Origin of the sequence: Cyanobium sp. FACHB-13342, assembly GCF_014697415.1 — a bacterium.
Taxonomy (GTDB): domain Bacteria; phylum Cyanobacteriota; class Cyanobacteriia; order PCC-6307; family Cyanobiaceae; genus Cyanobium_A.
The window spans coordinates 1-53772 of sequence record NZ_JACJRT010000002.1 but is presented as its reverse complement, the minus strand read 5'-3'; the positions used below and the strand labels follow the sequence as shown (position 1 = coordinate 53772).

The following is a 53772-nucleotide window of genomic DNA, read 5'->3' as shown; positions in this document are numbered from 1 at the left end:
CAGCGCCATGATTCGCGGCGGCGGCGAAAGCCAGCGGATGCAGCTGTTTGCCGATGTGCAGTCGAAGGCCAACGGCAGGGTGTTGGAGCTGGTGGTGCTCAGCCGGGAGGCGATGGGATCCACCGCACCCCACACCCGCCAGACCTTTGAGCGACTGCTGGATCTGATCGAAACGCACGTGCAGACCATGGTTCTGAGCTTCCGCTCCGACCGGGATGGCCCCCTGCCAGCGGCCACGAGCTGAACCAACCTCGCCACAACCGAGCCAAACAGCTTTAGAAAGGCTTAAGATTGTGAGATCTGGTCCAGAGGGTTGCCTTGAACGAGAACCATCCCGTGCTGCTGTCCCTTGATGCGGAGCTGAGCAGCCTGCGCAGCGCCTACTCCCAACAGCCCAACGAGCAGACCCGCTACCAGCTGGTGCGCCTCGAGCAGCTAATCAACCAGTGGGTTCCCGCCCGCAGCAGCCAGAACTGACCTCCCCCCAGCCTCAGGGGTTGCACCACGGGCAGTGCTGTGGATCGGCAACCTCCATGCCGTCCCGGCGCGCCCGCGGCACCTGAAGATCGCAACGGGCACAGCCCCACACCTCCACCGCCAGGAGCTCGGTTGGGGTTCCGCAGCAACGGCAGGGGAGCCCCGGCTGCCGGTCGATCACCCCCCAGCCCGGGGCCCCGCAGCCGGGACAAGCTGACCCCAGACGCCGAACGAGGGTCACACCCAGGCGGCGAATCGAGCGCATCCGGGTGGGATTGCGGTGGGCTCGCATGTCGGTTTCCAGCCAGACCTCTCCGCGGGAATCAAGACTGCGGCAAGCATCCAGGGCCTCCTGAAGGGCCCCCGGACTGATCAGATCTTTGAAATAAGGCCCTTCGGGCTGATGCAACGGACGGACGATCACCCCATGGGAAGGGAAACCCACCTGCGTCAGCCAGGCCGAGGGGTCTTGCTCCGGGCCGAGGCGCGTCTGGGAGTAGTTGGTGCGCCAATCGAGCCGTTGCTCCACCAGGGTGAGCTCGCGATCGAGATCGACAAACACCAGCAGTTCTTGCCCCACGGCCAGCAGCGGCACCGCGGGATGGGGGCCAAAGCTCGCCTCGCTGGCCAACCCGAGCCTCAGGCCGCTGTGCTCAAGGCCCATCCGTGCCTTGCGTTGGCAGGTGCTGAGGGCATCGTCGAGCCGCTGCACCTCCCCACTGAAGGTGCCCAGGCTGTCGGTGTCGCAGTCGCACACCTCGAGCGTGGCTCCCAGGCCCAAGGCAAAGGGGAGGGCCAGGGCCCGCTGCTTGCCGTGGTGGGTGGCAAGGCAGAGGCGCTGGCCCCCATAGGGCGAAGCCAACGGCACGGAGTTAAGCAGGCTGCTCAGCGGCCACCGTTGGGCCCTCGCCGGGTTCGCGGGGAATCACCAGCCGCAGCAGGATCGGGGCCAGGAAGGTGGTGCCAATCACCATCAGCAGGATGGCGGCCTCCAGGGCGGGCGTGAGGATGCCGGCCTGGCTGCCGAGGCCCAGGAAGATCAAGCCCACCTCGCCGCGGGGCATCATGCCCAGCCCCACCACCAGGCGGTTGGTGGGTTCCTTGCTGAGGTAACTCCAGCCGGCGGCCACCTTGCCGGCGATCGCCACCGCCAGCAGAAACGCGGCCACCACCAATCCCTCCCGGTTGGCCGGATCGAGGGGGTTGAGCACGGAGAGATCCAGGCCCGTGCCGATCAACACGAAAAACACGGTGGCAAACAGGGCCACCAGGGGCTTCACAGCCGCATCGATGTCGTGAGTGTGCTTCGAGGCACTGAGGATCAGCCCCGCGGCGAAGGCACCCAGGGCCGCCTCCAGGCCGATGGCCTGGGCGGCAAAACAGCACACGGTGAGCACCAGAAAACTGGCCACGGCCACATCGCCAGGGGCCTTGAGCCGGTCCACCACCCAGTCGAAGGCAGGGGCGGCCGTGCGGCTCAGCACCAGGGCCACGGCCACGAAGGCCACCGCCGCCAAACACAGCTTCAGCACGGGGCCGAGGCTGAAGGCACCGCCACCCACGATGGCCACCACCACGGCCAGGATCACGATGCCGATGATGTCGTCGAGCACGGCGGCACCGATCACGATCTGGCCCTCCTTGCGCTTGAGCCACTTGAGCTCGCCAAACACGCTGGCGGTGATGCCGATCGACGTGGCCGTCATCGCCGCACCGGCAAACACGGCTGGAATCAGCGGCACATGAAAGAGGAAATAGAGGCCGGCGGTGCCCAATGCAAAGGGCAGCATCACACCAGCCACCGCCACGGTGCTCGCCTGCACCCCCACGGCCACCAGCTCATCGAGTTCGCTCTCCAGACCGGTGAGAAACAGCAGGGCAAACAGGCCGAGCTGGGATACGGCCTGCAGGCTGGGGAAGGTCTCGTTGTAGACCTCCTGCACCGCGTCCGGGCTGATCTGGGCCAGGGAACCCACCAGCCCTGTCACCCCGGCGCTGAGCTGGGCCTGCACGGCGGGAGGCACGATCAGGTGCAGGCCTGAAACACCAATCAGCACCCCGGCCACCAGCTCTCCCAGGATCGTGGGCAGCTGCAGACGCACCATCACTTCAGCGATGGCCCGGGCGGCAAAGAAGATCACCACAAAACGGCCCACCTGAATCAGGGTTTCGGCCACTTCGAGCTGGTGGGAACTGAACTCCAGCAGAAGAGGAGGTATGGGAAGCATCGTGAACCGACGGGAAGGCGGGTTTATAGGGGCAGTGACACAGCGATTGGGGCCTTCAAAGCGAGAAGGCCGCTGATCGGATTAACGATGCGGGGAGACATCGATCAGGCCGCGATCCCTGAGTTCCTGCTGAAAGGCCCTCCCCAGCTGGGCCTCTCTGCTATGGCGTGACACCTGAGTGAGCAACAACACCGTGCGCAGGCTTAACCAGCCAACGCCGACGAGCAGGAGCAGGGTCATGGGGGAGCTGCCAGGGAGCGCAGCGATCATGGGCAGAACGGACTGCAACTGGGTTGGGCTAGGGCAACCCAGCTTTTGGGAACGCTGCCTATGGTTCGGCGCCTGAGGCTCGGCAGTCGATCCAGTCAGACGACTTTCGCTGACGACTCCCGCTGGGAAACGATCCCCAATTTCTCAGCAGGGCGCCTAACTTCACACCGCTGAAAGCCCAATGCGTAACCAACACACTCTGGAGGAATCAACTTGACAGACTTTCTGCCTCTCTTTATTGAGCAACTTCAATCGCCGACGCTGGGCTTTCTAATCGGCGGCATTGTTGTGGCATCTCTTGGCAGCCAGCTGGCCATTCCCGATTCGATCTACAAGTTCATCAGCTTCTTCCTACTGATGAAGATCGGCTTGACTGGAGGCATTGCCATCCGCAATTCGAATTTCTCCGAAATCATCCTCCCAGCTCTTGGCGCTGTGGGGATTGGTATCGTGATTGTGCTGATCAGCCGATACACCCTCGGCAAACTGCCTGGCATCAAGGTGCCTGACGCCGTGGCCACGGGGGGGCTCTTTGGAGCGGTGAGTGGCTCCACCCTGGCGGCAGTCCTGCCGCAGCTGGATACGGCCAAGGTCCCCTATGAGGCCTGGACCGCCGCCCTCTACCCGTTCATGGACATCCCGGCCCTGGTGGCCGCGATCGTGATGGCCAGTCTCTACATCGGCAAGAAAACCGGCAACACTGCAGAGAAAGTAGAGATCTGGCCCATCATCAAAGAAAGTCTGCAGAGCTCAGCTGTGACGGCCATGCTCCTTGGCGTGGCACTGGGCATTCTCACCAAGCCAGAACCTGTCTACGAAAGCTTCTTCAACCCCCTGTTCCGCGGCTTCCTCGCCGTTCTGATGATCATCATGGGAATGGAGGCTGCCCAGCGCATGAATGAGCTGCGCAAAGTCGCCCAGTGGTTTGCCATATATGCCTTCATTGCTCCGATCGTGCATGGCTTCCTGGGCTTCGGCGTAGGCCTGATCCTGCACAAGCTGACCGGCTTCAGCATTGGTGGCTCTGTCGTGCTAGCGGTGATTGCGGCCTCGAGCTCTGACATCTCTGGCCCTCCCACCCTTCGGGCTGGCATTCCCTCGGCAAACCCTTCGGCCTACATCGGGGCCTCGACAGCCATCGGCACCCCAGTGGCAATCGCCATCTGCATTCCGCTCTTCATCGGAATTGCCGAAATGATGCTCGGCCGCTAGGCGTCTCATCAAAACAACCACTCCGAGATCAAATCCATGAGCCAACAAGTCTGGAAACTCGTTATTGTTGCGGAAGAAATCCTTTCCAAAAAACTGACCAAGCTGATCAAGGAAGCCGGCGCCACCGGTTACACCGTGAATGCAGCCGGCGGGGAAGGCAGCCGCAACGTGCGCTCCACCGGAGAACCAAGCGTGTCCCACACCCTCTCCAATGTCAAAATCGAAGTGCTAACCGGCACCCGCGAGCTGGCAGACAAAATCACTCGCGAGATTGAAGCGAAGTATTACGCCGATTTCTCCATCATCACCTACATCTATCCTGTGGAAGCTCTCCGCGACCACAAGTTCTGAAGCGGTAGCGGGCGAGCACCCATCACTCGCCTTTTCGACGCCCGCCTTTGCACCTTCGCATGGGCGGGCTTTTTTGTGCTCCAACCTTGGTATTTGCGATCCAGAACATGAAGCTTCTCAGCGATGATCGATTCCTTCGAGGAATTCACAGCTATGAGCGCCAACTCGCAAAGCTGCTAGCCCTTTTACTGGCCATCGTCATCGGCTTCGCCGTCTTCGAATTGGTCGTGGAGTCTGGCATCAAAATTGCGCAATTTCAGCCTGATTGGTTTGATGGAGGACTGATCAAACTGCTCGACCGGTTGCTGCTGATTTTCATCGCCTTGGAAGTGCTCCAAAACGTGACCGCCTATCTGCGCGACCAGGTGGTGCAGATCGAGTTGGTGCTGCTCACGGCCATGACTGCCGTGGCCAGGAAAGTGATTGTGCTTCCACCAGGCACCGAAAGCAAACCCCAACTCATGGCCGGTTTTGGCGTGATTGTGGTAGGCCTTGCCGCGGCCTATTGGCTGGTCAAACGGGCCAGGCACGATCAGCATTCAGCCTGATTCCTCCCCAATAGCAACCAAGCCTTGGCGCCAAAATTAAGGTATTGATCAGCTTTTCTGATCGCAGGGATTACAGGTCCTGGTTGATAAGCAAGGCCAAAAAAACCCAGCCTTAAAAAACAGCCAGTAACGTTTCCCGACCCCACTGCAGACGACAGTCCGATGCCTGCGCCACAGAAACGCCCCAAGGGCGGCTGCGACGCACTCAGCCAGCACATGCGCGCCATCGGCCGCATTGCGTTGCTGAGCCCAGAGGAAGAAATCAGCCTGGCCAGGCTGGTGCAAAGCGGCTGCCGAGCCACCGACATCGCCCAGGAGATGACTTTGCGAGCCGGCGGTGTGGCCCCCAGCCTGACGGCTTGGGCCCAAGAAGCCGGCATGGAGGTTCGCGAGCTGCAGCGCTGCCTGCGGAAAGCCAACCAGGCCCGCAGTCGCATGGTGCTCGCCAACATCCGTCTGGTGGTGAGCATGGCCCGCCGCTACCAGCACACCCCCGGCGAGCTGGAGGACCTGATCCAGGAGGGCACCATCGGCCTGATCCGGGCCGTGGAACGGTTTGACCCCAGCCGCGGCTACCGGTTTTCCACCTACGCCACCTGGTGGATCCGTGACGGGATCACCAGTGCCCTGGTGGCCAAGGGCCGCACCATCCGCTTGCCCGCCTCGATGGTGGATCAGTTGTATCGGCTGCGCCAGACCCAGCAATCCCTAAGCCAGCAGCTGGGACGCGACCCCAACCTGGAGGAGTTGGCCGCTGCCACGGGCCTGAAGCCCCTGGACATTCGCGAGGTGCTGTTCCGGGCCCAGGAACCCCTGAGCCTGGATGGGCACCAGGCCTCCCAGTCCGAGTTGAGCCTGCTCGACAGCCTGGCCTGCGAGGTCAGCAAGCCCCAGGAGCAAGTGGATGCCACCCTGATGCAGGAAGACATCCATCAGCTGCTCGATGAACTCCCCGAACAGGAAGCCGAGCTGCTGCGCCTGCGCTACGGCATCGCCGCGGGGGAACCCTTGAGCCTGAGCGCCACGGCCCGGCAGATGGGCATCACCCGGGACACGGCCCGGGGCCTGGAACGGCGGGCCAATGCTTCGATTCGGCGACTGTCGACGCGTTACCTGGACCATCTCGAAGCCTGAGCCGATGCCCTGGCACCCCCACCTCTGGCACCCCACCACCCAGGTGGCCTCCAGCCCCGAGCCGCTGCAGGTGCGTTCGGCCCGCGGCTGCGAGCTGGAGCTCAGCGATGGCCGGCGCCTGATCGATGCGATCAGCAGCTGGTGGGTCACCCTGCACGGCCACGCTGAGCCCGCCATCGGGGCGGCGATCGCCCGCCAGGCCCAGCAGCTGGAGCAGGTGATCTTCGCCAACTTCAGCCACGAACCCGCCGAGCAGCTCGCCACCCGCCTCAGCCCGCTCACGGGCCTCGAGCGGCTGTTCTTCTCGGACAACGGCTCCACCGCCGTGGAAGTGGCCCTGAAGATCGCCTGGCAGTGGTGGCGCAACCAGGGCAGCGAACGCCACCAGGTGATTGCGTTTGAGGGGGCCTACCACGGCGACACCTTCGGGGCGATGGCCCTGGGGGAGCGCTCCCTGTTCACCGACCCCTACGAGCCCTTGCTGTTTGGGGTGGCCCGGGTGGCCTGGCCCCACAGCCACTGGGGCGACGCGGCGGTGGAGGAGCGGGAGGCAGCGGCCCTGCGCCAGCTCGACCAGGCCCTGGAGACCCCCACCGCGGCCGTGATCCTCGAACCCCTGATCCAGGGGGCTAGCGGCATGCGGGTGGTGCGGCCGGGCTTCCTGCGGGCCGTGGCCGAGCGGGTGCGGGCCGCAGGCGCCCTGTTGATCGCCGATGAGGTGTTCACGGGCTTTGGCCGCACGGGCGATCTGTTCGCCTGCCGCCGGGCCGGCATCCAGCCCGACCTGATGGCCCTCTCCAAAGGGCTCACCGGCGGCTTCCTGCCGATGGGGGTGACAATGGCCAGCGAACGCCTCTACCAGGGGTTCATCAGCGAGCGGCCCGAGGCCACCTTCTTCCACGGCCACAGCTTCACCGCCAATCCCCTGGGCTGTGCCGCCGCCCTGGCCAGCCTCGATCTGCTCCAGGCCAACCCCGAGCGCTTCCAGCAGTTTGAGGGACGCCACACGCCCCTGCTGAAGGAGCTGGCCGCCCACCCACTCGTGCGGCGCCCCCGCTGTGTTGGCACCATGGCGGCCTTTGAGGTGGAGGCTGGCGAAGCCAGCTACCTCAACCCCGTGGGCAAACAGATCCAGCGCCACTGCCTGGAGCAGGGCGTGTATCTCCGGCCCCTGGGCCACGTGGTGTATCTCCTGCCCCCCCTGGGCATCCGCGACGACCAGCTGCAGCGCTGCTACGCGGCGGTGAGGCAGGCCCTGGACGCGCTGCTGCCGGGCTGAAACCTTGCACTAGCCGTTCTGGACAGTCGCCAACCGCTGGCCCAGCAACCGCCGACCCAGCAACAGCAGGCCCAGCACCGTGGTGCCACTCACCATCAGCACCAGGGCCGAGAACTGGGCGGCGGTGATCACCCCACTGGCCAGGGCCGTGGAGGCAAACACCAGCCCCGGCAGGCCCCGGGGGATCAGGCCAAACACCACCACCCAGCGATCCACGCCGGCCTGCTGATCCCGGGCGCTGATCCCCAGCCCGCAGATCAACTTGCAGCCGATCGCCAGCAGCAACAGCACCAGGGCCAGCCACCAGGCCGACGGCTGCACCAGGGTGGCCGCCTCGATGCGCATCCCCACCCCAAGGAAATAGAGGGGCAAAAACACCTCCGACAGCAGGGCCAGATGGCCCCGCAACTCCCGGGCTTCGCTACTGCCTTCCCCCATGGGCGCCAGGCGATTGAACAGCACCCCACCCCAGAGCGCCCCCAGCAGGCTGGTCACCCCGGTGACCTCGCCGATCCAGCTGCAGCCGATCAACAGCAGCAACACCCCCAGGGGCCCCGGCTGCCAGGGCCCCTGGCGTTGCAGCCACCAGCGCGACAGCGGCACGCTCAGCAGGGCCAGGGCCGGGCCGAGCAGCACCAGCCACCCCGACCCGGCCGACGCCGCAGCCCCGCCGAGGCGGGTGCCCGCCAACAGCAGGGAGCCGGTGAGCAGGGCGATGGCGGGTAGATCGTCGAGCACCGACACCCCCACCAGCAGCCGGCCGGAGGGGGTGTTCAAGGCGCCGAGCTGGCCGAGGGCCCGCAGGGTCACCCCGGTGCCGGTGGCGCTGAGAACGGCCACACACAACAGGGTGGTGGCCATGGAAAGGCCAAAGCCCTGCTGCAACGGCCACCAGGCCAGCAGCGGCGTCAGCGCCGACAGCAACACCGTGCGCAGCACGGCCGCCGGCCTAGACCCCAACAGTCCCCCGCGCACCTCCAGACCCACCTGGAAAAACAGGGTGAGCACCCCCAGCTCCAGCAGACCGGACAGGGGGCGGATCTGCTCGAAGGGCAGCACGGTGTTGCCCAGGACAAAGCCCACCCCCAGCTCCAGCACGATGGCCGGCACCGCCCAGCGGGCCAGCCGGGTGGCCGTCAACCGGGCCAGCAGCGCCCCCACCAACAACAGCAGCAGGGTGGTGAGCAGGGAGGAACCCAAGCGGGTGGGGGCGAAGGTGGATCAGCCCGGCAGGATCACGCGATCAATCACGTGCACCATGCCGTTGTCGCAGGCGATGTCTGCGGTCACCACTGTGGCGTTTTTCACCTCGAACGGCTCGCTGCGACGAATCGGGATCGGCGCCCCCTCCAGGCTCGGCCACTCCGGCTGACCCACCAGGGCGCTGCGGCCGTGGGCGCCAGCCAGCACGTGGTACTTGAGGATCCGCGCCAGCTGGGGCGGGTTGTCCACCAGGGTCTGCACCGTGCCGGGGGGCAGGGCGGCAAAGGCGTCATCCACCGGCGCAAACACGGTGAAGGGACCGGGGCCCTCCAGGGCTCCGCGCAGGCCTGCGGCATCCACAGCGGCCAGCAGGGTGGTGAAGCAGCCGGCGCTGGCTGCGGTGTCAAGGATGGTGGCCATGGGAGTGCGAGGGATCAGCGGTAGTCCTGGCTCTGGATGTCGCTCAGGCGGGCCTCAGGCCGCAGGAAGCGATCCATCTGGGCCTCGAAGAACTGACGATTGGCCGCCAGATGCTCCGGATCGGTGTCATCCAGCGGATAGAGCAGGGCGCAGCGCAGGGCCTGGATCACGGCCGAGGTGACGTTGTACATCGAGCGCTGGAAGGTGATGCCCAGCTGGATGAGCTGGTCTTCCTCACCGCGCTTATGGGTCTTGTACATCTCCTGCAGATAGGGGGGCAGGAAATGGAGCATGTCCTGCATCAGCAGGGTGGGCGGAATGCCCGCCGAACCCACCGGAAACACATCGGCGTAGAGGATGCCGTAGTGGAAATCCGCCTGGTTGGCCGGCACCTGGCCCGCCTGGGCGTTGTAGCTCTTGGTGCCGCGGAAGGGGGAGGTGCGGTAGAACACCGCCTCCACGTAGGGGAGGGCCGCCTCGTAGAGCCAGGTGAATCCCTCGCTCTTGGGGATGATCTCGAAGCATTCACCGCGGATGAACACGTGGTGGTAGATCGGCCGGCCCGCCACGGCGAAAATGCCGTTCACCAGGAAGTCCATTGCCTGGGGCACTGAGGTGAGCTTGCCCTCGTCGTAGAGGTCGCTCATCTCGAAGAACACCGGCGCCATCACCTCCCAGAACAGGCCCAGGTTGGCGGTGTAGCTCAGCTGCTTCACCTGCTCCAGGACCATGTCCGGGAACAACTTGTACAGCCCCAGCATCAGCGGATTGCCGCGGAAGTAGGCCTTGATGGCGCGGTCGGCGTTGGCCCTGTAGGCGTCGCTCTCCAAATAGTCGTTGAAGCGACCACCCATGCCCTGGTGCCAGAGCATGGCCTGCATGCAGGCCTCGGCGAACTCCATGTTCACCCGGTCATGCCAGAGGTGATGCAGGAGTTTGGGCATTCTGCGGGTTTCGCCCCGTTCCATAAACTCCAGCAGCTCCGGGTGGGCCTTCTCCGTGCCGCGCCAGATGCGCAGCTGGGATTGGTCGCCGGCGTAGCTGTTGGGCCGGTCTAAATACTCCTGGGAAATGAAGTACTTGAACGCCGGCAGCGGATTGAGGAACACCTGCTCGGCGATGTAGAGCAGGTCGCGCCAATAGAAGTCCATCGGCACGGCGTAGGCCTTGTAGATGCCGATGATCTGCTGGAGGTTCTCCGGCGTATCGGGCAGCATCGATCCACCGGCTTCAAGCCGGTGGATCACCTCGGCGTAACGGTGGGTGGAAGGCGGAATCAGGGGCGTCTTGGTGCCCGCAGCAGCAGTGGAGGTGGTCATGCGGGCAGGGTCGACGAGGGAGAGGGGGGGGCCAGGGCCAGGGTTTGTACCACCGGATCGCTGTGGCGCAGGGCTATGGCGGCCGTGCTGGCCTCGCTCCAGGCGGTGAGCCCCACAGGCCAGATGCCGGCGAGCACCACCAGCGTGGTGAGCACCGCGGCCGGCAGCCGTTCAGACAATCGGGTGCTTTGCCAGTCGGCGCGGCTGTTGTCGAGCCGGCCGAAGCCCACCCGGTTGAACAGCCGCACCGCGTAGACGGCGGTGAAGCCCGAGGCCACCAGGCAGATCAGGGTTGCCCGGGGGAACACGGTCCAGCTGCCCTCGAACACCAGGAGTTCGGCCGGGAAGCCCGCCAGGCCGGGGATGCCGGCGGCGGCCATCAGGGCGAGCAGCATCAGGGCCATGGTGAAGGGCAGACCCCGGATCGGGTTCATCAGGCCGGAAAGCTCGGCGATCAGCGTGGTGCCGGTCCTGCGCTGGATCAGTCCCACACAGTCGAACAGCAGGGCCACGATCAGGCCATGGGCGAGCACCTGGGCCATGGCTCCCTGCAGGCTCATCGGCGTGGCGGCCGCCAGGGCCAGCACCAACAGGCCCATGTGGCCCAGGGAGCTGTAGGCCATCAGGCGACGGATGTCGGTGGCAGCCACGGCATTGAGGGCGCCATACACCGCGCTCACGGCACCGGCGGCGGCGATCCAGGGCGAAAAGGCAGTCCAGGCGTCGGGCAGCAGGCCCACACCGAAGCGCAGCAAGCCGTAGGCCCCCAGCTTCGAAACCACCCCCCCCAGCAGCATCACCACCGGCGGCGGGGCTTCGGCGTAGCTGATCGGCTGCCAGCCATGCAGGGGCACCACCGGCAGCTTGATGCCGAAACCAAGCACCAGCAGGGCCAGCACCCAGCGCTGGGCCGAGGCCGGCAGGGGCGTGGCCGCCAGGGCCTCGAAGCTGAAGCTCACGGCGGTGTCGGCGCCGGCGGCGCCCTGGCCGAACCAGCCGAAGGCCAACACACCACCCAGCAGGCTCAGGCCCGACACCGCCCCATAGAGCAGAAAGCGCACGGCGGCCCCGGCCCGGCGTTCGCCGCCCCAGATGGCCACCAGCAGGGTGGTGGGGATCAGCACCAGCTCAAAGGCGAGCACGAACAGCAGGGCATTGCGGGCCAGGAATGCCCCCACCACCCCCAGGTTGGTGGCCAGCATCAGGGCGAAATAGAGACGGGGGCGACCCTGGTCTGCGGGGGAGGCCAGCACCGCCATGGCGGTGATCAGGCCGGTGAGCAGCACCAGTGGCAGCGACAGCCCATCGAGGCCCAGATCCAGGCCCAGCCCCAGCCGGGGCAGCCATTCGAGGCTGAGGGGAGCGGGCGGCTGGCGCCAGGCCAACAGGCCCACCACCAGCTGGGCCAGGGCGGCACCGGCGGCCAGCCAGCGCACCAGTCCGGGGCGGCCTGGCGGCAGCAGGGGCAGCAGCAAGCCCACCAGCAGGGGAAGCAGGAGCAACAGCAGCAGGGTCATGGCGGCGGCCTCAGGGCAGAGCGGTGGACACGGGCGACAGATCAACGGCGATCAGCCAGGCCGCCATCAGCAACACCCCGAGCACCAGGGTGAGGGCGTAGGCCTGGGAGCGACCGGAGGTCGTGAGGCTGAGGCGCCGGGCCCCCTCCAGGGCCACGGCACCGGTGCCGCCGCTGAAGCCATCCACCAGGCGACTGTCACTCCAGGCCCCGAAGCGGGCCAGGGCCAGCACCAGGGCCACCACGGTGCGGTGATAGAAGCGCTCGGTCTGCATGTCGTGGGCCAGCCAGTCCTGCAGGCCTCCGAGGAAGGTGGGCAGCTGGGCCAGGCCGTGGGGGCGCAGGTAGAAGGCGGCCGAGAGGCCACCGCCCACCAACGTGGAGACGATCAGAGGCCAGGCCAGGGGCCCCCAACCGGCGAGGGGGGTGAGGGAATACACCCCATTGGCCACCAGGAGCATGGGGAGATGGAGCACCATGCCCACCAGCACCATGGTGGGCAGCACCATCAACCAGAGCACCTCCGGAGAACGGGTGGTGAACGGAGTGGGGCGACCGCCCCAGATCTGGCCGAACACCCGGATCAGGCCCGCACTGATCAGGGCATTGGTGACCAGCACCACGCCCCCCAACAGCACGGCATGGGCACTGGCCGCCGTGAGGGCGAGCAGTTCCCGCAGGGCCGCAAAACTGGCGAACGGCGGCAGACCCATCAGGCCGGCCGCACCGGCGAGGAAGGCGATGCCGATCAAAGGCCGCTTGCTCCAGAGCCCCCCCAGCTGGGTGAGGTCCTGGGTCACGTTGCTGATCACGATCGTGCCGATCGCCATCAGCAGCAGGGCCATCGGCAGGGGATAAACCAGGAGCAGGTGGTCGGCCACGGCGGTGCCGCCCAGGCCCACCGCCACGAACAGCAGCCCCAGCCAGCTGCTCACCAGAAAGGAGAGGGCCCGCTTCACATCCACCTGGGCCAGGGCGATCAGCGAAGCCACCACGGCGGTGGAGCCACCCACCACCACCAACACGGCCTGCACAAAGGGGCTGAGCTCCAGCAGGGGCTCCAACCGCAGCAGCACCCAGGCGCCGCCCACCACCACCACCGAATTGCGCAGCACGGTGGACGGCAGGGGGCTCTCCATCGCCTCATCGAGCCAGAGGTGCAGGGGAATCTGGGCGCACTTGCCCATCGGCCCGGCAATCAGGGCCAGCAGGATCAGCTGGAAGCCCATGGGCAAGGGCGTGCCGTTGTTGGTGAGATCGGCGGCCCACCCCTGCAGACCGTGGAAGTTCCAGGTGCCGGTCATCGGCAGCAGGGCAATCACCCCGGCCAGGAGAATGAGGTCGCCAATCCGCTTGGTGAGAAAGGCGTCCCGGGCCCCCTTCACCACCAGGGGCTGGTTGTACCAGGTGCCCACGATCAGGTAGGTGCCCAGGGTGAGCAGCTCGAGGATCACGTAGCTGAAGAACACCGAATCGGTGAGCACCAGGGCGCACAGCCCTGCCTCGAAGAAGCTGAGGGAGCCGAAGAAGCGGGGCCAGCCCCAGTCCATTTCCAGGTAGCCGATCGCATAGATCTGCACCAGCAGGTGGAGACCCGTGATCACCGCCATGGCGATCAGGGCCGGTTCGGTCACCAGCCCGTCAAATCCCACCCGCAGGCCACCGGAGTTGAGCCAGGTCCAGCCGAAGCTGATCGGCCGGTAGAGGGCCTCGGCTCCGGCGCGGGCGTTGGTGTGCAGGGCGGTGAGCGCCACCAGGCTGTGGCCGAAGGCCACCGCCACCATCAACAGATTGAGGTAGCCGCAGGGCCGGGGGCCGGTGCGGGAGATCAACCCCGGCGACCAGGCCAGCGAGGCCAACGCCGCCAGCAGCGGATAGGCGGGAATCAGCCAGGCTGCCTGGAGAAGAAAGACGGTCATCGTGTCAACCAATCACGGGAGATCACAACAAAAGTTCAATGGAAACCGGCCCAATCGAATGAATTGGAGCGAACCCTAGGGCCCTTGAAACGGGGTTGGGGCTTCCATCAGAACGGCATGGACTATCGGCCTGAACAGCAGCCTTAATCCATCCCGCCAGCGCTCGAGCCCAGCACTGATCCGGCCATAATTCGCCCTTAACTGATGCCCCCAGATGGCCTGCCCCAAGTGCGGGTGCCGCCTGCTCACCAAGGTGGGGCGCTCCAGAACGCTGCTGATCTGCGCCGACTGCGGCCATCCACAGGACCCTTGCCTGGAGGGAGGTGGATTTCAGTGGAGTCAGCTCAGCAGCGTGGCCCTGCTGCTGGCGATTGCCGGGGTGGCCACGGCGCTCTCCTTCCTCTCCGATGCGGTCACCCGTGACCGCTCCCCCCTCAGCGAACCGGCCGGCTTGGAGCGCCGCGAGTAGCCGTCAATCGGCCTGGCGGCTCTGCCCAAGCAGCCGGGCCGCCCAAATCAGCAGCCCAGCCACCAAAGCCAGGCCCAGCCCCCGTTCGATCCCCTGGGCCCAGGGGGAAAGCCAGCCCTGCACCCGTTCATAGCCCTGGCCCAGGGCCTTCCCAGCGAGGGTGAGCAGCAGGGTCCACACCAAACTGCCCGCGGTAGTCCAGACCAGAAAAGGCCCCTGGGGCATCCGCTCGATCCCAGCCGGCACGGACACCAGGGTGCGCACCCCGGGCACCAGCCGACCCCAGAACACCAGGGCCGATCCGTGGCGCTGGAACCAGTCGCGGCTCCTGGCCAGCTGCTCGGCCCGGATCCCCAGCCAGCGGCCCTGCCCCTCCACCCACTGGGCCAGCCTGGGCTCGGGAATCAAGCGGCCGATCCCGTACCAGAACCACGCCCCCAGCACGGTGCCCAGCAACCCGGCCAGCACGGTGGGCACCAGGTCGAGACGGCCCTGGCCCACCAGATAGCCGGCGAAGGGCATCACCACTTCGGAGGGAATCGGGGGGATCAGGTTTTCCAGCAGCATCACCAGGCCCACCGCCAGATAGCCCATCGCTGGGCTGGCCTCCACCGCCTGGCCCATCAGCTGGGGCAGGCCCTCCATCCAGTCCTGGGTCAACACGGCTGGATCAACACAGCGGGCCCCAAGGTGCGCCTCCAGGGGAATCCCGGAGGAAGAGGGTGCTTAGGCTAGAGGCGATCAGGTTTCTCCACCCACCCGCCGCCAGCCGATCCGCGTGCTTCCCGGTCTCAACCGCACCCCCTGGAGCAGCCTCCAGAAGTGGCGCCAGCAGCTCACCGTGCCGCAGTTCACCGTGGTCACCGGTGCCCTGGTGATCGCCGTTGGCACGGTGGTGCTGGCCAGTCCGCTCTGCTCCACCGACGACGTGGGCCTGTGGGAGGCCCTGTTCACGGTGACCTCAGCGATCACCGTGACCGGCCTCTCGATCATCGACATCAGCCGCGATCTCACCGGCTTTGGCCAGGTGACCCTGGCGGGGCTGATCATCACCGGCGGGCTGGGGCTGATGGCGATCACCACCTTTCTGCAGGGGTTCGTGCAGGGCCGCTCCGGCCTGCGCCACCGGCTCGACAAGGGCCGGGCCCTCGATGAGTTCGGGGTGGGCGGCATCGGCCCCACCTTCAACAGCATCCTGATCACGGGCTTCTGCGTGATGGGGCTGGGCACGGTGGTGCTCTACGCCTTCGGCTTCACCGACATCGGCAATCCCCTCGAGCGCCTCTGGGCCTCCCTGTTTCACTGCATCAGCGCCTACAACAACGCCGGCTTCGGCCTCTGGAGCGACAACCTGGTGCGCTACCGCGACAACCCGGTGGTGAACGGGGTGATCGCCTCGATGATCGTGGTGGGCGGCATCGGCTGGCGGGTGATCAACGACCTCTGGAGCAACCGCAAGCGCCTGCAACAGCTGCGCCGGCTCAGCCTGCACACCCGCCTGGTGGTGCGCAGCACCGCCCTGCTGATCGTCTTCGGGGCCCTGGGACTGCTGTTCACCGAGCACTTCGCCGCCGGCGGCGTGATGGAGAACCTGGCCTGGTGGCAACGGATTCAGGTGACCCTGTTCCAATCGATCACGGCCCGCACCGCCGGCTTCAACACCGTGCCCCTCTCGATTCAGACCTTCTCCGATGCGGGGCTGCTGCTGCTGATCGTGTTGATGTTCATCGGCGCCAGCCCGGGCGGCACCGGCGGCGGCATCAAAACCACCACCTTCGCCACCCTGATGGGAGCCACCCGCTCCACCCTGCAGGGGCGCGAAGAGGTGGTGATCCACCGGCGTCAGATCCCCGACACCGTGGTGCTGCGGGCCGTGGGGGTCACCCTGGCCTCGGCGCTGTTTGTGATCCTGATGGCTCTGCTGCTGGGCATCGGCCCCACCACCGCAGGGGAACCCACCCGCACCAGTTTCAGCTTCCTCGAGAAGCTGTTCACCTGCATGTCCGCCTTCGGCACCGTGGGGCTCGACCTGGGCGTGACCGCCCAGCTCAACCGCTGGGGCCAGCTGGTTCTGATGGTGGGCATGTTCGTGGGCAGACTGGGGATCCTGCTGCTGCTCTCAGCCATCTACGGCAACCGGCCCCAACCCCGGGTGGGCTACCCCCGCGAAGAGCTCTACATCTGAGATCCAACCCATGACCAACTGGTGGCACTGGAATGCTTCGGAGGGCGCCGTCAAGGGCGGCTTCGCCGTGATCGGGGTGGGGCGCTTCGGCTCCTCCGTGTGCAGCGAACTGATCAAGGCCGGGGCTGAAGTGCTGGCAATCGATGCCAGCCAGCGGGCGATCGACGAGCTGCGCCAGATCGATCCCGCCATCGAAGCGCGGGTGGTGGATTGCACCGACGAAGAGGCCCTGCGGGCCGCCGGCGTGCTCGACATGACCACGGTGGTGGTGGCCATGAGCGAGCCGATCGAGGCCAGCGTGACCGCCACCCTGATCGTCAAGGACAGCCCCGGCAGCCAGGTGAAGCAGGTGATCGCCCGCGCCACCAGCGATCTGCACATGAAGATGCTGCAGCGGGTTGGGGCCGATCGGGTGGTGTTCCCCTCGAAGATGCAGGGTCACCGGCTGGGCATGGAGCTGGTGCGCCCCAACCTGCTGGAGCGGCTGCGCCTCGACGACCGCAACAGCATCGAGGAGATCCGGGTGCCGGCGGCCTTCATCGGCCAGTCACTGCGCGACATCAACCTGCGCAAGAACTACAACGTGAGCGTGCTGGCCGCCGGTCCCGACAACCAGCTCACCGTCAACCCCCCCGCCTCCCACGTGCTCGAAGCTGGCGAGTTGCTGGTGGTGATGGGGGCCAGCGAAGCCCTGGCCCAACTGCCCGGCAGCTGAAGGGCTCCACGGCGGGGCTGGATCTCTGACAGCCTGCTCTCGATCGCGGCGGTCCATGCTTCCCTTCCATTGGCTTACCCAGACGATTGCCCTGGGTCTGGGGATTTCCTTCAGTCCGATCAACATCGCACTGGTGGCCCTGCTGCTGCTGGGCACCCAGCCCCTGCGCCGCTGTTGCACCTTCCTCGCCGGCTGGATGCTCGCCAACGGTGGGGCCCTGGGTCTGGTGGTGGCGGTGGGGGGTCGCCTGAGCTGGGCCATGCACCTGGGCAGCCGCGGCCAGATCCTGATGGATCTGATCGGGGCCGGGGCGCTGGTGGGGTTGGGGCTGTTCCAGCTCACCCCAGCGGTGACCATCGGCGAAGAAAACTGGGCCATGCAGCTGATGGCCAAGCTGCCTGAGCTGGGGGCGGGGCCACTGCTGGCCCTGGGGGCGGGCTGTGCCCTGGTGAGCCCGGAAAACCTGGTGTTTTACGTGAAGGAGGGCGGCATGCTGCTCACGAACCACACCAGCCTGCGCGGCGATCTGGAGGTGGGCGGGGTGTTTGTCGCCATCACCACCTCCCTGCTGCTGCTGCCGCCCCTGCTGTGGCTGCTGGGAGGCGAACAGCGACTGCGGGCCCCGCTCACGACCCTCAACGATTGGCTCGTGCACCGGGCCGAATGGCTGGTGGGGGTGTTCGCCCTGGTGTTGGGGGTCTACCTGGGCTGGCAGGGCCTCGAAGGCCTGCACCAGTTGACACTGTGAGCGCCCGAGCAGCCCGCACCATCAATTAACTACGAATCCCCGACCATGAAACCGTACAATCTTGCTCCAACCCGTTCCGTGCTGCTGTGAACGTGCTGCTGCAGGCCTCCCTCCAGCCCGGTGCCCTGATCACCCTGGCGGTGCTGGTGCTCTCGGTTGTGCTGTTCGTGTGGGGCGTGATCGCCCCGGAGGTCACCGGCCTGCTGGCGGTGGGCCTGCTGATGGCCACCGGGGTGCTGAAGCCCGGCGAAGCGCTGGCGGGATTCGGCAGCCCAGCCCTGCTCACGGTGATGGCCCTGTTTGCCCTCTCGGCAGGCCTGTTCCGTTCCGGAGCCCTGGATCGGCTGCGGGGGCTGATCGGCTCGGATGCGGTGCGCTCCCCCAAGCGCATGATCGTGCTGTTGTCCGCCGTGGTGGGACCGGTCTCGGCCTTTGTGCCCAACACACCGATCGTGGCGTCCCTCCTGCCGGTGGTGGAGGGCTGGTGCCAACGGCGCCGCATCTCCCCCTCCAAGGTGCTGCTGCCCCTGTCGTTTGCCACCGTGCTGGGGGGCACCATGACCCTGCTGGGCAGTTCGGTGAACCTGCTGGCCAGCGAAGTGAGCGAAAAACTGGGCTACGGCGCCTTCGGGCTGTTCAGCTTCACCGGCATCGGCATCGGCGTGTGGCTGGTGGGCAGCCTGGTGATGGCCCTGCTCTCCGATCGCTTCCTGCCCGACCGCGGCAGCAATGACGACGACCTGGTGTCCAACCTCGCCGCCAGTGGCTACCTCACCGAGGTGATGATCCCCGCCGGATCGGAGCTGGTGGGCCAGTCGCTGCACAACAGCCGCCTGCAGCGCCGCTTTGACGTTGACGTGCTGGAGCTGCACCGGGGCCCGGAACGCTTCACCCCGCCGCTGGCCGACCGGCCCCTGCGGGAAGGTGACCGCCTGTTGCTGCGTTGCACCCGAGCCGATCTGCTGCGGCTGCAGCAGGAACACACGATCGTGCTAGCCCCCACGCCGGAAGGCCCCAACGAGAACGCCGACACGGTGGCGGGCAGCCAGCGGATGGTGGAGGTGCTGCTGCCCTCGGGCTCCAGCCTGGCCGGGGGGTGCCTGCGCGACCTGCGCTTCCGCCAGCGCTACAACGCCACCGTGCTGGCCCTGCGCCGCGGCAACGCCGTGCTGCGGGAGCGCCTGGGCAAGGCCATGCTGCGAGAAGGGGATGTGCTGCTGATCCAGGGGCCCAAGGACGCGATCCGGGGCCTGCAGGCCAACAACGACCTGGTGGTGCTGGAACAGCTGGAAGATGACCTGCCCACGGTGAGTCGCAAGCGGCTGGCCCTGGCGATCGCCGTGCTGGCGATCCTGTTGCCCGGGTTCGGGCTGTTGCCGCTGGTGGCCTCGGTGTTGCTCGCCACCGTGGCCATGGTGGCCACCGGCTGCCTGCGCAGCGGCGAACTGCAGCGCTCGATCCGGCTCGATGTGATCCTGCTGCTGGGCTCCCTGGGCAGTTTCAGCGTGGCGCTGGAGAAAACGGGCCTGGCCGAAGCCATGGCCAAGGGCCTGTTGGGGGGGCTGCACGGTTGGCCGATCTACTGGGCCCTGGCGGCGGTGTTTCTGTTCACCACCCTGCTCACCGAGGTGATGAGCAATGCCGCCACCGTGGCCATGGTGATTCCGATCGTGGGCAAGCTCGCCATCGGGCTGGGCGTGGCTCCGATGGCGATGATCTTCACCGTGCTGTTCGGTGCCAGCCAGAGCTTTCTCAGCCCGGTCGGCTACCAGACCAACCTGATGGTGTTCGGACCAGGCCGCTACCGCTTCCTCGATGTGGCCCGCTACGGCCTGCCCCTCACCGTGGTGATGACACTGCTGGTGCCCCTGCTGGTGTGCCGGCAATTCGGGCTCTAATCAGTCAGAGCCCGCCTCAACCCGTGGTGGCATTGGACGTGCGATGACGCCACCACAGGCGCAACAGCTTTTCGGCCTCCAGATAGACGAAGAAGATCAGGCTGACGCCCACACACACGCCGAGATCCGACGCCGACAGGGGCACGGTTCCAAAGAATTTGGCCAGCCAGGGCACGTAGAGCAGCAGCAATTGCAGACCGCTGGTGAGGATCACGGCCCAGAGCAGGGCAGGATTGCTGAAGGGGTTCACCTGGAACAGGGGCCGGTCGCTGCGGGCGGAGAGGGCGTGGCCCATCTGGGCGAGACAGAGGGTGGTGAAGACCACGGTCTTCCACGGTCCGGTGGGGCCCGCGGTGCGGTAACTCCAGAGCATCACGGCAATCACGATCAGGGCGAACACCACGCCCACCCGCAGGATGTAGCGGCCAATGCCCCGGGCAAAGATCGATTCCCCCGGGCGGGCGGGCTCCCGCTGCATCAAGCCGTCTTCTGCGGGCTCCAGGGCCAGGGCCAGGGCCGGCACCCCGTCGGTCACCAGATTCATCCAGAGAATCTGCAACGGGGTCATGGGCACCCCTAAGACCCCCAACAGGGGAGCAGACGCAATCGTGATCAATTCCCCCACATTGCTGCCGAGGATGTATTTGACGAAGCGGCGGATGTTGGCGTACACCAGCCGGCCTTCCTCCACCGCACTGACGATCGTGGCGAAATTGTCGTCAAGCAGCACCATGTCGGAGGCTTCCTTGCTCACCTCCGTGCCGGTGATCCCCATGGCCACGCCGATGTGGGCCTGCTTCAGGGCGGGGGCGTCGTTGACGCCATCACCGGTCATGGCCACCACCTGGCCGTTGGCCTGCAGGGCCTTGACGATGCGCAGTTTCTGCTCGGGGGCCACCCGGGCATAGACGCTGCAGCGGGCCACCACGGCGCGCAGCTCCTCCGCGCTGCAGGCCTCCAGCTCCTTGCCCAGCACCACCTCCGCGTCGGCGGTGGTGAGGCCAATGCTGGCCCCGATGGCCCGGGCCGTGAGCGGGTGATCCCCAGTGATCATCACGGGCCGGATGCCGGCGGTGCGGCAGGTGGCCACCGCCACGGCCACCTCCGGCCGCGCCGGATCCAACTGGGCCATCAGACCCAGCAGCACCTGACCGCCGAGGTCCTGCTCCGGGCTGGGGTGGTTGGGAGCACAGGCGAAGGCCAGCACCCGCAGGCCAGAGGCCGCCAGACCCTGGGCCTGATCGAGCCACCACTGACGTTGGTCGCCGCTGAGGGACACCACACCGGAGCCGTCCACCCAACGGCTGCAGTTGGCGATGATCACCTCCGGTGCCCCCTTGCTGATCAGCAGCTGGTGGGAGCCCTGGGCCAGGGAGCCCAGGGGCGCCTGCAGGCTGCCGTCCCGGTCTTCCACCCACACCGCCATCAGCTGGCGCTCGGAGCTGAAGGGGATCTCGGCCTGGCGCGGATAGCGCTGCCGCACCTCGAAGTCGTCGTAGTTGGCCTTGCCCGCCACCACGGCCAAGGCCCCTTCGGTGGGATCGCCGAGCACCTCCCAGCGGCCCTCCCCGTCCTGGCGCAGTTCGGCGTCGCTGCAGAGCACGGCAGCCTGCACCAGCAGGTCCTGAAGGCCCGCCGGAGTACCGGCAACCGCTCCGGCCGGGGCCGCCAGGGCCGTGGCCGTGAACGCCCCGGTGGGCTCATAGCCCAGGCCACTGACGGCCACCGCCGCCGTGCCGAGCCGCAGCTCCTGCACCACCTGGCGGTTCTGGGTGAGGGTGCCGGTCTTGTCGGAACAGATCACGGTGACCGAACCCAGGGCCTCCACGGCGGGCAAGCGCCGGATCAGGGCGGCCCGCCGCACCATCCGCTGGGTGCCGATGGCCAAGGTCACGGTGATCACGGCGGGCAGACCCTCCGGCACGATCGCCACGGCCATCGACAGCGACACCTCGAGGAGGTTGAGCGGGTCCTGGCCCAGCAGCAACCCCAGGCCCACCACCACCGCCACCAGGGCCAGGGAGCTGCCCACCAGCACCTTGGCCAGGCCGTCCAGACGCTCCTGCAACGGGGTGCTCTCGCCACCGGCGGTGTTGATCAAGGTGGCGATCTGGCCGAGCTCGGTGGCCATGCCCGTGGCGGTGACCACGGCCACCCCCCGCCCCCGCACCACCTCGGTGCCCTGGAACAGGCAATTGAGACGCTCCAACACCGGCGTGGAGGCTTCCAGCAGCAGCTCGGCCCGCTTGAACACCGCATCCGATTCGCCGGTGAGAGCGGCCTCCCGCACCCCCAGGTCGGCGGTTTCCAGCAGCCGGGCATCGGCGGGCACCCGATCGCCCGCCTCGAGCCGGATCAGGTCTCCCGGCACCAGCTCATCGCTGGAGAGCCGTTGCCACTGGCCATCACGGCGCACCTGCACCAGGGGCTGGGCCAACTCCCGCAGCGCCAGCAGGGCCTGCTGGGCCCGGCTTTCCTGCAGGTACCCCAACAGGCCGTTGAGGCCCACGATCAGCACGATGGCGATCGCATCCTTGGGGAACTTCTGCTCCACATAGGCCACCCCAGCGGAGACGGCCGCCACCGCCAGCAACATGATCAGCATCACGTTGCTGAACTGGTCCCAGAGGATCTGCCAGTTGCTGCGGCCCGCCGCCAGCTCCAACCGGTTCGGCCCCACCTCCTCCCGGCGACGGGTCACCTCCGGGGTGTCCAATCCACCCGCAGGGCTCTGGAGCTGCTCCAGGCAGGCCTCCCCAGGGAGTGCATGCCAGGCCGGTGTGGAAGGGGAGTGCAAGGAACCTCGGCCCGCAGGGGAATGGGCTGAGGTTAGGCAACTCCCCGAGCGCTGACCAAGCAGGTCTGGACCGCGGATCGCGCTCAGCTGATCTGGCTGAGGAACTGCCGGCTGCGCTCGTGCTGGGGGTTGGCAAAGAACTGCTCGGGCGGCGCGCTCTCCACCACCACGCCGGCATCCATCAGCACCACCCGGTGGGCCACCTGGCGGGCAAAGCGCACCTCGTGGGTCACCACCACCATGGTCATGCCATCGCGGGCCAGACCCTGCATCACCTCCAGCACCTCCTGCACCATCTCCGGATCGAGGGCACTGGTGGGTTCATCGAACAGGAGGATGCGGGGCTCCATGCAAAGGGAGCGGGCAATGGCCACCCGCTGTTGCTGGCCACCGGAGAGCTGGCCGGGGTACTTGTGGGCCTGCTCGGCGATCCCCACCCGCTCCAAGAGGTCCAGGGCCCGGCGTTGCACCTCCGCCTTGGGCAGCTTGCGCACCAGCACTGGCGCCAGGGTGAGGTTCTCCAGCACGGTGAGGTGCGGGAAGAGGTTGAACTGTTGAAACACCATGCCCACCTCGCGGCGGATGGCGTCGATGTGGCGCAGATCGTCGCTGAGGGTGATGCCGTCAACGGTGATCGCCCCCTTCTGAAAATCCTCGAGGGCATTGAAGGTGCGCAGGAAGGTGCTCTTGCCCGAGCCCGAGGGCCCCATGATCACCACCACCTCCCCCTGCTCCACGGTGAGATCCACCCCCCGCAGGGCGTGGAAGCCATTGGGGTACCACTTCTCGACCCCACGGGCCTCGATCATCGTTGCGGTGCTCATGCCTTGGCGGTGGAGTGGGTGTTGAGGCGGGTTTCCAGGGCGCGGCTGCCCAGGCCCAGGGCGGCGCAGCAGCCCCAGAACAGCACGGCCAGAACGAGGTAGACCTCGGCGTTTTTACCCAGGAAGGCGGGATTGGCCATCACCGTACGGGCTGTGCCCAGCAGATCGAGCAGGCCGATCAGCGAGAGCAGGGTGGTGTCCTGCAGCAGGGTGATGAATTGCCCCACCGTGGCCGGCAACGCCACCCGCAGGGCCTGGGGAAGCACCACGTGGATCAGGGCCTGGGGCATGGCCAGCCCGAGCGAGCGGGCGGCTTCCAGCTGGCCGAGCGGCACGGCCGCCAAGCCCGAGCGCACCGCCTCGGCCACATAGGCCGCGGCGAAGAAGGTGAGCACCCAGGCCGCCCGCCACACCCGCTCCGGCGCCAGCCCGCCCGGCAGCAGGAAACCGAGGATGTTCTGCCCGAGGAAGAGCAGGGTGATCAGCGGGGCCCCGCGGATGAACTCGATGTAGAGCACCGCGCCCCAGCGCAGTAGCGGCAGCGCACTGCGGCGTCCGAGGGCAAGCAACACCCCCAGGGGGAAGCAGAGCAGGATCGCGAAGCTGGCCTCCAGCAGGGTCAGTAGCAGTCCGCCCCACTCGGAGGGCGACACGTTCACCAGACCCAGCCCGCCGCTGATCAGCACCATGCCCAGCAGGTAGAGCAGGGGCCAGATCAGGGGAATCCAGCGCCGCACCGGATCGGGGATGCGGCGACCCCATCGTCCGGCGGCCCAGCGGGCCAGCAGCAACAGGGCCGTGATCACCCACCAGCGCAGTTGGATCGCCGTGCCCAGCCGCAGCAGCAGCGGCAGCCCCAGGGCCAGGCCCGCCAGCAGAACCGCCGCCAGGCGGTCGTTGAACGGCCAGAGGCGGGCGGGGCGATCGGGACGGGGCAGGGCCCGCAGCAGGCCCCAGCTCAGACCCGTGGCCGCCGCCAGCAAGATGGTGAGCAGCCAGAGGCGCCACTGCTGATCGAGCGGATAGCGCCCCACGGCAAACAGGGTGCTGTTGGCCTGGATCACCGCCCATTGGGCCTGCACCAGTGCCCAGTGCAGCAGGCCAGCGGCGGAAGCGGCGAGGGCCACGACCAACACGATCGAGATCAGGCCGTCGAGCGGGGTGGCAAACAGGTCGCGCCGCAGGCGCCGCAGAAGCGGGGAGTCCATCAGCGCTCCTTGAGTTGCACCAGCTGGTTGAGGCCGTTCATCAGGGCGGAGATCGTCAGGTCGATCACCAGGTAGGAGCCCAGCAGGATCAGCACCACCTCCACCGCCCGCCCGGTCTGGTTGAGGGTGGTTTCAGCCACGGAATAGAGATCGGTGTAACCGCAGGCCACGGCCAGCGAGGAGTTCTTGGCAAGGGAAATGTATTGGCTGTTGAGGCCGGGCACGATCGCGCGCAGGGCCTGGGGCAGCACGATGCTGCGCAGGGTTTGCAGTGGCGAGAATCCCAGCGAACGGGCGGCCTCCCACTGGCCGGCGGGCACCGCCGCCACCCCGCCGCGCACCACCTCGGCGATGAAGGCGCCGGTGTACACCACCAGGCCGGTGAGCAGGGCGCCGAATTCCACGCTCACCCGCATGGACGCCTGCCAGACGCCATTCACGAGCTCGGGCTGGCCCAGATAGAGGCCGGATTTGGCCAGCACCAGCCCGGGGATCTGGATCGCGGCGCTGCCGTTGGGTAGCTGCAGAAACACCACGAAATACCAAAACACCAGCTGCAGCAGCAGCGGCACATTGCGGATCACTTCCACATACACCCGGGCCAGGCTGCGCAGCAGGGCGTTGCCGCTGAAGGAGGCGGTGCCCGCCAGGGTGCCCAGCAGGGTGGAGCCCACCAGGCCGAGCACCACCACCCGAAGCGTGTTCACCAGCCCGGCCAGCAGGCCGCGCCAATAGGGCAGGCCGGCGTCGAAGGGCAGCCAAGTTTCGGCGATGTCGAAGCCTGCAGGGTTATCCAGCCAGCTCCAGCTGAGCAGCAGGCCCGCGGCGGTGAGGTTGCGCACCAGGTTGGTCACCAGGAAAGCCACCAGCACCAGCACGGCCAGGCCCACGCCGGCCTGCACCAGCCAGGGGATCAGGCGCCGGTTGCGCCACCAGGGCAGGCCTGCCGTTGCCATCAGCGGAAGGGCGGCGAGTAGATCAGGCCGCCCTGCTTCCACTGGCGGTTGAGGCCGCGCTCGATCTTGAGGGGCGAGCCGGTGCCCACGTTGCGCTCAAAGATCTCGCCGTAATTGCCCACCGCCTTCACCACCTGCACCACGAAGTTGGCCGGCAGGCCTAGCTGCTGGCCGAAATCACCCTCCACGCCAAGGAAACGGCGCAGGTCGGCCAGGTTGGTACTGGCCTTGGCCTCGGCCACCTTGGCGTCCACATTGGCCTGGGTGATGCCGATCTCCTCGGCCTGCATCAGGGCATACACGGTCCATCGCACCGCATCGGCCCAGGCCGGATCGGCATTCACGGTGGCGGGGGAGAGCGGCTCCTTGCTCAGCACATCCGGCAGCACGGTGTGAGCGGCCGGGTCGGGGAAGCTGGTGCGCTTGGCAGCCAGCTGGGAGCGGTCACTGGTGACCGCCACGCAGCGCCCCTGCAGGTAGGCGGCGTAGGTCTGGTCGCCGGTCTGGAACTTGAGAGGGGTGTAGGCGGTGTTGAGCTCGCGCATGCGATCGGCGAGGTTGAGCTCGGTGGTGGTGCCGGTCTCCACGCAGATGGGCTTGCCGGCGAGGTCTTTGAGGGTCTTGATGCCGCTGGCGTTGGGCACCATTACCCCCTGACCGTCATAGAAGACGGTGGGCGCGAAGCTCAGGCCGTTGCCGCCCGCCGCATCGCGGCTGAGGGTGTAGGTGGTGTTGCGCGACAACAGATCCACCTCTCCGCTGGCCAGCGCCGCGAAGCGCTCGCTGGAGTTGAGGTCGCGGAAGTCCACCTTGGTGGGATCGCCAAACAGGGCGGCGGCCACCGCCTTGCAGACATCCACATCCAGGCCGCTGTAGCTGCCATCGGGGCCCACGAAGCTGAATCCCGGCGACTTGCCGTCCACCCCGCAGATCAGGCTGCCGCGGGCCTTGATGGCGGAGAGTTTCTGGCTCTGAATCGTGCCGTCATCGGAAGCACAGCCCACCAAGGCCAAGGAGGCGAGCAGGGGAAGGGCGGCAGCCAGGCGGCGCAGCAGGGCCATGGAGACTTCGGCAATCGGCGCAGTTTGGCAGCAAAGCTGGGCCCCTGCTCGCACCCGCCGCGGACAGTCAGGATTTCCGCCCCCAGGTTCAGAACTCACCTTGGGCAGAGCGATGTCGGCCAGGCAGCACAGACTGGAGCGCTGGTTTGAGCGGTGGTTGTGGCGCTTCCGGCTGATCGCGATTGTGCCGGTTCGGCATCGCCCTGCTGATCTTTGGCTACGGCGTGTACGAGCTGCTGATCTCCAACATCGAAGCGGCGCATCAAGACGGCAAAGGCGACGGCAGCGGCCTGCTCGACATTCGCAGCCTTGATGATCTCAAGGAAAAGCTGGTCAAGGTGATCGTGGTGGCCTTGATCGTGGCCGCCTTCAAGGCCATGTTGATCTTCCCCATCACCGGCACCACCAACCTGCTGGTCTTCAGCGGCAGCGTATTTCTGTTGGCCCTGAGCGCCTGGCTGGTGGCTGGCGGCAAAAGACCCACCACCCTTAGGTCAGGGCCGTGGGCCGCGGCCCTGCAACGCCCACCACGCCGGCAGGGCAAACAGGGTGCAATAGAGGGCCGGCCCCCACTGCCAGCCCTGCTCCTCCAGCAGCCAGCTGCACACCACCGGAGCGGTGCCCGCGAACAGGGCCATCGCCAGGCTGTAGGCGATCGAAAACACCGTGCAGCGCTGCCGCACCGGCACCCACTCCACCGCCAAGACCCCCTGGGCCCCCATGGACAGCATCACGGGCAACACCCCGAGCAGCTGACCCATGGCCAGGCCGCCGGGGCCAGCCAGCTGCACCACCGGTAAGGCGATCGGTGCCAGCAGGGCCAGCAGCAGCGTGCCAAACCGGTTCACCGGCAGCTTGCCCCAGCGATCCGCCAGCACCCCGCCCAACACCACCAGGGGCAGCCCCAGGGTCTGGATCACGGTGGAGGTGGCATTGGCCTGGGCCAGGCTGGAGCCGGCCTGGTGGCCGCTGTAGTCCACCAGGTAGACAAACAGCACGTAAAACACCACGTTGGCGAAGGACACCAACGCCACGATCCGCAGCACCAGCGGCCCCTGCTGACGCACCTCAGCCAACCGGCCCCCCATGGCCCGCAGCAACCCAACCGCACCCACGGGCTGGGGATCGCGGTGGTGGGGCTCCAGGGTTTCCGGCATGCGCCGCCGCATCCACAGACCCAGGAGAGCCACGCCCCCACCCAGGGCGAAGGGGAGCCGCCAGCCCCAGGCGTCCATGGCCGCGTCACCCAGGGCCCGGGCCAACAGGGCCACGGTGAGGGAGCCCAGGCTGAACCCCACCAGGCCACCGGCGGTGGCCAAGCTGGCCAACATCCCCTGCTGACCGGGGCGGGCCGCCTCGGTGGCGTAGGTCATCGAACCGGTGAATTCACCGCCCACCGAAAACCCCTGCACCATGCGCAGGCCCAGCAGGGCCAGTCCAGCCCCCGCCCCCCATTGGGCATGGGTGGGCAACAGGGCGATCAACAGGCTGGCGGCGCCCATCAGAACGATGCTGAGGCTGAGCATGTTGCGGCGCCCGAGCAGGTCGCCGATGGGGCCGAGCACCAGGCTGCCCACGGGCCGCATCAGATAGCCCACCGCAAACACACCGAAGGCGGCTACGGCCTGCAGGCCCGGATCCTCGGCCGGGAAAAAGGCCTGGCCCAGGGGGGTGGCCACATAGCCGTAAACGGCAAAGTCAAACCACTCGAGGGCATTGCCCAGCAGGGCAGCCAGGGTGGCGGCGCGCCGCTGCTGGGGGGTGAGGTCCATCCCTAGGGACCATCCCCGGAATCGAGTTGGCGGCGCTCCCACCAGGAGAGCAGCCTGGGCAGCAGCAGCACCAGTGAAACCAACAGCAGGGCGCCGAGACCAAACTCGAACACCCCTTCGAGCATCCGATCCAGGGGCACCCAGCGCCCACCGAGCCAGGCCAGGCTCACCATCGTGGTGGCCCAGAGCACCGCGCCGGCACAGTTGCAAACCAGAAAGCGCCGGTAGGGCATGCCCACCGCACCGGCCATGGGGCCAGCCACCACCCGCAGCACCGCCACGAAACGGCCCAGAAACACCGACTTGCCGGCGTGGCGCAGGAACCCCGAGCGGTAGCCCTCCAGCTGCTCCGGCGATTGGCGCAGCAAGGCCCCAAGCCGCAGCAGCAAGGGCCAGCCCGCCCGGCGCCCGATCCAGTAGCCCAGGCTGTCGCCAATGATCGCTCCACTGGCGGCGGCGGCGATCACCCCCAGCACCTGCAGCTGCCCACTACCGGCCGCATAGCCGCCCACGAGAGTGATGGTTTCTCCCGGAAGCGGCAGGCCCGCGCTTTCCAGCAGCATGGCCAGAAAAATAATCCCGTAGCCCCAGATCTGGAGCAGCTCCTGCAGGCCGGTGGTGCTCAGGGGTGGAACAACACTGCTGGCCAGAAGGCTCATGCGTGCCGTTCCTGACGCCAACGCAGGGTTTGCCACACCAGGAAGACCAGCACCAACGGCACCACCACCACCAGCGCCACCAGCCGGAATTCATCCACCGCTGAGGTCACCGTGTTGGTGAGCACCTGTTCCACCAGGTAAAGGCCATAGAGACCCACCAGGATTCCTCCCTCCAGCCGGGTGATCACCCCATTGGTCCAGAAGATGGGCAGGCAGGCCAGGGTCGTGAGCACCATGATCGGGAAATCGCGGTTCACCATCACCGGATCCACCGTGAGCCCGGCACCTCCTGAGGCAACACCGCAGAGCCCCAGGATCACCAGCTGGTTGAGCAGGTTGCTGCCCACCACGTTGCCGATGGCCAGGTCGGCCTTGCCGCGATAGGCCGCCACCAGGGAGGTCACCAGTTCGGGCATGGAGGTGCCGGCCGCCACGATGGTGAGGCCGATCACGGTCTGGCTCACCCCCAGGGCAATCGCCGCGGTGGTCGCCCCTTTCACCAGCACCTGGGATCCCACCACCAGCAGTACCAGCCCCCCCGCCAATTTGGCGGCCGCCACCGGTGGGGTGGCGCGGTCGTTGTCGTCGATATCCCCGGCTTCATCGGGGTTCTCCCCAGCTGTGCGCATCTCCCACACGAGGTTGATCACGGTGCCCACCAGCAAGGCAACACCGGCCTGCCAGGTAAGGCGGCCGCCAGACGCCATGCCCCACACCGCCATCGACACCCCCAGCAACAGGGGCACATCGCGGCGCACCAGCCGGCTCTTCACCCGCAGGGGCACCACCAGGGCGCTGAGGCCCAGCACCACCAGCACATTGAAGATGTTGCTGCCCACGATGTTGCTCACGGCGATGTCGTCGCCGCCCTGAATCGTGGAGATCAGGCTCACGAACAACTCCGGCGCGCTGGTGCCCAGCGACACCACCGTGAGACCGATCACGATCTGGGGAATCCCCAGCAGCAGGGCCAGGGCGGTGGAGCCGCCCACAAACAATTCGCCACCGCCGAAGAGCAGCAGGATGCCCACGATGATCTCGATGGCACTGGGCAAAAGGGTCATCGCGTCAGGACACGGGTCGGCTAGGTGTGGCGATTCTGAACGGTCACCCACCCCGGGGTGGTCGCCGAGCCGAACCCGCCTAGCTTTGGCTCTCCTTTCAGCGCCGCGCGAGGCACCCCTGATGGACCTGGACGCCAACCCGAGCGCCGAACCCGGCAGCAAGGCCAGTGAGTTGGAGGCCCTGTTCCGTTTTCTGGGCCGGATTCAGCAGGATCAGGGCCTGCGCGACCAGCTCAACGAGGTGATCACAGCTCCGGATGTGGTGGCCATCGGGGCCGCTCACGGTTTCCAGTTCCAGGCCGCCACCCTGCTGGGGCTGTTCGAGCGCTGCAATGAAGCCCCCCTGGCCCGCCAGGGGCTGATGGATGAAAAATTGATCCGGGTCTATCTGCAGCGGGAGCGCCTGCAGGCGCCCTAGCCCATCTCCCCAGCCCCCTCTTCAACAGCCGATGACCGTGTCGCCATCCTCGTCGCCATCCACGAGTGAACAGCTTGGAGCGTGCCTGGAGGCCTGGCGTCAACAGGTTTTGGACTGGGCCGCCGATGGCAGCCTGGTGAGCGCCTCCGTGCACGCCCTGGGGCTGGGCGAGCCCCCGGCGGCCCTGGTGAGCCTGGCCGAGGCGCTGGCCCAGGGAGACTTCCGCGGCCTACCGGCCGTGGAGCTGGTGACCGACGACGACTTGCCCGGTGCCAAGAGCCATTTCTCGGACAGCCGCCAGACGGTTTACCTCAATGTCAGCTGGCTGGGGGAATGTCCCCAGGAACTGGTTCTGGAAGAACTGACGGTGCGCCTGGGCGAGCATCTGGACGTGCTGTTCAACACGTCGGACACTCCGGGAGATGAGGGCCGGCACTTTCAAGCGCTGCTCAGCGCTGGCCGAGCAACTCCTCCCACGTGAGCGGCTGGGATGCCGGGCGCCCTTGGGGGCGTTGATGCAAAGGGCAGCTGGGGCCACTGGAGCGGCCGGAAAGGGGAGACGACAAGGTCGGGGTCGCTGAGAAGGATGTCGGGGACACAACAGGAGACATGGACGGTTCAACAGATATGGGTCTCGCACCGGAGGACTGCCATTCCTCCCAAGGGGGGAATCACACAAGACAGTCCGGCTGGACAGTCAATGGGACATCGATCGGTCTGGAAACCTGGCTCGATCGTCTGACTTGAGAGGCCTTCCCCAGGAAGCGAAGGGGATGCAAGGTGCTGGGACCGGCGTGCGCGGGCTCGAAGCCCGCCGGCTTCTGCCGGTTGCACACATCTTAGACCGAATCTCGAACCCAGTCCGTGTTTGCGTCGCGAACCTCGGGCCAAGGCCGACAGAACGCCAGTGGGGGCAGGGGGACTTGAACCCCCACAACGTTGCCGTCTGCGGATTTTAAGTCCGCTGCGTCTACCAATTCCGCCATGCCCCCAGCCGGACCATCCTAAATTCACCACATCACCACCCACCGCAGGCCTGCCGTGCCGCTGCCCGGATTCCTCCAATCCATTCCGCAGGACACCCTGCTCGTGCTTGCCGGCTATGCGGTACTCGGCGGCACTTACCTCGTTGTGGTGCCCCTGCTCCTCTACGCCTGGATGATCAAGCGCTGGACGCTGATGGGCAAACTGGAGCGCTTCGGGGTCTACGGCCTGGTGTTCCTGTTTTTTCCTGGCCTGATCCTGTTTTCCCCCTTCATCAATCTGCGCATGGCCGGCCAGGGTGACCTGCAGCCATGACCAACGGAAAGGCCCTGGTGCTCGCCCTGGGCGTCTTTGGCCTGGGAGCCGCTGGCTATGGACTGTTCCAGCTGGGGGGCTTTGAGGGGTTCTCCGCCGGCATTGCCGCTTCGGCCCTGCTGATGGTTCTGGTGCTGGCCTGGACGGGCAGCTACCTGTTCCGGGTGGTCACCGGCCAGATGACCTTCATCCAGCAGCGCCGCGAGTACCGGGAGGCCTACGACGCCTTCACCACGGAAGCCCTGCAGCGCAAGTTCGACGCCCTCAGCCCTGAAGAACAGGAGCGCCTGCTGCGGGAGACAGGACAGCTGCAAGACGCGCCCCCGGGCGAGGCATAGGCTCACTGGCCAAAGCCGTGCCCGCTGCTGTGTCTGCCACTGCTGCTGTGTCTTCTGCCCCCACCCCGATCCAGCAGCGATTCAGCGCCCTGCGCCAACAGGGTCGCTGCGCCCTGATGCCCTTTCTGATGGCGGGCGACCCAGATCTGGCCCACACCCGCTCCTGCCTGCTGGCCCTGGAAGCCAACGGTGCCGACCTGGTGGAGCTGGGCATCCCCTACAGCGACCCTTTGGCCGATGGCCCGGTGATCCAGGCCGCCGCTAGCCGGGCCCTCGGCGCCGGCACCACGCCGGCCCGGGTGCTGGAGATGCTCAGCTCCCTCAAGGGCGAGCTCACAATCCCGGTGGTGTTGTTCACCTACAGCAACCCCCTGCTCAACCGGGGCATGGAGGCCTTCTGCGCCGCCGCCGCCGCCGCTGGAGCCGCGGGCCTGGTGGTGCCCGACCTCCCCCTGGAGGAAGCCGAAAAACTCTCGGCCATTGCCGCCGCCGCTGGCCTCGATCTGGTGTTGTTGGTGGCTCCCACCACCCCGGCCGAGCGCATGGGCCGGATCCACCACGCCAGCCGCGGTTTCACCTATCTGGTGAGTGTCACCGGCGTGACCGGAGTGCGCACCAGCCTGGAATCCCGGGTGGGCCCCCTGGTGGGCCAGCTCAAGGGCCAGGGCGACACCCCCGTGGCGGTGGGTTTCGGCATTTCCGGCCCCGAGCAGGCCCGTCAGGTGCGCGACTGGGGTGCCGACGGGGCGATCGTGGGCAGCGCCCTGGTGAAGGTGATGGCGGAAGCCCACGGCCAGCAGGGCGACGTGTCCGCGGCGGCGGGTCGCTTCTGCGCCGAGCTGCGGGCTGCCCTGGACAGCTGATCCCTGGCGGCTCAAGCCAGCAGAAGCCCCAGGCCCCGGAAGAGCCGGTCGAGGGCTTCGGCCAAGTCGGCGGCGCCGAGCATGCCGTAGCTGAGCCGCAGCACCGGCCCGCCGCGGCCAGCAGCGAGCCCAAAGCTCTCGCCACTGAGGGCCGCCACCCGGTGCTCCCGCACCAGACGGCGCATCACGGTGTCGCCACTGAGGCGGCCAGCGGCAGCACCATCGAGCTGCAACAGGGCATAAAAGGCCCCATCCGGCTCGGCCAGCACGCGCACCGGCAACCCCTGGTCCCGCTGGCTGGCCACCGCATCCAGCAGCTGCTGACGCCGGCCAGCCAGGGCGGCAATCCGCGGCGCGCACCAGGCCGACCCCGCGGCCAAGGCGGCTCGAGCCGCGTGCTGGGTGAGCCGCGGCGGACAGATCAGCACCGTGTCCTGCACCTTGTGCAACGCCGGCAGCAGGGCGGCGGGCACCGCCATGTAGCCCAGCCGCCAGCCGGCCATGCCGTAGGCCTTGGAGAGGGAGTGCAGCGACACGGTGTGGGCCGCACTGCCGGGCAGGGAGCCCGCACTCCAATGGGGTTCAGGGCCGTGCACAAACAACTCGTAGGCCTCATCGCTGATGTGAAACAGGCCGTGCAAGGCGCAGAGCCGGTTGATCGCGGCCAACACCGGCGCCGGAATCACCACCCCGCTGGGGTTGTTCGGCGACACCGTGACGATGGCTCGGGTGCGCGGCGTGATCGCCGCCGCCAGACGCTCGGGATCGGGAATGGCACCCCCCTCCACCAGCACCGGCACGGCACCGGCGAGCTGCACCGCCATCACGTGGTTGAAGTAGTAGGGGAGGGGCAGAATCACCTCGCTGGGCTCCCCAGGCGGCCCCTCGGCGATCGCCTGGGCCACGGCATGGAAGGCCATGTTGCTGCCGGCGGTCACCACCAGCGCCGAGCCCTCAAGCTCCAGCCGGTTGTGGGCCGTCAACTTGGCGGCAATGGCCTCCAGAAGCTGGGGGTCGCCCTGCAGGGCGCCATAGCGATGCAAGTCGGGGCCGCCGGCGGCCAGGGCCGCCGCCACGGCGGCGGCAACGGTCTCGGGGGGATCCCAGGCCACCATGCCCTGGGCCAGCGACAGGGTGCCCGGGGTGTCGCGCACCAGGGCCGCCAGCTCGGGGATCACCGGACTGAGCACGGCCTGCAGCCGCCGCGCCGGCCCCGGGGTGTGCGCGGCGATGGGCTGGCTCACGGCTGGGGAAAGGTTGGGGGCGCCCCTAACGGGACGCCCGATGCCGCCGGTTTGGAACAGTGCGGGAGCTGGTGGCCGCTTCCCGACCTCGGCAACACTTCACCCCTAGCTACGGGCTCCACCGTTGGCAAGTGGCTTAGGGGTTGTATTTGGCCGTGGTCTGCTTGACACAGATGGTCTTGGCCTGATCGAGGCTCTGGCGTTTCTTGAGCATGCCGTCGGCGATGCAGCCACAGGTGTCATCCACCATGCCGGCCGGCGGAGTTTTCCCGGCCTTCTTGAAGTCGTCCTGCATGGCCTGGGAACACTTGCCCACGATGATCTGTTGAACCATGTTGGCGTGGGCGGGAGCCGCAATCAGGACCGCACAGGCGAGCAGGAGGGTGGGGCGAAGCATCGGAGCGGAAACCATGAACGGGGCCGGCAACGAGCACCGGTCAACTTCTGAATAGTCCTACCACCAACCGCCAAGCCCCTACCCTCAGAAGCCATCCACCTCCTGACAACAGCATGCGCTTTGTGCTTTGGGGCACCTACTGCGACAACGCGCTGGAAAAGCGCACCCCCTACCGGGACGAACATCTGGCCGGACTGCAGCAGCTCAAGGACGCCGGCACACTGATCACCCTGGGCCCCACCGAGGGCAGCACCCACGTGTTTGGGATTTATGAGGCCGAAAGTCTGGAGCAGGTGGAGACCCTGGTGAAGGGCGATGTGTACTGGCGCCACGGCATCTGGACGGCCGTGCAGGTCTATCCCTGGATCCAGGCATTCTGAGCGGGGAGGCGTTGACCCGGGCCAATGTTGTTGGCCGAGGTTCCAGAGGGCTCAGCCCTTGGGCCAATCCAGCTGGGCCTGTTGCCACACATAGGCCGCCACAGCCTGCGGGCCCCCCTCGCCGAGCACAGCTCCGTAGGCCGACATCTGGCCCTGACCGCCTGCAGCGATGGCCGCAATCTGCTCCGGCCCGTTGATGCCGTTGCGCTCCAACGCGGCCATTCGCAGGGTTTTGCCGCGGCGAATGATGTTGCCGCCATTGACATGGCAGCCCACGCAGTGCTGCTCAAACAAGCCAGCTCCGGCGGACTGTTCGGGAGCCAACGCGGCCAGCGCCGGAGCGGGAGCCTGCAACAGGCCGAATCCCATGACCGCAAGAGCTGCCGTCAAGAGCATCGCCAGGACGCTGGCGGTATGGCGACGCATCAGCTGAAGCATTCCGACCATCCGTTCAGGGCGACTATCAGTCTGGGGCTCGGCGGTCACAAAAAACCCCCGGTCCAGCCGGGGGTTGCATTGAGACGGATGGGGTCCGGTGACAAAGCCTCAGAGGCCGTCACGGGAGCGATCACTCTTCGTCTTCGTCGGTGGCACCGGCGGGGATCAGGCGAATTTGCTTACGGCCGAGCTTGATTTCGAATTCATCGCCGGGCTTGAGGTCGAGCAGGGCGGTGTAGGCCTTGCCAATCAACAGGTTGCCATTGCCTTGCACGGTGGCGACATAGCTGAGCTTGCGGCCGCCCTTGCCGACCTTGCCGGAGCCACCGAGCTCCACCCCTTTGGCCTCCAGCAGGGCTTCGTAGAAGGCCGTGAAGTTGAGCCGATCGCCACCGTCTTTCTTGCTGGACACATACCCGCAAGCCCGGACGATCTCCGACTTACCCACATCGCCAAGTTCTTTGACCTTGGCCAGCAGTTCCGATCCGGTGAGCATTGATTTAGGGGATTGGTGGGATGGTTGGGGATTCACCCCAGGGATTACATCCAGAATGTACACCATTAACTGCTGCTGCCAAGCTTTGCCGATCAAATCAATCCAGGAAGATTCAGACCTTTAGCCAGCCCGCGCGTAACAGTGATAGAAAGCAAGCTGATCCCATGACATGGATGGCGAGCCTGCGCAAGCTGCATCCGGACGATCTGGATCAAGTGGCAGCGGTGTATCGCGATGCGGTGATCAGCCAGGCCGAAGGTCTCTACAGCCCCGCCCAGATTGCAGCCTGGTCGAACCACGCCCACACCAGCAACGCTGTGCGGGACGCCCTCAGCCGGGGCTATGGCCTGGCCAGCTGCGCTGAAAACGATCCAACCCAGATTGAGGCCTTTGGCTTGCTGGATCCGATCCAGAGGCTTTCCCTGCTCTATTGCCGTGGACGCTCCTGCCGGCAGGGACGCAGCAGCACCATCCTGCGGGCCCTTGAACACCATGCCTGGCATCAGGGTTGCAGGCAGTGGCATACCGAGGCCAGCCAGTTGTCCAAACCCCTGCTGTTACGGCTCGGCTGGCGGATCGACGCCGAAGAAACGGTGATGTTTGCCGGGGAGGCCTTCCTGCGATGGCGGATGATCAAGCCCCTGATCCAACCCCATGGGGGATTGGACAACCAACAGGCGGAGACCATCGGTGGCTGAAGCCCAGCTGCAGCAATTTCTGGAGAAGGTGCGCCAACTGAATGCGTTCGTGGCCCGCAGCGAAACCGACCCGGTTCTGCGCCAGGCTCTGCGCGATTGCAGTGACCACCATGGCGTGGTGGCCCTGGCCCGCAGCCAGGGTTTTGAGATCGGCAGGCGCTGGGGGGAAACAGACCCTCCGCTGGCAGGTCACGACAACCTGTTGATGCCCCCCTGTCCAGCACCGGGCCAAGAGGTCACCAGCGTGTTGCTGGAGCAAGCCGACTGGCGACTCGAGCGGATCCATTCCTGCCAGGCCTCAAGTCCACCGGACTTCTGGTACGACCAGAACGACCATGAATGGGTGCTGCTGCTGCAGGGGAGCGCCCAAATTGCCTTTGAAGATGAAGCTCAGGTGCGGCAACTGTGCCGGGGCGACAGCCTGCTGATTCCGGCCCACCGCCGGCACCGGCTGGTGTCTACCGATCCGGCTCCGGGTTCCGTATGGCTGGCCCTGTTCTGGCGGGAGGCTTGCGGATGTTGAGACTGCGCACCAACCAAAAGGCGGCCGCCAAGGCGAGTACCGCAACGCCGAGCCCACCCAACAATTCGGGCTTGTTTTCAGCGCCAGGCGGCAGCACGATCACCTTCCGCGCCACCGCGGTCATGGCCGTGAGCAGCACCAATTCGATCTGCACCACGTGGTGGCGCAGATAGGAGGTGATGTTCTGGAGAACCTCCAGGGCAATCAGCAGGGTTAGCAGATCACCGAGCACGGTGTTGAGGGTTGTGGAGAGCCAAGGGGTGCCCGGTTGCACCACGGCCAACCCCACCACACCGATCAGCTGAACCGTGGCCGCCACCATGACCACCAGCAGCACCAGGCCCAACACCTTGGTGAGCACCTGCTCACTGCGGTCGATCAGCCTGAGATAGCTGCTGTCCTGCAAGATCTGTCTGAAGCGCGTCATGCCGGGGCCTTCAGTTCTTGAACTGCTCGAAGACCGGACGTGCCTGGGTGTCGCTGGGCGAGTTTTCCAGCTGGGTGTCACAGGTGATCGATCCATCCGAGCCGGTGACGCAGTTCTTGGGCTTCACCCTGGTGGCAGGGCCGACGGAACTTCCAGGGCCCACCAAAAAGCTCTCGGACTGGGCCAGGGCAGGGGCTCCGCCGAGCACAGAACCCAGACCGATCGATGCGGCGGCCAGAACACTCTGCATTCTGTGCATTGTCTGCATTCAAGGAAGAAGCGGCATCGCCCCACTCTGGACAGAAAACCTCAGGGCTGCTGCTCCTGACGAATTTCCTGCAACAGCAGATCCAGCTGGCCCAAGGAGGCATCCAGGCCGGGCAAGGAGGCATTTCCCCCCTCGGCGGCGCCGTCTTCCCGATGCCAGAGCTCTTCAACACCACAGAGCTGTTCGGCCAGCCCGGGCAGCCCCTGGCGGGTGTAAGTGCGCTGCAGCACCTCCAGCAGCACCGGCATCCGAATCGAGGCGGCGTGGAGGGCCCGGCGCAGATCCGCCTGGGTGCGGCCGGTGTGCCGCAACCAGTCTTTGAGGAAGGCCTGCAGGTCTTCGAGCTGGTCGCTGGTGAGGATCGACATCGACTTCAGCGATCCACAGGGAACCAACGGTCCAGGCGACGCTGGGCCCGCATCCGCACCGCCGGGGTGCGATGGCGGGTGCAGAGCCCGAGCAGGGCGGTCACCGCCACCAGATCATCGCTGAAGCCGGCGGCAGGGATGAAATCCGGAATCAGATCGAGCGGCACCAACAGATAGGTGAGGGCAGCCAGCACGGTGAGCTTGGCCGAAGCCGGGGTGTGGGGATCGAGCAGCAACTCCAGGCACTCGAGGGCCGGACGGGCCAGGGTGCGTCCGGCACGCCGCAGCAACTTGAGCAGCACCGCCTCATCCACCACGGTGCTCTCAAGCACCTGGGCATCCACGGGGGCGGAATGCACGGAATCCGTCACGGGCAGATCGGCAACCAACCCTCCCATTCAAGAACCAGGCGCCAGCTACTCGACCTCCACCAACCCACTCTCGATGCCGGTTTTCCGCAACTTGCGCAGGGCCCGTTGCACCACCTGGCGGCAATACTCCCGGCTGCATTCGAGCTGACGAGCCACCTCCGCCAGAGTGCGCCATTCGTGGCTGCCATCCAGGCCAAAGCGCAGCATCACCACGGTGCGCTCCTTGGGGGTGAGGTTGGCCCGATCCAGCAGGGTCCACACCGTGGCGGTGCGCTCAGCGAGCTCGGCCCGCTCCATCGGCGGCAGCTCCGGACTGGGCAACACATCCACCAGCTCGGAGGGATCCGACTTCGACTTCACCACCCCCTGGAGACTGACCGTGATGCTGCGCAACTCACAGCCCAGCAGATCTTCCACCTCATCGAGGGGAAGGCTCAACATCCGGGCCAAGTGGGCCGGCGCGGGGGCGGTGCCATTGGCCTGCAGATAGCGCGCCTTGGCCGCGCGCAATTTGGTGAGTTTTTCATTCACATTCACCGGAATGCGAATGGTGCGGCTCTGGGTGGACAGGGCACGATTGAGGCCCTGACGAATCCACCAGTAGGCATAGGTGCTGAAGCGATGGCCGCGGGTGGGGTCATATTTCTCCACGGCCCGGGTGAGGCCCAAGGTGCCCTCCTGAATCAGATCCAACAGGTCAAGACCTTTGTTCTGGTAACGCTTGGCCAGGTTGACCACCAAGCGCAGGTTGGCCGTGATCATCTGGTTCTTGGCCCGCTCGCCCGTTTTCAGGGTGCGGCGTTCCAAGTCGTTGTAGTCACAGGCGGGGCCGGCCCCGCCGGCTTCGCGACAGCGCTCTTGCAGCTCGGCCATGGCCTGCACCTTGCGGCCCAGGGTGAGCTCCTGCTCCGGGGTCAACAACTGATGGCGACCAATCTCACCCAAAAAGGCGCTCAAGGAGCTCGCCATGGTTCACCCGTGCAATGAATTGAACCTAAGGGCAATCAGCAAGCAAAAAGGAACCAACGGAAAAGCTTCCAACTTTCAACCTTCCTTCCCAATTTCACACCAGCTGCGGTTTTCACAATGGCTGCTGATTTGCAGGGTGTTCGAGATGCGGCAGCAGGGGGGCAGACCCGGCGGTTACCGTTGCGAGCCACTGCCTTCTGTCGATGCCAGGTCTTGCCGCCATTCCCCCCGAGGTGCTCTCCCGGGCTGGCGTGGCCTATGTGCACTACGTGAGCTTCATGCTCTGCTTCGGCGCCCTAGTGCTGGAGCGGCGGCTGATCAGGCCCAATCCCAGCAAGGCCGATGCCACCTTGATGGTGATCACGGATGTGGTGTACGGCCTCGCGGCCCTGGCCCTGCTGGGCAGCGGCATCCTGCGGGTGCTGTACTTCGGCCAGGGCAGCGCCTTCTATACGGAAAACCCCCTGTTTTGGTGGAAGGTGGGCCTCTACCTGGGTGTGGGCGGCCTGTCGCTGTACCCCACCATCACCTACATCCTCTGGGCGATCCCCCTGCGCAAGGGCGAGCTGCCCCAGGTGAGCGAAGCCCTCGCCAAACGGCTGGGCTGGATCCTCAACATCGAGCTCGTCGGTTTTGCCCTGGTGCCCCTGCTCGCCACCTTGATGGCCCGGGGCGTCGGCCTGCCCGCCTGATGGGTCGGGTCCAGGCGCCACTGCTGGCGAGCCTGGCCGGCCTGATGGCCCTGGCCCGACCCGCCCTCGCTGGCCCGGCGGCCGCCGATCCCTGTCCACCATTGCAGGACCAGCGGCCAATCCCCGCTGCCAGGGCCGCCACCCCAGCGCCCGCCGCCCCTAGCCCCAGCCCCACCAACGCCGACTACCGCCACCAGCTGCGACCCACCCCCTTGGGCTGGGCGCGCCGCCCCCACTGGTGCCTCTGGATCGAGCCCGGGGCCAACACGGGGCCAGCGGCCCTGTGGGATGGGCGCTGGCGCCAGGCCGTGGAGGGAGCCCTGGCCAGTTGGCAGCGGGATCTGCCGATCACGGTGGTGGACGATCCGGAGCGGGCCCAGGTGCGGCTGCTGAGGCGCCGGCCCCCCGTGCAGAACGGGCGCGCCAGCCATGGCCGCGCCACCTTGATGCTGGTGGAGGTGCGGCGGGGTGAGCCCGGGCAACCGGCCAGCCCCTGGCGGATCGAACCCCAGGTGACCGTGCAGCTCAGTCCGGGCCAGGGGGTGCCGGCCATGGAGGCCACCGCCCTGCACGAGCTCGGCCACGCCTTCGGGCTCTGGGGCCACAGCGATCAGCCGGGCGATGCCCTCAGCGCCGTTCCGGGCAGCCGACCGGTGCTGCAGCTGAGCCCCCGCGACCGGGCCACCCTGCGCTGGCTCCAGGCCCAACCCGGACTGGCCGATCCAGCACCGGTCAATCCCGCCGGGGCGCCCCCCGCCGCTGGGCCAGCACCGCTTGCACCTGGCGCCAACTGACGCCGTGGTGGGCCAGGGCCACCTGGAGGTGGAACACGATGTCAGCGGCTTCGCCGGCAATCTCGGCGGCGTTGGCGTCCTTGCAGGCCATCACAAATTCAGCGCTCTCCTCACCGATCTTCTTGAGGATGCGGTTGTCGCCGCCCTCCAACAGCTTGTTGGTGTAGCTGCCGGGCTCGGGCCGGTCGCGCCGGCCCTCGATCACCCGCATCAGCTCGGTGCAGACATCCGCCGGGGGTTGCGGGGCGGACGCCCCACCGCTCGAAGGCACGGGGCCATCGTCGTAGAAGCAGCTGCGGGCGCCGGTGTGGCAGGCCCCATCGCCGCGCTGCTCCACCGTGAGCAGCAGCACATCGGCGTCGCAGTCGTAGCGCAGGCCCTTCAGGGTTTGGATGGCGCCGCTGGTGGCCCCCTTGTGCCACAGCTCCTGCCGCGAGCGGCTCCAGTAATGCACTTCACCGCTGGCCAGGGTGCGCTCGATGGATTCGCGATTCATCCAGGCCACCATCAGCACGGCCCCATCGAGCCAGTCCTGGGCCACCGCAGGAATCAACCCGGCCTCGTTGAAACGAAGGGTGGCCTGAAGCGACGCGGTGTAGGCCGGATCTGGGGCCTTAAATGAAGCCTGCACGGGCTGCCGATCGATCTGCCCCGATCCTCCCGCAAGATCCACCTCCCGCCCCGCTCCCCGAGGGAATGACCGCCGCCTTCACCTGCTCGAAGACCTTCAGCGGCTACCCCTGCTGCCATCGCCAGTGGCGCCACCCCGGCCACTGCCGCTTCGTGCACGGCTACAGCCGCAGCTTCACCTGCTGGTTCGGGGCCGCCAGCCTCGATGCCAACGGCTTTGTGGTGGATTTCTCCAGCCTGGGCAGCCTGGAGAGCCAGCTGGCGACCCAGTTTGACCACACCTTTCTGGTGAATGCCGACGACCCGCTGCTGGAGCAGTGGCAGGCCCTGCATGAGCAAGGGGCCCTCGACCTGCGGGTGATGGACAACGTGGGCATGGAGGCCAGCGCCCAGCTGGTGTGGGAGTGGGCCAACGCCCTGCTGCAGGGGCGCGACGGCGGCCGCACCTGCTGCTGGAAGGTGGAGGCCCGGGAAAACGAAAAGAACGCCGCCTGCTACGAAGCCATCCCCGGCTGGTTTGGGGGCCCGAGGGCTCCGGAACCAGGCTGAAGCAGGCACCTGCGCCCGGGCTTTTGTGCCATGGTCGGCTGGCCGTGATCGATTGAGCCTTGGAGCGCCTGGCCACCGCCTGGGCCATTTTTCAGGGGCTGCTGCTGGAAGCCCTCCCCTTCCTGCTGATCGGGGTGGCCATCGCCAGCCTGGCCCGCTGGCTTGCCCCCGGGGGCGGCTGGCTGCGCAAGCTGCCCCGCCATGCCCTGCTCGGCCCCCTCACCGGCGCCGCCCTGGGCTTTGCCCTGCCGGCCTGTGAATGCGGCAACGTGCCGGTGGCCCGGCGCCTGCTGGCGGGGGGGGCCCCCCTGGGCACGGCCCTCGGCTTCCTGTTCGCCGCTCCGGTGCTGAACCCGATCGTGCTGGCCAGCACCTGGGCCGCCTTCCCCAACCAGCCCTGGTTGCTGGCGGCCCGTCCCGGGGGAGCCCTGCTGCTCAGCCTGCTGCTGGCCAGCGTGCTGCGGTTGCTGCCGGAGGCCCACCTGCTGGCGCCCGCCCTCCTGGAGGAACGGCGGCTCAGTCAACCTCTGGCGGAGGTGGGACTGCTGGAGAGACGCTCGGGCCTGGTGGGAACCGTGAGCCCCCCGCCGCTGCCGGTTCAGCCGTCCCGTCCCCCCCTGCAGGAGGTGCTGGAGCACGGCAGCCGGGAATTTCTCGATCTGGCCGCCCTGCTGGTGCTGGGCTGCGCCATCGCCGCCACCGTGCAAACCCTCCTGCCCCGGAGCTGGCTGCTGGCCGTGGGGGGAGCCCCCACCCTGTCGGTGCTCAGCCTGATGCTGCTGGCGGTGGTGGTGTCGGTGTGCTCCAGCGTGGATGCCTTTCTGGCCCTGGGCTTTGCCGCCCAGATCACCCCGGGGGCGCTGTTGGCCTTTCTGGTGCTGGGCCCCGTGGTGGATCTGAAGCTGCTGGGCCTGTTTCGGGTGTTGTTTCAGCCCCGGGCCATTGCCCTGACGGCCGCCGCCGCGGGAGTGGCGGTGCTGGTGCTGGGCCAATGGGTCAACCTGCTGTTGCTGTGATGCGGTCCCTCGCCCTCGCCCTCTGGGGACTCGTGCTGCTGGTGAGCAGCCTCAGTGGCCGGCTCGACCTGTTGCTGCGGGGGATCTTCCATCCCCTGGTGGGCCTCAGCGGCGTTGTGCTGCTGGTGCTAGCAGCCCTGCAACTGCCAGCGGAGCTGGGGCCAGGCCGTCGGCCACCCAGCCCAAGAACCTGGTGGTGGAGCGGTGCCGTGGCCCTGCTGGTGCTGGTGCTTCCCCCGAACCCCTCCTTCAGCGACCTGGCCGCCAACCGCCCCGCCGAACTGGGTGAGGAGGCCGAGCTGAGCTTCCTGCTGCCGCCGGCCCAGCGCAGCCTCACCGACTGGGTGCGCCTGCTGCGCAGCCAGCCCGACCCCAGCCTCTACGCCGGTGACCCGGTGCGCATCAGCGGCTTTGTGTGGCCCCAGCCGGGGGAGTCTCCCCAGTTGGCCAGGCTGCTGGTGCGCTGCTGTCTCGCCGATGCCACGCCGGTGGGCCTGCCGGTGCGCTGGCCGCCGGGCGAGGTGCCCCGGGCCGATCAGTGGCTGGCGGTGCAGGGCACCATGGCGGTGGAGGAGCACCACGGCCAGAGCCGCAGCGTGGTGGTGGCCCAGCGGATCACGCCCATCGCCCGGCCCAGCCGGCCGCTCGAGCCATGAGGCGGGTGCTGCTGGTGTTGGGGGGCGGAGTAGCGCTCGCAGCCCTGCAGCAACAGCTGCTGCTGCGGCGCCCACCCCGGCTGGTGGAGATCAGCTCCACCACGGCCAGCTCGGGCCCCGCCGCCCTGGATCTGCGCTTCAGCCGGCCGATGCAGCGCTCCAGCCTGGAGCGCTCCAGTGCCCTGGAACCGGGGCTGGCCAGGCGCTGGCTGGGGGAGGGCAATCCCCTGCGCCTGCTGCTGCTGCCCCAGCAGACCCTCACGGGCCCCCTGCAGCTGTTGTTGGCGGGGACCGACCGCCGCGGCCTCTCGCTCCAACCCCAGCGCTGGCGCTGGGACCCCCGGCCCCGGCTGCTGGCGGTGGTGCCGGTGGCGGGGGGAGAGCAGCTGCAACTGCAGCGCCGCGATGGCAGCTGGCTGCCGCTGACGCGGGTGTGGCCCCAGCTAGCCCAGGTGATGCCCCTGGGCGACGGCTCCGGCGTGGCCCTGCTCAGCGGCGATGGCCAGGGCTCCCATCGGCTCTGGCGCCTGCCCCTGCACCAGCGCAATCTGGTGCGCGAGCCCGGCGGCCTGGGTGAACCCAAGCCTGGCCAGCTGGCGCCCCTCAGTGGGGAGCCCCTGCTGTTTGCCCACCTCAGCAGCAACCGCCGCGGCGACCTGCTGGTGCAGGCCTCAACCACCGCCCTGGAGCCGGGGACCACCGTGCTCCACACCCGCCGGGGCGAACGCCAGCCCCTGGTTCAGAAGGCCTCCGGACCGATGCAGCTGCTGCCGGAGGGCGGCGGAGTGGTGGTGCCGGAACTGGAAGGCCTGACCCTCCATTCCCTGCCCGGACAACCCAGCCGGCGCCAGCTGCTGCCCGGCAGCCGGGAGCTCAGCAGCTTCTGTCCGGTGAGTGGCCGGGCCCTGCTGGTGCGCCACTGGCCCGACTACCGCCGCTCCCTCGAGCTGGTGGAACCGGGCCAGCCCCCGCGCCAACTCTGGATCGGCACTGAAGCCGTGCTGGCCAGCGCCTGCGACCGGGGTGGCGAGCGCGTCTGGCTGGTGATCAGCGATTGGAAGAAGGGGGCCCAGCCCCAGCTGCTGGCCCTGAATCGCCGCGGCCAGCTGGTCCAGCAACGGACCCTGACGGGCTGGGAGTTGGAGCCCGGCAGCGCCATGGCCTTCGATCCCACCCGCCAGCAGCTGCTGCTCACCCTGCGGCCCCGGGCCCGCGCCACGGCGGGGGCACTGGCCGTGCTGGTGGATGGCCAAACCCTGCAACTCCAGCCGGTCAACAAGCCGGTGCGGTGGGCCCTGTGGCTACCGGCGGGCTAACAGACGCCGTTCCCGCAGCCCCGCCAGGGGCAGCAGTCCCAGGCAGAGCACGCCGATCAGGGGGCCAGGGGGGAGGTTCACCAGCGGCTGGATCGCCAGCAGGAAGCCCGCCCCACTGATGGCCATGCCCACCAGGGCCGAGCGCCAGAGGGCCTGGCGCAGGCTGGCGGCACCGGCCAGGGCCACCAGGGCCGGTGCACCCATCAGGGCGATCACCAACACCACGCCCACGGCGGTCATGGCACTCACCACCGTGAAGGCGGTCACGAACGTGAGCAGCAGCCGCAGCCGCTGCACGGGCAGGCCCGCCCCGGCGGCGCCCAGGGGATCCACGCCCAGATACACGTAGTGGCGGTAGCGCAAGGCCAACAGCAGCAGCACGGCCGCCAGGGCCAGCAGGCTGCGCAGCAGGTCGGCCGGCGCGGCGGCCAGCAGGTCGCCGAACAGCACCGCCTCTAGGTCGACGCGGATCTGCAGCAGGGGAATTAACAGCACCCCCAGCCCCAGAAAACCCGCCAGCACGGTGTTGAGCACGGCCTCATCGCCCCCTTCCCCGGGACGATCAGCGCGGCTGAGCCGCTCCGCCAGCAGGGCGCCGGCCAGGCCACTGATCACGCCGCCCAGGCCCGGATCCAGGCGCAACGCCACCGCTAGGGCCAGCCCCGGCAACACGGCGTGGGACACCAGGTTGGCCAAAAACAGCCGTCGCTGCACCAGCAGCAGGGTGCCCGCCAGGGGACACAGCCCACCGATCACCAGGGCCAGCAACAGCGGCAGCAGCCACCAGAGACTCTCCATAGGATCAGCGCACTCCGCCGTCACCGGCCCGGCCATGTCCACCCAGGTTGCCGCCCCGAGCGATCGCCAGCAGCTGCTGCTGGCCGCCCTGCGCCGGGCCGACCGGGAACTCTCCGGCCAAGACCTCCACGCCCTGCTGCGCCAGGGCCCCCAGCCCATGGGGCTGGCCACGGTGTACCGCCACCTGCGTCAGCTGCAGCAACGGGGCCTGATTCGCTGCCGTCACCTGCCCAGTGGCGAGGGCCTGTTCGCCCCCACCGACCGTGACGAGCACCACCTCACCTGCGTCGACTGCGGCTGCACCGCCGTGCTCGAACACTGCCCCATGCACGATGTGCACTTGCATGACGTGCAGACCTCCGGCTTCCGGCTGCTGTTCCACACCCTGGAGTTCTTCGGTCTGTGCCCCAGCTGCCAGCAGCGCCAGGCCGGTGCAACCCAGCCGGCATCTGCGCGGGCCAGCTAACCGCAGCAGTGGTTGCCCACGCGCAGGTCGCCGAGGGCATGGCGCACCTGCTGGGGACTGCCGTCGGCCAGCAGGCAGCGATCGAGCACCAGCACCCGGTCGTAGGCATCGAGGTCACGCCCCCAGTCGTGGCTGCTCACCAGCAGGGTGAGGCCGGCATCGCGCAGCTGGCCCATCACCTTGAGCAGCTCCGTACGCGAGGGGGGGTCGATGGCGGCGCAGGGCTCATCGAGCAGCAACACCCGGGCCGGCTGCACCAGGGTGCGCGCCAGCAGGGCCCGCTGCTGCTGCCCCCCCGACAACTGATCCAGGCGACGCCCCGCCAACCCGGCCAAGCCCACCCGCTGCAGGGCGGCCTCCACATCGCAGCACCCCGGGCGCTGGGCGGCCATCCGCCCGAGGGCCACAAGCTCCCGCACGCTGATGGGGAAGTGCCAGGCGATCTCCCCCCGCTGGGGCATCAGGGCCAGCTGCTGCCGCACCAGGGCCGGGGTGAGGGGCAGCCCATCGAGACGGATGGCGCCACTCTCCAGCGGCAATTGCCCCTCGATGGCCTGCAGCAGGGTGCTCTTGCCGGCTCCGTTGGGGCCCACCAGGGCGGTGAGGGTGCCGGGCTCGAGCGCGAAGCTCACGCCCTCCAGGGCCAGCTGGTCGCCGCGGCGAACTCGCAGCTGACTCACCTCAAGCGACACGCAACGCCTTCAGGCCTGGCCCAAAGCTAACGAGGGTCGCGCCAAGACGACCACGACCCCAACCAGCTCGAAAAGATGAGAACCATTATCATTCGCCCAATTCCGGGGATGGCCAGCCTGTGCCTGTGACGCTCCGATCGCCAACGTCGCCCCCTGCCGGCCTGGCCCTGGCGCTCGCCCTGGCAGGCCTTGTGGCCCTGGCCGGCTGCAGGACGTCCCGCCCCCCAGAGGTGGTCGCCGCCGATGGGGTGCTGTGTGACCTCAGCCAGCGCCTTGCCGCAGCCGACCTCGAGGTGCGTTGCCTGCTCCGTCCCGGAGACGACCCCCACCAGTTCAGGCTGACACCCCAGCAGAGCCGCGAGCTCCGCCAGGCCCCGCTGGTGCTGATCAACGGCTACAGCCTCACCCCTGCCCTGGGCGACCTAACCAGGGCCGTGGCGGTGGCTGAGCTGGCCGTCCCAGGCAGCCCCGTGGTGGGTCATGACCCGCATCACGACGCCGGCCACGATCACGGCGACCGGGATCCCCACGTGTGGCACGACCCCGTCCAAGCCAGCGCCATGGTGCGGCTGGTGGCCCAGAGACTGGAAGCCCGCAACCCCGAGGCCCGCAGCCGCATTGCCGCGCGGGCCCTGGAGATGACCACCGTGCTCGGCGAGCTCGACCGCTGGAACCGCCAGCAGCTGGCCACCATTCCCGCCAGCAGCCCCCTCGCCACCGGGCACCGGGCCTTCCCCAGCCTGGCGCGGGCCTACAAGCTCAAGGAGCTGCCGCTGGTGGATGCCAGCAGCAGCAGTGACACCCTGCGGCCCCAGGCCTTTCAGGCCGTGGTGGCCCAACTGAAGCGGGAGCAGGTGCCCATGCTGTTCCCGGAACAGCTGCCGGCCAGCAAGGCCCTGCAACGCATCAGCGCCCTGAGCGGGGTGCCCCTGGCCCCAGCCCCCCTGGTGGCGGATGGCCTGGCCCCCGCCAGCCGTGGATTCGCCACCCTGGTGGCCACCCTCACGGACAACACCTGTCTGATCGTCACCGGGCTCAAGGGCCGGTGCGACCGGGCCAGTCAGCAGGCCCTGGTGCAGCGGTGGCAGGCGATCGGCCGCTAACGCTCCCAGCGGCGCAACAGGTTGGTGTAGCTGCGGCTGATCAGATCGAACACCTCATCTTTGCCGCTGCGCTCAAACAGGGTCCGGCGCGCCGTATCCAGTTCGAACAGCAACTCCCGCTGGTCCCCATGGCGGATGCGGCTCTCGATCCAGCCCACCGCCACCAGCCGCTCGCCGGCGGTCACCGGCTCCACCCGGTGCAGCAGGGTGCTGGGGTACACCAGGGCATGGCCGGCCGGCAGGCGAAAGGCATCCTCCCCACTCGGCGATTCGAGCACCAGGGCTCCCCCCTGGTAGCCATCGGGATCGCTCAAGGCGATGGTGAACGAAAGATCGCTGCGGCCTCCCGCCATCCAGGCATTGTCGACATGGCGCCCATAGCCCTCCCCCACGCCACTGCGACTGAATAGGAGGCCATGGATCTGGCGCGGAAACGCCGCCGCCTGGATCAAGGGATGGCGCCGCAACTGGTCCAGCAGCTCCGCAGCCAGGGTCTGATGCAGCGCACATTGGCGATCGAGCTGGTGGTTGGCCTTCACCTCCCGGGCGTGCCAGCCGGCCGTGTCCGTGCCGGGCCGCCAGGCCTCACCCGCCCGCTGCAGCTGCTCGACCCAGGAGCGGCATTGCGCTGCAGGCACCAGCGGCTCAATCAGAAAACGCATGGGACGTGACGATTGCGACGGCGAGCTGTGATCAGATTGCAGAACCCATGCGCAGGGGCCGCAATCCGTTCAGGATCGAAGCAGGCTCTGATCCCATCCAGCCCGATGAATCGCTCCAGCATCGCCCTCTTTCTGAGCACCCTGGCCCTGGCCGGCGGCACCGTGGCCTGCGGCCAAGCCCCCGAGGCCGGCGAGGAGGGGGGCTCCGACAACCAGGAACTGCGCAGCCCCAACCCGCCCGACAATCGGGATGCGGGCGAGGGGGGTGAGGGGGGAGAAGGGGGCGAAAGCTGAGGAGAAAGGGCGTGCAGCCAATCCCCAACACCCTCCATCGCCGTCAGCTGCTCCGGGCCGGGGGATGGCTCATGGCCGGTGCCGGCCTGCTGGGAGCAGGCCTGGGAGCCCGGAGTCGGGCCATGGAGACGCCGATGGCATCGCCCGCGAAATCAGCGCCCTTGCCCTTCGATCCCCAGGAGTGCCTGCGCAGCTTTGAGCAGGGCCGCCTGATTGCGGAGAACGGCCAACGGATCCGGGTCTTCGAGGTGGAAGCCCGCAGCATCACCCTTCCCCTGGGCGGAGAGGTGCTGTTCAAGGCCTGGACCCTCAATGGCCGCGTGCCCGGGCCGACGCTGCGTGCCCAGGAGGGAGAACGCATCCGCGTGCTCTTCCACAACGGCGACAGCACCTCCCACAGCCTGCATTTTCATGGCACTCACCCTGCCGCCATGGATGGCGTGGAGCCGGTGCTCAAGGGACGGACTGCCGTGTATGAGTTCGATCTGCCGCGGGCCGGCCTTTACCCCTATCACTGCCATGTGGCGCCGGTGGCGCGGCATGTGGGCAAGGGCCTGTTCGGGCTGCTGGTGGTGGATCCGATCACGCCCCGCCCCCCCGCCGATGAACTGGTGCTGGTGATGGGTGGCTACGACCTCAACAATGACGGGCGCAACGAGCTGTATGCCTTCAACGGCATCCCTGATGCCTACATGCACCAGCCGATCCGCATCCGGCAGCACCAGCTGGTGCGGCTCTACCTGCTGAACATGACGGAACTGGAGGCACCACTCACCTTCCATCTCCATGCCAACGAATTCCGGGTGATCCATCCGAGTTGGAGCGACACCACGGACGTGGTGACTCTCGGGATGGCCGAACGGCAGATCCTGGAGTGGTCCTTCCCCTTTACCGGCCGCTACATGGTTCACCCCCACCAGGACCCAATCGCCGAACGGGGCTGCATGGGGTTGTTTGAGGTGGTGCCGGCCTGAGGCACCCGTCGCGGTGCCTTTGATCACCTCCCCCGATAGCAAAAGAACGGCATAAGGGCGGGGCGTGCAGGATCCTGGCTGTACTGAAGACCTGTCCCATGCCACGCCCCCGCAAAGCCCTGGAGATCTTCCTGAGCGTGGGCGTGAGCACAGGGGTGCTCGGCATCACACTCCAGCCGTGCCAGGCCCTGGCCCAGCACAGCCAGCACGGGCCAGCGTCGTCGAGCCCGAGCCAGGCCACCCTCGCCGAGGGTGGGGAAGGGGGAGAAGGCGGGGAAGGGGGAGAGGGTGGTCGGGCGGCCAGCGCCCAAACCGACCTCGATCTACTGGTGGTGCTGGCCCAGATGCAGGGCCACCTGCTGGTGGCCCAGGAGCTGTTGAACCAACGGCTCTACAGCGCAGCCGAGCCCCACGTGGGCCATCCGATCGATGAGCTCTACGGCGCCGTGGAGCCGGCCCTGCAACGTCGCCGGATCGCCCCGTTCCTGGCCACCCTGGAAGACCTGCGCCAGCAGGTGCGGCTCAATCCCCAGGCCCCTGCCACGGCCCAGAAACTGGCCAGGGCCCAGCAGGCCATCGCCGCCGCAGCCCAAGCCCTGTCTGGAGGTGGGGCCGCAGACACCCAAATGGTGACGGCCGTGGTGCGGCAGCTGGCGGAGACGGCCCTGGACGAATACGGAGCCGCAGTGACGGGGAACCAGGTTGTGGAAGCGATCGAATACCAGGACGCACGGGGCTTCCTGCTGGAGGCCCAACGGCTGCTCGGCCAAGCCGCGGCCAGCCAACCGGCTGCCGCGGTCCAACTCAGCGACAAGCAGCGCGCCATTGCCACCATGTTGCAGGCCTTCCCAACGGTGATCCCCCCGCGCACAACCGTGATGGGCACAGCCCAGCTGCAAAAGCTGCAACAGCAGCTGTAAGGCGCGAGGAGCCAGGCCCGGATCCGGAATCCACCATCACGCCCTTCCTAAGGTCAACGTCATACGGCAATCCCCTGCATCGATGACCGCCAGCGCCACCCCCAGCGAATCCACCGTGATGGCAGCGGCTCCCACGGGCCTGCCGGTGACGATCCTCACCGGCTTTCTGGGGGCGGGGAAAACCACTTTGCTCAACCACATCCTCAACAACCAGCAGGGCCTGAAAACGGCGGTGCTGGTGAATGAATTCGGCGAAATCGGCATCGACAACGACCTGATCGTGGCCACCGGCGAAGACATGGTGGAGCTGAGCAACGGCTGCATTTGCTGCTCGATCAACGGCGAGCTGCTCGAAGCGGTGTATCGGATCCTCGATCGCCCCGAGCCGGTCGACTACCTGGTGGTGGAGACCACCGGCCTGGCCGACCCGCTGCCGGTGGCCATGACCTTCCTGGGCAGCGACCTGCGCGACGCCACCCGCCTCGACTCGATCATCACCCTGGTGGATGCGGAGAACTTCAGCGATGAGCTGCTGGAGGGGGAGGTGGCCCGGGCCCAGATCGTGTACAGCGACATGCTCCTGCTCAACAAGTGCGACCTGGTGGCCGAAGAGCGGCTCAACGCCCTGGAAGCGCAACTGCGCCAGATCAAAACGGACGCGCGCATCCTGCGGTCGGTGAAGGGTGAGGTGCCCCTGCCGCTGCTGCTGAGCGTGGGCCTGTTTGAGAGCGACAAGATCGTGGCGCAGCAGGACCACAGCGATTGCGACCATGCCCATGGCCACTGCGAACACGACCACGACCACCATCACGCGCCCAGTCGTCAGACGCACAGCCATCACGAGGAGCATCACCACGACCATCACCACGGCGATCACCACGACCACGCCGCCCATCCCGACCACGCCGCCATCGAGGGCTTTACGTCGCTGTCGTTTGCGGCCGAGGGCCCCTTTGCCCTGCGCAAATTCCAGAACTTCCTCGACAACCAGTTGCCCGCGGAGGTGTTCCGGGCCAAGGGCATCCTGTGGTTCAACGAGAGCGAACGGCGCCATGTGTTTCATCTGGCCGGCAAGCGTTTCTCGATCGACGACTCCGACTGGCCCGACGCCACCCGCAAGAACCAGGTGGTGTTGATCGGCAAGAACCTCAACCACGACCAACTGCGGCGCCAGCTCCAGGCGTGCGTGGCCAAGGATTCCGGCAAGGGCTTCGCCTGAGCGGGATACTGATTGGAAGGCCCCACGTTCGCCATGACTCCCCAAGCCACCCGTCAACTGGCCCTCGCCGCCGCAGCCGGACTGGGACTCAGCCTGCTGTCAGCCCTGCCGGCCGGTGCCCATGGGGTGGCCACGGGGGGGCTGGTGGCCGGTGCCAGCCACCCCCTACTGGGCCTCGACCATCTGCTCCTGCTGGTTGGCGTGGGCGGGGCCGCAGCCCTGGCGGGCCCCGCCGTGCTGCTGGTGGCTCTCGGTGGCGCTACAGGGGGAAGCCTGTTTGGAGCCTTCGGCGGCAGCCTTCCTGCCGCGGAGGTGCTGGCGGCGCTGGCGGTTTCAGCCCTGGGCGTCACCCTGCTCGTGCGGCGGCGCCAAAGCCCCCTGCTGGCCGTGGTCCTGGCGGCAGGGGTGGCGATCCACGCCATGCTCCACGGCCAGGAAGCCACGGGCACGGCCGCCAGCCTGCTGGGCTGGTGGTGTGGTGCCGCACTGGCCTCCACTGCTGTGGTGACGGCCAGTTTCCTGACCCTGCGTCACCTGGGCCCCAGCTGGACGCTGCGGCTGGCTGCCGTCCTCGGCCTGGCCGGTGGGCTGCTCGCCCTCGCCACCCTGGTGTAAGAACCGCCCCAAAACGGCCGTTTTCGCTACACCACGCCTGGCCAAGCTGGCTACCGTGTGGCGAGCCAATAAGAACGCCATGGCCGAACTGATTCTTTTCTCCGGCGTTCTCGCCCTCTTCGGCTTGGCCTTCTGGCTCACCACCGACTCCGATGACGACAACGGCGGCGGAGGCCTGATGCAACCGGTACTGGTGCCCGTTCGGGTACGGCGACACTCCTGAATTCAAAGCCAGAACTGTCCCTTCCAGGGAACGCTGGGCTCGACGTCAAGACATCGCAAGCGCGGATCGGCACGGCCACCCCAAGGTGTCATGTTTGATACCCAAGAATGAATCGAAGTCGCCCAATCGGGCGACCTTCATCCAATAGACGTGGGCGCAGGTCATTCCCGAGAAACGGGAATCCTTCCACTTCTGTTGTGAGGAGTTCATGAACGCTTTCCAGCGCATCCTGCTGGCCCCCGCCACCCTTGGCCTGGTGCTGCCCACTGCGATCGGCCCGACAACCGCCGCCGCGGGTGAGCTGGCGTCGCTGAATAGTCGTGAGGCCATTAACGACTACATGGAGCAGCAGGAGATCGACGAGCTCAAGGCCTGGCGATCGAAAAATCAGGTGACCAGCGTCAACCAGTTCTCCGACGTGCGT

The 53772-nt window shown here is 67.4% G+C and carries 64 protein-coding genes, 1 tRNA gene and 2 pseudogenes (1 of these 67 only partly in view); 36 read left to right on the top strand and 31 right to left on the bottom strand.

The genetic code is table 11. The features are described 5' to 3' along the window. Together H6G16_RS01305 and H6G16_RS01300 are read left to right on the top strand one after the other, a co-directional pair. Positions 1-244: the 3' portion of a hypothetical protein gene (locus tag H6G16_RS01305; RefSeq protein WP_190388527.1), read on the top strand. 125 nt of this gene lie to the left of the window's left edge; only the last 244 of its 369 coding nucleotides appear in the window; the start codon falls outside the window, past its left edge; the stop codon is at positions 242-244. A gap of 74 nt (positions 245-318) precedes the next feature. Then, on the top strand, positions 319-477 hold the full coding sequence (locus H6G16_RS01300) for a hypothetical protein (protein WP_190388526.1): 159 nt from the start codon (positions 319-321) through the stop codon (positions 475-477). 13 nt (positions 478-490) lie between these two features. On the opposite strand, the gene H6G16_RS01295 is transcribed toward H6G16_RS01300, so the two are convergent. From H6G16_RS01295 to H6G16_RS01285, 3 genes are all read right to left on the bottom strand, one after another. Beyond that, positions 491-1345: a DUF6671 family protein gene (locus H6G16_RS01295; protein ID WP_190388525.1), complete on the bottom strand. Its 855-nt coding sequence runs from the start codon at positions 1343-1345 to the stop codon at positions 491-493. Between the two features lie 4 nt (positions 1346-1349). Next, positions 1350-2705 (bottom strand): cation:proton antiporter, encoded by a 1356-nt coding sequence (locus tag H6G16_RS01290; RefSeq protein WP_190388524.1) that lies wholly within the window; start codon positions 2703-2705, stop codon positions 1350-1352. An 81-nt stretch (positions 2706-2786) separates the two neighbouring features. Then, the gene (locus H6G16_RS01285) at positions 2787-2945 is read right to left on the bottom strand and encodes a hypothetical protein (protein WP_190388523.1); all 159 of its coding nucleotides are present in this window, start codon (positions 2943-2945) and stop codon (positions 2787-2789) included. A gap of 243 nt (positions 2946-3188) precedes the next feature. Between H6G16_RS01285 and H6G16_RS01280 the strand changes: the two genes are divergently transcribed. The 5 genes from H6G16_RS01280 (at position 3189) to bioA (ending at position 7499) form a co-directional block, all read left to right on the top strand. Next, complete coding sequence (locus tag H6G16_RS01280) at positions 3189-4187, top strand: sodium-dependent bicarbonate transport family permease (RefSeq protein WP_190388522.1); 999 nt, start codon at positions 3189-3191, stop codon at positions 4185-4187. Between the two features lie 36 nt (positions 4188-4223). Continuing rightward, the gene (locus H6G16_RS01275) at positions 4224-4538 is read left to right on the top strand and encodes a hypothetical protein (protein ID WP_190388521.1); all 315 of its coding nucleotides are present in this window, start codon (positions 4224-4226) and stop codon (positions 4536-4538) included. 86 nt (positions 4539-4624) lie between these two features. Next, complete coding sequence (locus H6G16_RS01270) at positions 4625-5086, top strand: phosphate-starvation-inducible PsiE family protein (protein ID WP_242036090.1); 462 nt, start codon at positions 4625-4627, stop codon at positions 5084-5086. A gap of 162 nt (positions 5087-5248) precedes the next feature. Beyond that, a complete protein-coding gene (locus H6G16_RS01265; RefSeq protein ID WP_190388520.1) occupies positions 5249-6220 on the top strand; it encodes a sigma-70 family RNA polymerase sigma factor in 972 nt (323 codons plus the stop codon). 4 nt (positions 6221-6224) lie between these two features. Next, entirely contained in the window at positions 6225-7499 is a 1275-nt protein-coding gene (gene bioA, locus H6G16_RS01260) for an adenosylmethionine--8-amino-7-oxononanoate transaminase (protein WP_190388519.1), read from the top strand. A 9-nt stretch (positions 7500-7508) separates the two neighbouring features. Here bioA and H6G16_RS01255 read toward each other — a convergent pair whose 3' ends face one another. The 5 genes from H6G16_RS01255 to H6G16_RS01235 are packed head-to-tail and all read right to left on the bottom strand — an operon-like array spanning position 7509 to position 13876. After that, a complete protein-coding gene (locus tag H6G16_RS01255) occupies positions 7509-8699 on the bottom strand; it encodes a cation:proton antiporter (RefSeq protein ID WP_190388518.1) in 1191 nt (396 codons plus the stop codon). A gap of 21 nt (positions 8700-8720) precedes the next feature. Next, positions 8721-9122, bottom strand: a complete 402-nt coding sequence (locus tag H6G16_RS01250) for a fasciclin domain-containing protein (protein WP_190388517.1) — start codon at positions 9120-9122, stop codon at positions 8721-8723. A gap of 14 nt (positions 9123-9136) precedes the next feature. Beyond that, positions 9137-10441 carry a CO2 hydration protein gene (locus H6G16_RS01245; RefSeq protein WP_190388516.1) on the bottom strand — a complete coding sequence of 435 codons (1305 nt, stop codon included), beginning with the start codon at positions 10439-10441 and terminating at the stop codon, positions 9137-9139. Beyond that, positions 10438-11958, bottom strand: a complete 1521-nt coding sequence (locus H6G16_RS01240) for an NADH-quinone oxidoreductase subunit M (RefSeq protein ID WP_190388515.1) — start codon at positions 11956-11958, stop codon at positions 10438-10440. Before H6G16_RS01240 ends, H6G16_RS01245 begins: the two co-directional genes overlap by 4 nt. Positions 11959-11968: 10 nt before the next feature. Beyond that, positions 11969-13876 carry an NAD(P)H-quinone oxidoreductase subunit F gene (locus tag H6G16_RS01235; RefSeq protein ID WP_190388514.1) on the bottom strand — a complete coding sequence of 636 codons (1908 nt, stop codon included), beginning with the start codon at positions 13874-13876 and terminating at the stop codon, positions 11969-11971. A gap of 214 nt (positions 13877-14090) precedes the next feature. Between H6G16_RS01235 and H6G16_RS01230 the strand changes: the two genes are divergently transcribed. After that, positions 14091-14345: a hypothetical protein gene (locus H6G16_RS01230; RefSeq protein ID WP_190388513.1), complete on the top strand. Its 255-nt coding sequence runs from the start codon at positions 14091-14093 to the stop codon at positions 14343-14345. A gap of 3 nt (positions 14346-14348) precedes the next feature. On the opposite strand, the gene H6G16_RS01225 is transcribed toward H6G16_RS01230, so the two are convergent. Further along, positions 14349-15008 carry a DedA family protein gene (locus H6G16_RS01225; RefSeq protein ID WP_347238749.1) on the bottom strand — a complete coding sequence of 220 codons (660 nt, stop codon included), beginning with the start codon at positions 15006-15008 and terminating at the stop codon, positions 14349-14351. Between the two features lie 115 nt (positions 15009-15123). Here H6G16_RS01225 and H6G16_RS01220 point away from each other — a divergent pair, with 115 nt between their 5' ends. The 4 genes from H6G16_RS01220 (at position 15124) to H6G16_RS01205 (ending at position 19891) form a co-directional block, all read left to right on the top strand. Next, entirely contained in the window at positions 15124-16530 is a 1407-nt protein-coding gene (locus tag H6G16_RS01220; protein WP_190388512.1) for a potassium transporter TrkG, read from the top strand. Positions 16531-16540: 10 nt separating this feature from the next. After that, complete coding sequence (locus H6G16_RS01215; protein WP_190388511.1) at positions 16541-17245, top strand: TrkA family potassium uptake protein; 705 nt, start codon at positions 16541-16543, stop codon at positions 17243-17245. A 55-nt stretch (positions 17246-17300) separates the two neighbouring features. Beyond that, entirely contained in the window at positions 17301-17993 is a 693-nt protein-coding gene (locus H6G16_RS01210) for a GAP family protein (protein ID WP_190388510.1), read from the top strand. A gap of 86 nt (positions 17994-18079) precedes the next feature. Next, the gene (locus H6G16_RS01205) at positions 18080-19891 is read left to right on the top strand and encodes an SLC13 family permease (protein ID WP_190388509.1); all 1812 of its coding nucleotides are present in this window, start codon (positions 18080-18082) and stop codon (positions 19889-19891) included. 16 nt (positions 19892-19907) lie between these two features. Here H6G16_RS01205 and H6G16_RS01200 read toward each other — a convergent pair whose 3' ends face one another. The 5 genes from H6G16_RS01200 to H6G16_RS01180 form a co-directional block, all read right to left on the bottom strand. After that, on the bottom strand, positions 19908-22688 hold the full coding sequence (locus tag H6G16_RS01200) for a cation-transporting P-type ATPase (protein WP_190388508.1): 2781 nt from the start codon (positions 22686-22688) through the stop codon (positions 19908-19910). Between the two features lie 83 nt (positions 22689-22771). Then, positions 22772-23512 (bottom strand): amino acid ABC transporter ATP-binding protein, encoded by a 741-nt coding sequence (locus H6G16_RS01195; RefSeq protein WP_277874962.1) that lies wholly within the window; start codon positions 23510-23512, stop codon positions 22772-22774. Continuing rightward, the gene (locus H6G16_RS01190; protein WP_190388507.1) at positions 23509-24720 is read right to left on the bottom strand and encodes an amino acid ABC transporter permease; all 1212 of its coding nucleotides are present in this window, start codon (positions 24718-24720) and stop codon (positions 23509-23511) included. Before H6G16_RS01190 ends, H6G16_RS01195 begins: the two co-directional genes overlap by 4 nt. Then, positions 24720-25676: an ABC transporter permease subunit gene (locus H6G16_RS01185; protein WP_190388506.1), complete on the bottom strand. Its 957-nt coding sequence runs from the start codon at positions 25674-25676 to the stop codon at positions 24720-24722. The genes H6G16_RS01190 and H6G16_RS01185 overlap by 1 nt, the downstream gene beginning before the upstream one ends. Beyond that, positions 25676-26737, bottom strand: a complete 1062-nt coding sequence (locus tag H6G16_RS01180) for an amino acid ABC transporter substrate-binding protein (protein ID WP_190388505.1) — start codon at positions 26735-26737, stop codon at positions 25676-25678. Before H6G16_RS01180 ends, H6G16_RS01185 begins: the two co-directional genes overlap by 1 nt. Before the next feature lie 224 nt (positions 26738-26961). On the opposite strand from H6G16_RS01180, the pseudogene H6G16_RS13250 reads away from it, so the two are divergent. Beyond that, positions 26962-27054 (top strand): annotated as a pseudogene (locus H6G16_RS13250) (YqhA family protein); the annotation flags it as partial. Between the two features lie 177 nt (positions 27055-27231). On the opposite strand, the gene H6G16_RS12925 reads toward H6G16_RS13250, so the two are convergent. The 3 genes from H6G16_RS12925 to H6G16_RS01165 are packed head-to-tail and all read right to left on the bottom strand — an operon-like array spanning position 27232 to position 30232. Next, the gene (locus tag H6G16_RS12925) at positions 27232-28509 is read right to left on the bottom strand and encodes an MFS transporter (protein ID WP_242036089.1); all 1278 of its coding nucleotides are present in this window, start codon (positions 28507-28509) and stop codon (positions 27232-27234) included. Between the two features lie 2 nt (positions 28510-28511). After that, positions 28512-29168 (bottom strand): DedA family protein, encoded by a 657-nt coding sequence (locus H6G16_RS01170; protein ID WP_190388504.1) that lies wholly within the window; start codon positions 29166-29168, stop codon positions 28512-28514. After that, on the bottom strand, positions 29165-30232 hold the full coding sequence (locus H6G16_RS01165; protein ID WP_190388503.1) for a calcium/sodium antiporter: 1068 nt from the start codon (positions 30230-30232) through the stop codon (positions 29165-29167). Before H6G16_RS01165 ends, H6G16_RS01170 begins: the two co-directional genes overlap by 4 nt. Positions 30233-30353: 121 nt before the next feature. Here H6G16_RS01165 and H6G16_RS01160 point away from each other — a divergent pair, with 121 nt between their 5' ends. Next, the gene (locus H6G16_RS01160; RefSeq protein ID WP_190388502.1) at positions 30354-30650 is read left to right on the top strand and encodes a Nif11-like leader peptide family natural product precursor; all 297 of its coding nucleotides are present in this window, start codon (positions 30354-30356) and stop codon (positions 30648-30650) included. 109 nt (positions 30651-30759) lie between these two features. After that, positions 30760-31131: a hypothetical protein gene (locus H6G16_RS01155; protein ID WP_190388501.1), complete on the top strand. Its 372-nt coding sequence runs from the start codon at positions 30760-30762 to the stop codon at positions 31129-31131. 427 nt (positions 31132-31558) lie between these two features. Here the strand turns inward: H6G16_RS01155 and H6G16_RS01150 are convergent. After that, a tRNA-Leu gene (locus tag H6G16_RS01150) sits at positions 31559-31642 on the bottom strand. A 55-nt stretch (positions 31643-31697) separates the two neighbouring features. Here H6G16_RS01150 and H6G16_RS01145 point away from each other — a divergent pair. The 3 genes from H6G16_RS01145 to trpA are packed head-to-tail and all read left to right on the top strand — an operon-like array spanning position 31698 to position 33150. Next, entirely contained in the window at positions 31698-31949 is a 252-nt protein-coding gene (locus H6G16_RS01145; RefSeq protein WP_190388565.1) for an NAD(P)H-quinone oxidoreductase subunit L, read from the top strand. Further along, a complete protein-coding gene (locus H6G16_RS01140) occupies positions 31946-32287 on the top strand; it encodes a DUF3007 family protein (protein ID WP_190388500.1) in 342 nt (113 codons plus the stop codon). The genes H6G16_RS01145 and H6G16_RS01140 overlap by 4 nt, the downstream gene beginning before the upstream one ends. Before the next feature lie 47 nt (positions 32288-32334). Beyond that, entirely contained in the window at positions 32335-33150 is an 816-nt protein-coding gene (trpA, locus tag H6G16_RS01135; RefSeq protein ID WP_190388499.1) for a tryptophan synthase subunit alpha, read from the top strand. Positions 33151-33161: 11 nt separating this feature from the next. Here trpA and H6G16_RS01130 read toward each other — a convergent pair whose 3' ends face one another. Both H6G16_RS01130 and H6G16_RS01125 read right to left on the bottom strand, forming a co-directional pair. Further along, positions 33162-34394, bottom strand: a complete 1233-nt coding sequence (locus tag H6G16_RS01130) for an aminotransferase class I/II-fold pyridoxal phosphate-dependent enzyme (RefSeq protein ID WP_347238748.1) — start codon at positions 34392-34394, stop codon at positions 33162-33164. A gap of 136 nt (positions 34395-34530) precedes the next feature. Continuing rightward, on the bottom strand, positions 34531-34791 hold the full coding sequence (locus tag H6G16_RS01125; protein ID WP_242036088.1) for a hypothetical protein: 261 nt from the start codon (positions 34789-34791) through the stop codon (positions 34531-34533). Positions 34792-34904: 113 nt separating this feature from the next. On the opposite strand from H6G16_RS01125, the gene H6G16_RS01120 reads away from it, so the two are divergent. Beyond that, the gene (locus H6G16_RS01120) at positions 34905-35171 is read left to right on the top strand and encodes a YciI family protein (protein ID WP_190388498.1); all 267 of its coding nucleotides are present in this window, start codon (positions 34905-34907) and stop codon (positions 35169-35171) included. Positions 35172-35222: 51 nt separating this feature from the next. Here the strand turns inward: H6G16_RS01120 and H6G16_RS01115 are convergent, their stop codons facing one another. Continuing rightward, entirely contained in the window at positions 35223-35618 is a 396-nt protein-coding gene (locus H6G16_RS01115) for a c-type cytochrome (RefSeq protein ID WP_242036087.1), read from the bottom strand. A gap of 121 nt (positions 35619-35739) precedes the next feature. Next, positions 35740-36105 (bottom strand): AbrB family transcriptional regulator, encoded by a 366-nt coding sequence (locus H6G16_RS01110; protein WP_190388497.1) that lies wholly within the window; start codon positions 36103-36105, stop codon positions 35740-35742. A gap of 173 nt (positions 36106-36278) precedes the next feature. Here H6G16_RS01110 and H6G16_RS01105 point away from each other — a divergent pair, with 173 nt between their 5' ends. Further along, positions 36279-36803 (top strand): GNAT family N-acetyltransferase, encoded by a 525-nt coding sequence (locus tag H6G16_RS01105; RefSeq protein ID WP_190388496.1) that lies wholly within the window; start codon positions 36279-36281, stop codon positions 36801-36803. Continuing rightward, positions 36796-37326, top strand: coding sequence for a Nif11 domain/cupin domain-containing protein (locus tag H6G16_RS01100; RefSeq protein ID WP_190388495.1), 531 nt, complete (start codon positions 36796-36798; stop codon positions 37324-37326). Before H6G16_RS01105 ends, H6G16_RS01100 begins: the two co-directional genes overlap by 8 nt. Here H6G16_RS01100 and H6G16_RS01095 read toward each other — a convergent pair. Genes H6G16_RS01095 through H6G16_RS01075 form a run of 5 tightly spaced genes read right to left on the bottom strand, consistent with a single transcriptional unit; the run spans position 37262 to position 39729 of the window. Continuing rightward, positions 37262-37753: a phosphate-starvation-inducible PsiE family protein gene (locus tag H6G16_RS01095; protein WP_190388494.1), complete on the bottom strand. Its 492-nt coding sequence runs from the start codon at positions 37751-37753 to the stop codon at positions 37262-37264. The two genes, H6G16_RS01100 and H6G16_RS01095, sit on opposite strands and share 65 nt — an antisense overlap. 10 nt (positions 37754-37763) lie before the next feature. Next, on the bottom strand, positions 37764-38003 hold the full coding sequence (locus tag H6G16_RS01090) for a hypothetical protein (RefSeq protein WP_242036086.1): 240 nt from the start codon (positions 38001-38003) through the stop codon (positions 37764-37766). Positions 38004-38062: 59 nt separating this feature from the next. Further along, positions 38063-38389 (bottom strand): hypothetical protein, encoded by a 327-nt coding sequence (locus tag H6G16_RS01085; RefSeq protein WP_190388493.1) that lies wholly within the window; start codon positions 38387-38389, stop codon positions 38063-38065. Between the two features lie 5 nt (positions 38390-38394). Further along, positions 38395-38787: a DUF1232 domain-containing protein gene (locus tag H6G16_RS01080; RefSeq protein WP_190388492.1), complete on the bottom strand. Its 393-nt coding sequence runs from the start codon at positions 38785-38787 to the stop codon at positions 38395-38397. 18 nt (positions 38788-38805) lie between these two features. Further along, complete coding sequence (locus H6G16_RS01075; protein ID WP_190388491.1) at positions 38806-39729, bottom strand: sigma-70 family RNA polymerase sigma factor; 924 nt, start codon at positions 39727-39729, stop codon at positions 38806-38808. A 203-nt stretch (positions 39730-39932) separates the two neighbouring features. Here H6G16_RS01075 and H6G16_RS01070 point away from each other — a divergent pair, with 203 nt between their 5' ends. Further along, on the top strand, positions 39933-40421 hold the full coding sequence (locus tag H6G16_RS01070; protein WP_190388490.1) for a DUF2214 family protein: 489 nt from the start codon (positions 39933-39935) through the stop codon (positions 40419-40421). Next, positions 40421-41215: a peptidase gene (locus H6G16_RS01065; RefSeq protein WP_190388489.1), complete on the top strand. Its 795-nt coding sequence runs from the start codon at positions 40421-40423 to the stop codon at positions 41213-41215. Before H6G16_RS01070 ends, H6G16_RS01065 begins: the two co-directional genes overlap by 1 nt. Here H6G16_RS01065 and hisIE read toward each other — a convergent pair. Further along, positions 41154-41846, bottom strand: coding sequence for a bifunctional phosphoribosyl-AMP cyclohydrolase/phosphoribosyl-ATP diphosphatase HisIE (hisIE, locus tag H6G16_RS01060; protein ID WP_347238747.1), 693 nt, complete (start codon positions 41844-41846; stop codon positions 41154-41156). The genes H6G16_RS01065 and hisIE overlap by 62 nt on opposite strands. Positions 41847-41911: 65 nt before the next feature. Here hisIE and H6G16_RS01055 point away from each other — a divergent pair, with 65 nt between their 5' ends. Genes H6G16_RS01055 through H6G16_RS01040 form a run of 4 tightly spaced genes read left to right on the top strand, consistent with a single transcriptional unit; the run spans position 41912 to position 45382 of the window. Continuing rightward, entirely contained in the window at positions 41912-42394 is a 483-nt protein-coding gene (locus H6G16_RS01055; protein ID WP_190388488.1) for a 6-carboxytetrahydropterin synthase, read from the top strand. Positions 42395-42453: 59 nt separating this feature from the next. Further along, complete coding sequence (locus tag H6G16_RS01050) at positions 42454-43410, top strand: permease (RefSeq protein WP_190388487.1); 957 nt, start codon at positions 42454-42456, stop codon at positions 43408-43410. Continuing rightward, positions 43410-44066 carry a TIGR03943 family protein gene (locus H6G16_RS01045; protein ID WP_242036085.1) on the top strand — a complete coding sequence of 219 codons (657 nt, stop codon included), beginning with the start codon at positions 43410-43412 and terminating at the stop codon, positions 44064-44066. The genes H6G16_RS01050 and H6G16_RS01045 overlap by 1 nt, the downstream gene beginning before the upstream one ends. Beyond that, positions 44063-45382 (top strand): hypothetical protein, encoded by a 1320-nt coding sequence (locus H6G16_RS01040; RefSeq protein ID WP_190388485.1) that lies wholly within the window; start codon positions 44063-44065, stop codon positions 45380-45382. The genes H6G16_RS01045 and H6G16_RS01040 overlap by 4 nt, the downstream gene beginning before the upstream one ends. On the opposite strand, the gene H6G16_RS01035 is transcribed toward H6G16_RS01040, so the two are convergent. After that, positions 45368-46180 carry a metal ABC transporter permease gene (locus H6G16_RS01035; RefSeq protein ID WP_190388484.1) on the bottom strand — a complete coding sequence of 271 codons (813 nt, stop codon included), beginning with the start codon at positions 46178-46180 and terminating at the stop codon, positions 45368-45370. The two genes, H6G16_RS01040 and H6G16_RS01035, sit on opposite strands and share 15 nt — an antisense overlap. 34 nt (positions 46181-46214) lie before the next feature. Between H6G16_RS01035 and H6G16_RS01030 the strand changes: the two genes are divergently transcribed. Further along, entirely contained in the window at positions 46215-46646 is a 432-nt protein-coding gene (locus H6G16_RS01030) for a transcriptional repressor (protein WP_190388483.1), read from the top strand. Here the strand turns inward: H6G16_RS01030 and H6G16_RS01025 are convergent. After that, positions 46643-47338 (bottom strand): ATP-binding cassette domain-containing protein, encoded by a 696-nt coding sequence (locus H6G16_RS01025; protein WP_190388482.1) that lies wholly within the window; start codon positions 47336-47338, stop codon positions 46643-46645. The genes H6G16_RS01030 and H6G16_RS01025 overlap by 4 nt on opposite strands. 119 nt (positions 47339-47457) lie before the next feature. Here H6G16_RS01025 and H6G16_RS01020 point away from each other — a divergent pair, with 119 nt between their 5' ends. After that, on the top strand, positions 47458-48441 hold the full coding sequence (locus tag H6G16_RS01020) for a metal ABC transporter substrate-binding protein (RefSeq protein WP_190388481.1): 984 nt from the start codon (positions 47458-47460) through the stop codon (positions 48439-48441). Here the strand turns inward: H6G16_RS01020 and H6G16_RS01015 are convergent. After that, positions 48438-49103 (bottom strand): Fe2+-dependent dioxygenase, encoded by a 666-nt coding sequence (locus H6G16_RS01015; RefSeq protein WP_190388480.1) that lies wholly within the window; start codon positions 49101-49103, stop codon positions 48438-48440. The two genes, H6G16_RS01020 and H6G16_RS01015, sit on opposite strands and share 4 nt — an antisense overlap. Positions 49104-49208: 105 nt before the next feature. On the opposite strand from H6G16_RS01015, the gene H6G16_RS01010 reads away from it, so the two are divergent. The 7 genes and pseudogenes from H6G16_RS01010 to H6G16_RS00980 all read left to right on the top strand — a co-directional run. Beyond that, positions 49209-49397, top strand: a complete 189-nt coding sequence (locus H6G16_RS01010) for a hypothetical protein (RefSeq protein ID WP_190388479.1) — start codon at positions 49209-49211, stop codon at positions 49395-49397. An 11-nt stretch (positions 49398-49408) separates the two neighbouring features. After that, positions 49409-50371 (top strand): multicopper oxidase domain-containing protein, encoded by a 963-nt coding sequence (locus H6G16_RS01005; RefSeq protein ID WP_347238746.1) that lies wholly within the window; start codon positions 49409-49411, stop codon positions 50369-50371. A 98-nt stretch (positions 50372-50469) separates the two neighbouring features. Then, positions 50470-51291, top strand: coding sequence for a hypothetical protein (locus H6G16_RS01000; RefSeq protein WP_190388478.1), 822 nt, complete (start codon positions 50470-50472; stop codon positions 51289-51291). Between the two features lie 82 nt (positions 51292-51373). After that, positions 51374-52510 carry a GTP-binding protein gene (locus H6G16_RS00995; RefSeq protein WP_190388477.1) on the top strand — a complete coding sequence of 379 codons (1137 nt, stop codon included), beginning with the start codon at positions 51374-51376 and terminating at the stop codon, positions 52508-52510. A 33-nt stretch (positions 52511-52543) separates the two neighbouring features. Further along, the gene (locus tag H6G16_RS00990) at positions 52544-53125 is read left to right on the top strand and encodes a HupE/UreJ family protein (RefSeq protein WP_190388476.1); all 582 of its coding nucleotides are present in this window, start codon (positions 52544-52546) and stop codon (positions 53123-53125) included. A gap of 79 nt (positions 53126-53204) precedes the next feature. Further along, the gene (locus tag H6G16_RS00985) at positions 53205-53348 is read left to right on the top strand and encodes a hypothetical protein (RefSeq protein ID WP_190388475.1); all 144 of its coding nucleotides are present in this window, start codon (positions 53205-53207) and stop codon (positions 53346-53348) included. A gap of 208 nt (positions 53349-53556) precedes the next feature. Beyond that, a pseudogene (locus H6G16_RS00980) lies at positions 53557-53772 on the top strand (porin); the annotation flags it as partial.

Bases quoted from the DNA above. Each gene is read 5' to 3' on its own strand.
- H6G16_RS01085 (WP_190388493.1), bottom strand. From the start codon at position 38,389: ATGTCGATCCTCACCAGCGACCAGCTCGAAGACCTGCAGGCCTTCCTC.
- H6G16_RS01120 (WP_190388498.1), top strand. From the start codon at position 34,905: ATGCGCTTTGTGCTTTGGGGCACCTACTGCGACAACGCGCTGGAAAAG.
- H6G16_RS01035 (WP_190388484.1), bottom strand. From the start codon at position 46,180: ATGGAGAGTCTCTGGTGGCTGCTGCCGCTGTTGCTGGCCCTGGTGATC.
- H6G16_RS00990 (WP_190388476.1), top strand. From the start codon at position 52,544: ATGACTCCCCAAGCCACCCGTCAACTGGCCCTCGCCGCCGCAGCCGGA.
- bioA (WP_190388519.1), top strand. From the start codon at position 6,225: ATGCCCTGGCACCCCCACCTCTGGCACCCCACCACCCAGGTGGCCTCC.
- H6G16_RS01065 (WP_190388489.1), top strand. From the start codon at position 40,421: ATGGGTCGGGTCCAGGCGCCACTGCTGGCGAGCCTGGCCGGCCTGATG.
- H6G16_RS00995 (WP_190388477.1), top strand. From the start codon at position 51,374: ATGACCGCCAGCGCCACCCCCAGCGAATCCACCGTGATGGCAGCGGCT.
- H6G16_RS01160 (WP_190388502.1), top strand. From the start codon at position 30,354: ATGGACCTGGACGCCAACCCGAGCGCCGAACCCGGCAGCAAGGCCAGT.
- H6G16_RS01195 (WP_277874962.1), bottom strand. From the start codon at position 23,512: ATGAGCACCGCAACGATGATCGAGGCCCGTGGGGTCGAGAAGTGGTAC.
- H6G16_RS01230 (WP_190388513.1), top strand. From the start codon at position 14,091: ATGGCCTGCCCCAAGTGCGGGTGCCGCCTGCTCACCAAGGTGGGGCGC.
- H6G16_RS01165 (WP_190388503.1), bottom strand. From the start codon at position 30,232: ATGACCCTTTTGCCCAGTGCCATCGAGATCATCGTGGGCATCCTGCTG.
- H6G16_RS01125 (WP_242036088.1), bottom strand. From the start codon at position 34,791: ATGCTTCGCCCCACCCTCCTGCTCGCCTGTGCGGTCCTGATTGCGGCT.
- H6G16_RS01040 (WP_190388485.1), top strand. From the start codon at position 44,063: ATGAGGCGGGTGCTGCTGGTGTTGGGGGGCGGAGTAGCGCTCGCAGCC.
- H6G16_RS01285 (WP_190388523.1), bottom strand. From the start codon at position 2,945: ATGACCCTGCTCCTGCTCGTCGGCGTTGGCTGGTTAAGCCTGCGCACG.
- H6G16_RS01265 (WP_190388520.1), top strand. From the start codon at position 5,249: ATGCCTGCGCCACAGAAACGCCCCAAGGGCGGCTGCGACGCACTCAGC.
- H6G16_RS00985 (WP_190388475.1), top strand. From the start codon at position 53,205: ATGGCCGAACTGATTCTTTTCTCCGGCGTTCTCGCCCTCTTCGGCTTG.
- H6G16_RS01290 (WP_190388524.1), bottom strand. From the start codon at position 2,705: ATGCTTCCCATACCTCCTCTTCTGCTGGAGTTCAGTTCCCACCAGCTC.
- H6G16_RS01115 (WP_242036087.1), bottom strand. From the start codon at position 35,618: ATGGTCGGAATGCTTCAGCTGATGCGTCGCCATACCGCCAGCGTCCTG.
- H6G16_RS01210 (WP_190388510.1), top strand. From the start codon at position 17,301: ATGCTTCCCTTCCATTGGCTTACCCAGACGATTGCCCTGGGTCTGGGG.
- H6G16_RS01030 (WP_190388483.1), top strand. From the start codon at position 46,215: ATGTCCACCCAGGTTGCCGCCCCGAGCGATCGCCAGCAGCTGCTGCTG.
- H6G16_RS01090 (WP_242036086.1), bottom strand. From the start codon at position 38,003: ATGCAGAGTGTTCTGGCCGCCGCATCGATCGGTCTGGGTTCTGTGCTC.
- H6G16_RS01140 (WP_190388500.1), top strand. From the start codon at position 31,946: ATGACCAACGGAAAGGCCCTGGTGCTCGCCCTGGGCGTCTTTGGCCTG.
- H6G16_RS01180 (WP_190388505.1), bottom strand. From the start codon at position 26,737: ATGGCCCTGCTGCGCCGCCTGGCTGCCGCCCTTCCCCTGCTCGCCTCC.
- H6G16_RS01095 (WP_190388494.1), bottom strand. From the start codon at position 37,753: ATGACGCGCTTCAGACAGATCTTGCAGGACAGCAGCTATCTCAGGCTG.
- H6G16_RS01055 (WP_190388488.1), top strand. From the start codon at position 41,912: ATGACCGCCGCCTTCACCTGCTCGAAGACCTTCAGCGGCTACCCCTGC.
- H6G16_RS01250 (WP_190388517.1), bottom strand. From the start codon at position 9,122: ATGGCCACCATCCTTGACACCGCAGCCAGCGCCGGCTGCTTCACCACC.
- H6G16_RS01045 (WP_242036085.1), top strand. From the start codon at position 43,410: ATGCGGTCCCTCGCCCTCGCCCTCTGGGGACTCGTGCTGCTGGTGAGC.
- H6G16_RS01000 (WP_190388478.1), top strand. From the start codon at position 50,470: ATGCCACGCCCCCGCAAAGCCCTGGAGATCTTCCTGAGCGTGGGCGTG.
- H6G16_RS01080 (WP_190388492.1), bottom strand. From the start codon at position 38,787: ATGGGAGGGTTGGTTGCCGATCTGCCCGTGACGGATTCCGTGCATTCC.
- H6G16_RS12925 (WP_242036089.1), bottom strand. From the start codon at position 28,509: ATGGACCTCACCCCCCAGCAGCGGCGCGCCGCCACCCTGGCTGCCCTG.
- H6G16_RS01070 (WP_190388490.1), top strand. From the start codon at position 39,933: ATGCCAGGTCTTGCCGCCATTCCCCCCGAGGTGCTCTCCCGGGCTGGC.
- H6G16_RS01185 (WP_190388506.1), bottom strand. From the start codon at position 25,676: ATGGCAACGGCAGGCCTGCCCTGGTGGCGCAACCGGCGCCTGATCCCC.
- H6G16_RS01240 (WP_190388515.1), bottom strand. From the start codon at position 11,958: ATGACCCTGCTGCTGTTGCTCCTGCTTCCCCTGCTGGTGGGCTTGCTG.
- H6G16_RS01170 (WP_190388504.1), bottom strand. From the start codon at position 29,168: ATGAGCCTTCTGGCCAGCAGTGTTGTTCCACCCCTGAGCACCACCGGC.
- H6G16_RS01215 (WP_190388511.1), top strand. From the start codon at position 16,541: ATGACCAACTGGTGGCACTGGAATGCTTCGGAGGGCGCCGTCAAGGGC.
- H6G16_RS01105 (WP_190388496.1), top strand. From the start codon at position 36,279: ATGGCGAGCCTGCGCAAGCTGCATCCGGACGATCTGGATCAAGTGGCA.
- H6G16_RS01110 (WP_190388497.1), bottom strand. From the start codon at position 36,105: ATGCTCACCGGATCGGAACTGCTGGCCAAGGTCAAAGAACTTGGCGAT.
- H6G16_RS01190 (WP_190388507.1), bottom strand. From the start codon at position 24,720: ATGGACTCCCCGCTTCTGCGGCGCCTGCGGCGCGACCTGTTTGCCACC.
- H6G16_RS01075 (WP_190388491.1), bottom strand. From the start codon at position 39,729: ATGGCGAGCTCCTTGAGCGCCTTTTTGGGTGAGATTGGTCGCCATCAG.
- H6G16_RS01275 (WP_190388521.1), top strand. From the start codon at position 4,224: ATGAGCCAACAAGTCTGGAAACTCGTTATTGTTGCGGAAGAAATCCTT.
- H6G16_RS01015 (WP_190388480.1), bottom strand. From the start codon at position 49,103: ATGCGTTTTCTGATTGAGCCGCTGGTGCCTGCAGCGCAATGCCGCTCC.
- H6G16_RS01010 (WP_190388479.1), top strand. From the start codon at position 49,209: ATGAATCGCTCCAGCATCGCCCTCTTTCTGAGCACCCTGGCCCTGGCC.
- H6G16_RS01245 (WP_190388516.1), bottom strand. From the start codon at position 10,441: ATGACCACCTCCACTGCTGCTGCGGGCACCAAGACGCCCCTGATTCCG.
- H6G16_RS01235 (WP_190388514.1), bottom strand. From the start codon at position 13,876: ATGACCGTCTTTCTTCTCCAGGCAGCCTGGCTGATTCCCGCCTATCCG.